The 47,863-nt window shown below is 58.1% G+C and carries 33 protein-coding genes and 15 pseudogenes; 19 read left to right on the forward strand and 29 right to left on the reverse strand.

The genetic code is table 11. The features are described from left to right. The 4 genes from NKH54_RS31160 to dddP all read left to right on the forward strand — a co-directional run. A partial coding sequence (locus NKH54_RS31160) for a trimethylamine methyltransferase family protein (RefSeq protein WP_353029658.1) occupies positions 1–116 on the forward strand: 116 nt, incomplete at its 5' end. A gap of 230 nt (positions 117–346) precedes the next feature. After that, entirely contained in the window at positions 347–1,039 is a 693-nt protein-coding gene (locus NKH54_RS31165) for a cobalamin B12-binding domain-containing protein (RefSeq protein ID WP_353029626.1), read from the forward strand. 83 nt (positions 1,040–1,122) lie between these two features. Further along, positions 1,123–2,154, forward strand: coding sequence for a GlxA family transcriptional regulator (locus NKH54_RS31170; protein ID WP_353029627.1), 1,032 nt, complete (start codon positions 1,123–1,125; stop codon positions 2,152–2,154). Between the two features lie 144 nt (positions 2,155–2,298). Then, a complete protein-coding gene (dddP, locus tag NKH54_RS31175) occupies positions 2,299–3,630 on the forward strand; it encodes a dimethylsulfonioproprionate lyase DddP (RefSeq protein ID WP_353029628.1) in 1,332 nt (443 codons plus the stop codon). A gap of 391 nt (positions 3,631–4,021) precedes the next feature. On the opposite strand, the gene NKH54_RS31180 is transcribed toward dddP, so the two are convergent. The 13 genes and pseudogenes from NKH54_RS31180 to NKH54_RS31240 all read right to left on the reverse strand — a co-directional run bounded on the left by NKH54_RS31180 (position 4,022) and on the right by NKH54_RS31240 (position 22,859). After that, a complete protein-coding gene (locus NKH54_RS31180; RefSeq protein ID WP_353029629.1) occupies positions 4,022–6,172 on the reverse strand; it encodes a CocE/NonD family hydrolase in 2,151 nt (716 codons plus the stop codon). 51 nt (positions 6,173–6,223) lie between these two features. Further along, positions 6,224–7,273 (reverse strand): ABC transporter ATP-binding protein, encoded by a 1,050-nt coding sequence (locus NKH54_RS31185; RefSeq protein ID WP_353029630.1) that lies wholly within the window; start codon positions 7,271–7,273, stop codon positions 6,224–6,226. Then, positions 7,270–8,283, reverse strand: a complete 1,014-nt coding sequence (locus tag NKH54_RS31190; RefSeq protein ID WP_353029631.1) for an ABC transporter ATP-binding protein — start codon at positions 8,281–8,283, stop codon at positions 7,270–7,272. Before NKH54_RS31190 ends, NKH54_RS31185 begins: the two co-directional genes overlap by 4 nt. Beyond that, complete coding sequence (locus tag NKH54_RS31195) at positions 8,280–9,173, reverse strand: ABC transporter permease (protein ID WP_353029632.1); 894 nt, start codon at positions 9,171–9,173, stop codon at positions 8,280–8,282. The genes NKH54_RS31190 and NKH54_RS31195 overlap by 4 nt, the downstream gene beginning before the upstream one ends. Position 9,174: 1 nt before the next feature. Next, positions 9,175–10,113 carry an ABC transporter permease gene (locus NKH54_RS31200; protein ID WP_353029633.1) on the reverse strand — a complete coding sequence of 313 codons (939 nt, stop codon included), beginning with the start codon at positions 10,111–10,113 and terminating at the stop codon, positions 9,175–9,177. A gap of 24 nt (positions 10,114–10,137) precedes the next feature. After that, positions 10,138–11,721: an ABC transporter substrate-binding protein gene (locus tag NKH54_RS31205; protein WP_353029634.1), complete on the reverse strand. Its 1,584-nt coding sequence runs from the start codon at positions 11,719–11,721 to the stop codon at positions 10,138–10,140. Positions 11,722–12,719: 998 nt separating this feature from the next. After that, complete coding sequence (locus NKH54_RS31210) at positions 12,720–14,747, reverse strand: CocE/NonD family hydrolase (RefSeq protein ID WP_353029635.1); 2,028 nt, start codon at positions 14,745–14,747, stop codon at positions 12,720–12,722. Positions 14,748–15,839: 1,092 nt separating this feature from the next. Then, a pseudogene (locus NKH54_RS31215) lies at positions 15,840–17,184 on the reverse strand (IS5 family transposase). A gap of 884 nt (positions 17,185–18,068) precedes the next feature. Beyond that, entirely contained in the window at positions 18,069–19,394 is a 1,326-nt protein-coding gene (locus NKH54_RS31220) for a CapA family protein (protein ID WP_353029636.1), read from the reverse strand. Positions 19,395–19,399: 5 nt separating this feature from the next. Next, positions 19,400–19,708: a zinc-binding metallopeptidase family protein gene (locus NKH54_RS31225; protein ID WP_353029637.1), complete on the reverse strand. Its 309-nt coding sequence runs from the start codon at positions 19,706–19,708 to the stop codon at positions 19,400–19,402. A gap of 42 nt (positions 19,709–19,750) precedes the next feature. Next, complete coding sequence (locus tag NKH54_RS31230) at positions 19,751–20,011, reverse strand: hypothetical protein (protein ID WP_353029638.1); 261 nt, start codon at positions 20,009–20,011, stop codon at positions 19,751–19,753. A 657-nt stretch (positions 20,012–20,668) separates the two neighbouring features. Further along, positions 20,669–21,910 (reverse strand): ArgE/DapE family deacylase, encoded by a 1,242-nt coding sequence (locus NKH54_RS31235; protein WP_353029639.1) that lies wholly within the window; start codon positions 21,908–21,910, stop codon positions 20,669–20,671. A 10-nt stretch (positions 21,911–21,920) separates the two neighbouring features. After that, positions 21,921–22,859 carry a thiamine pyrophosphate-dependent dehydrogenase E1 component subunit alpha gene (locus NKH54_RS31240; protein WP_353029640.1) on the reverse strand — a complete coding sequence of 313 codons (939 nt, stop codon included), beginning with the start codon at positions 22,857–22,859 and terminating at the stop codon, positions 21,921–21,923. Positions 22,860–23,179: 320 nt separating this feature from the next. Between NKH54_RS31240 and NKH54_RS31245 the strand changes: the two are divergent. Beyond that, positions 23,180–23,518, forward strand: a pseudogene (locus tag NKH54_RS31245) (IS21 family transposase); the annotation flags it as partial. A 15-nt stretch (positions 23,519–23,533) separates the two neighbouring features. Continuing rightward, a complete protein-coding gene (istB, locus tag NKH54_RS31250; protein WP_353029641.1) occupies positions 23,534–24,295 on the forward strand; it encodes an IS21-like element helper ATPase IstB in 762 nt (253 codons plus the stop codon). Positions 24,296–24,428: 133 nt separating this feature from the next. On the opposite strand, the pseudogene NKH54_RS32585 reads toward istB, so the two are convergent. The 4 genes and pseudogenes from NKH54_RS32585 to NKH54_RS31265 form a co-directional block, all read right to left on the reverse strand. Then, positions 24,429–24,616 (reverse strand): annotated as a pseudogene (locus NKH54_RS32585) (transposase zinc-binding domain-containing protein); the annotation flags it as partial. A 13-nt stretch (positions 24,617–24,629) separates the two neighbouring features. Then, a pseudogene (locus tag NKH54_RS31255) lies at positions 24,630–24,884 on the reverse strand (tyrosine-type recombinase/integrase); the annotation flags it as partial. 271 nt (positions 24,885–25,155) lie between these two features. After that, positions 25,156–26,118 (reverse strand): D-2-hydroxyacid dehydrogenase, encoded by a 963-nt coding sequence (locus NKH54_RS31260; RefSeq protein ID WP_353029642.1) that lies wholly within the window; start codon positions 26,116–26,118, stop codon positions 25,156–25,158. A gap of 333 nt (positions 26,119–26,451) precedes the next feature. Then, positions 26,452–26,653, reverse strand: a pseudogene (locus NKH54_RS31265) (aspartate aminotransferase family protein); the annotation flags it as partial. Positions 26,654–26,965: 312 nt separating this feature from the next. On the opposite strand from NKH54_RS31265, the gene NKH54_RS31270 reads away from it, so the two are divergent. Next, a complete protein-coding gene (locus NKH54_RS31270) occupies positions 26,966–27,838 on the forward strand; it encodes a LuxR family transcriptional regulator (RefSeq protein ID WP_353029643.1) in 873 nt (290 codons plus the stop codon). Between the two features lie 22 nt (positions 27,839–27,860). On the opposite strand, the pseudogene NKH54_RS31275 reads toward NKH54_RS31270, so the two are convergent. Continuing rightward, positions 27,861–28,077: pseudogene (locus NKH54_RS31275) on the reverse strand (hypothetical protein); the annotation flags it as partial. 345 nt (positions 28,078–28,422) lie between these two features. Further along, positions 28,423–29,460, reverse strand: a complete 1,038-nt coding sequence (locus NKH54_RS31280; RefSeq protein WP_353029644.1) for an IS110 family RNA-guided transposase — start codon at positions 29,458–29,460, stop codon at positions 28,423–28,425. A 1,323-nt stretch (positions 29,461–30,783) separates the two neighbouring features. Between NKH54_RS31280 and NKH54_RS32590 the strand changes: the two are divergent. The 3 genes and pseudogenes from NKH54_RS32590 (at position 30,784) to NKH54_RS32595 (ending at position 34,575) form a co-directional block, all read left to right on the forward strand. Beyond that, positions 30,784–31,987, forward strand: a pseudogene (locus NKH54_RS32590) (IS110 family RNA-guided transposase). Between the two features lie 319 nt (positions 31,988–32,306). Continuing rightward, positions 32,307–33,584 carry an ATP-grasp domain-containing protein gene (locus NKH54_RS31295; protein ID WP_353029647.1) on the forward strand — a complete coding sequence of 426 codons (1,278 nt, stop codon included), beginning with the start codon at positions 32,307–32,309 and terminating at the stop codon, positions 33,582–33,584. Positions 33,585–34,452: 868 nt separating this feature from the next. Then, the gene (locus NKH54_RS32595; RefSeq protein ID WP_502907584.1) at positions 34,453–34,575 is read left to right on the forward strand and encodes a hypothetical protein; all 123 of its coding nucleotides are present in this window, start codon (positions 34,453–34,455) and stop codon (positions 34,573–34,575) included. Positions 34,576–34,795: 220 nt separating this feature from the next. Here the strand turns inward: NKH54_RS32595 and NKH54_RS31300 are convergent, their stop codons facing one another. Further along, positions 34,796–35,188, reverse strand: coding sequence for an IS110 family RNA-guided transposase (locus NKH54_RS31300; protein ID WP_353029648.1), 393 nt, complete (start codon positions 35,186–35,188; stop codon positions 34,796–34,798). A 181-nt stretch (positions 35,189–35,369) separates the two neighbouring features. On the opposite strand from NKH54_RS31300, the pseudogene NKH54_RS31305 reads away from it, so the two are divergent. From NKH54_RS31305 to NKH54_RS31315, 3 pseudogenes are all read left to right on the forward strand, one after another. Beyond that, positions 35,370–35,820 (forward strand): annotated as a pseudogene (locus NKH54_RS31305) (transposase); the annotation flags it as partial. Between the two features lie 240 nt (positions 35,821–36,060). Continuing rightward, positions 36,061–36,207, forward strand: a pseudogene (locus NKH54_RS31310) (IS481 family transposase); the annotation flags it as partial. Beyond that, a pseudogene (locus tag NKH54_RS31315) lies at positions 36,206–36,450 on the forward strand (transposase); the annotation flags it as partial. The pseudogenes NKH54_RS31310 and NKH54_RS31315, both read left to right, overlap by 2 nt. On the opposite strand, the gene argG reads toward NKH54_RS31315, so the two are convergent. Then, complete coding sequence (argG, locus tag NKH54_RS31320) at positions 36,416–37,801, reverse strand: argininosuccinate synthase (RefSeq protein ID WP_353029649.1); 1,386 nt, start codon at positions 37,799–37,801, stop codon at positions 36,416–36,418. The pseudogene NKH54_RS31315 and the gene argG sit on opposite strands and share 35 nt — an antisense overlap. Before the next feature lie 552 nt (positions 37,802–38,353). Beyond that, positions 38,354–38,538 (reverse strand): annotated as a pseudogene (locus NKH54_RS32600) (IS256 family transposase); the annotation flags it as partial. Between the two features lie 880 nt (positions 38,539–39,418). Between NKH54_RS32600 and NKH54_RS32605 the strand changes: the two are divergent. Continuing rightward, positions 39,419–39,781, forward strand: a complete 363-nt coding sequence (locus NKH54_RS32605; RefSeq protein WP_502907583.1) for a hypothetical protein — start codon at positions 39,419–39,421, stop codon at positions 39,779–39,781. Between the two features lie 192 nt (positions 39,782–39,973). On the opposite strand, the gene NKH54_RS31340 is transcribed toward NKH54_RS32605, so the two are convergent. Beyond that, positions 39,974–41,797 (reverse strand): hypothetical protein, encoded by a 1,824-nt coding sequence (locus NKH54_RS31340; protein ID WP_353029650.1) that lies wholly within the window; start codon positions 41,795–41,797, stop codon positions 39,974–39,976. A gap of 188 nt (positions 41,798–41,985) precedes the next feature. Between NKH54_RS31340 and NKH54_RS31345 the strand changes: the two are divergent. From NKH54_RS31345 to NKH54_RS31365, 5 genes and pseudogenes are all read left to right on the forward strand, one after another. Beyond that, positions 41,986–42,163: pseudogene (locus NKH54_RS31345) on the forward strand (helix-turn-helix domain-containing protein); the annotation flags it as partial. Positions 42,164–42,502: 339 nt separating this feature from the next. Continuing rightward, positions 42,503–43,060 (forward strand): hypothetical protein, encoded by a 558-nt coding sequence (locus NKH54_RS31350; RefSeq protein ID WP_353029651.1) that lies wholly within the window; start codon positions 42,503–42,505, stop codon positions 43,058–43,060. A 2-nt stretch (positions 43,061–43,062) separates the two neighbouring features. After that, on the forward strand, positions 43,063–43,491 hold the full coding sequence (locus tag NKH54_RS31355) for a GtrA family protein (protein ID WP_353029652.1): 429 nt from the start codon (positions 43,063–43,065) through the stop codon (positions 43,489–43,491). Further along, on the forward strand, positions 43,478–44,515 hold the full coding sequence (locus NKH54_RS31360; protein WP_353029653.1) for a glycosyltransferase family 2 protein: 1,038 nt from the start codon (positions 43,478–43,480) through the stop codon (positions 44,513–44,515). The genes NKH54_RS31355 and NKH54_RS31360 overlap by 14 nt, the downstream gene beginning before the upstream one ends. Positions 44,516–44,530: 15 nt before the next feature. Continuing rightward, the gene (locus NKH54_RS31365) at positions 44,531–45,280 is read left to right on the forward strand and encodes a class I SAM-dependent methyltransferase (RefSeq protein WP_353029654.1); all 750 of its coding nucleotides are present in this window, start codon (positions 44,531–44,533) and stop codon (positions 45,278–45,280) included. Between the two features lie 179 nt (positions 45,281–45,459). Here the strand turns inward: NKH54_RS31365 and NKH54_RS31370 are convergent. The 6 genes and pseudogenes from NKH54_RS31370 to NKH54_RS31395 form a co-directional block, all read right to left on the reverse strand. After that, positions 45,460–45,657, reverse strand: a pseudogene (locus NKH54_RS31370) (transposase); the annotation flags it as partial. A gap of 323 nt (positions 45,658–45,980) precedes the next feature. Next, a complete protein-coding gene (locus NKH54_RS31375) occupies positions 45,981–46,361 on the reverse strand; it encodes an exopolysaccharide production repressor protein (protein WP_353029655.1) in 381 nt (126 codons plus the stop codon). A 29-nt stretch (positions 46,362–46,390) separates the two neighbouring features. Beyond that, a complete protein-coding gene (gene fdxB, locus NKH54_RS31380) occupies positions 46,391–46,708 on the reverse strand; it encodes a ferredoxin III, nif-specific (RefSeq protein WP_353029656.1) in 318 nt (105 codons plus the stop codon). Beyond that, positions 46,705–46,908: a CCE_0567 family metalloprotein gene (locus NKH54_RS31385; RefSeq protein WP_353029657.1), complete on the reverse strand. Its 204-nt coding sequence runs from the start codon at positions 46,906–46,908 to the stop codon at positions 46,705–46,707. The genes fdxB and NKH54_RS31385 overlap by 4 nt, the downstream gene beginning before the upstream one ends. Before the next feature lie 25 nt (positions 46,909–46,933). Further along, positions 46,934–47,209, reverse strand: a pseudogene (locus NKH54_RS31390) (DUF269 domain-containing protein); the annotation flags it as partial. 117 nt (positions 47,210–47,326) lie between these two features. After that, a pseudogene (locus NKH54_RS31395) lies at positions 47,327–47,863 on the reverse strand (hypothetical protein); the annotation flags it as partial.

The raw sequence follows: 47,863 nt of genomic DNA on the forward strand, positions 1-47,863 counted from the left end.
AATGGAAAGAGGCTGGCGCCGATGTCCAGGGTCAGCGTGTGCGCTTGGAGGGCGAGATGGTTATGCATCTCATCTCCAAGGCTCCCTCCCGCTTTGAGATGACGTTTAGATCATGACAGGTTTGGAGCGGATCCCTCAGGATTCGGTATGCAGCACTTTCGCAAAAGTTGTACAGCCATACGAAGGTGAAGAACTATAGTGTTCATCCCGCCTTCCAGATTGATCTGTGGAAATTCCGGCTTGCAGTCTGAATCAACTCCCAAGGCTCCAACCGGAAGCCTGGGTCGGTGCCCCATCGAGGATGGGGTGCCGACCTCCTTTGAAATTAAGCACGAGGTGACCCGCCATGACCGACGACGAGATCATCCTTTCCGAACTCTCCGACGACGAGTTGGTGCAGCAGATGCACGACGATCTCTACGACGGACTGAAGGAGGAGATCGAAACAGGCACCAACATCCTTCTCGATCGCGGCTGGCAGCCCTACGCCGTGCTCACGCAGGCGCTGGTTGAGGGCATGCGCATCGTCGGAGAGGATTTCCGCGACGGCATCCTGTTCGTGCCTGAAGTGCTTCTGTCCGCCAACGCAATGAAGGCCGGCATGTTCATCTTGCGTCCGCTGCTTATCGCCACCGGCGCGCCGAAGCAAGGCAAAATGGTCATCGGCACCGTCAAGGGCGACATCCACGACATCGGCAAGAACCTCGTCGGCATGATGATGGAAGGCGCCGGTTTCGACGTCATCGATCTAGGCATCAACAATGCCGTCGAGAAATATATGGCAGCGATTGAGGAGCATAAGCCGGACATCGTCGGGATGTCGGCGCTGCTCACCACCACCATGCCCTACATGAAGGTGGTCATCGACACCATGAAGGAAAAGGGCATTCGAGACGACTATGTCGTGCTGGTCGGCGGCGCGCCTCTCAATGAAGAATTCGGCAAGGCCGTCGGCGCTGACGCCTATTGCCGTGACGCGGCGGTGGCGGTCGAAACCGCCAAGGACTTCATGGAGCGCAAGCACAACGTGCGCGGTTGATGGAGGCGGCGCCCATCCTGTAAGACGGTGGTGCCAACGCGGCCGCTCGATGTTGATCATCATCAACGAGGATCTATGACCTTATGAATGCGCCATTTTCAGCGGGAGACCGTTCGCGGATCGTGGGATGGAATCCCAGCCGGCAGGTGATCGACACTCAAGACGTGTACCGACTGGTTATCCTTGCACTTCCCGGATTTTCGCTACTCAGCCTTTCATCCTTCGTGGATCCACTTCGCCTCGCGAATTCCATCTCCGGCCGATCCTTCTTCGAGTGGACGATTGCAAGCTTGGATGGCCAGCCGGTTGAATGCGCCAGCGGGTTCATCCTGTCGGTCGACAGCGATTTTGCCAGCACTGGAGGATGCGTTCAGGCCGGCAAAGGGCCAAGCATGGTCATTGTCTGCGCCGGGGAATGGGTCCAAAAGCAGACGTCGACGTCCCTCAGCAAGATTCTTCGGCTTTGCAAGCGACAGGGGGTTCCAATCGCGGCGTTGGGCACCGCGACATGGCTGCTGGCGGAAAGCGGGTTGCTCGACGATAGCGCATGCACAATCCATTGGGACCAAAGGGCCGCTCTCTCTGAAAAATTTGACCGCCTCCAGGTGACCGACCGACTGTTCGTTCGTGATACTCACCTCGTGACTTGCGCAGGAGAGTTCGCCTCCTTCGACCTCGTGATGGAGCTAATCAGCGAACGCCTTGGCAGAGACACCGCATTGGCTGTCTGCCGACATACGACTGCCGGACATTGGCGCCCTGCTTCGGATAGACAACAGACCATCAATGCTGGTGAAACCGGCATCTGCAAGACGATGGAAGAAGTCATTCGGATCATGGAGGAGCATATTGAGGACCCGCTGCCCCTCCGCGACATTGCAAAATGCGTCGGTCGTTCGCAGCGTCAGATCGAGCGGCTCTTCGCACGATCCGTGTCGTCATCGCCAATGCGCTACTACCTGCATTTGAGACTTAGCCGCGCTAAGCGTCTCATTGGGCAAACAGAGTTGCCGATTGTTGAGATCGCGATCGCCTGCGGTTTCGCATCGGCCTCGCATTTTTCGAAATGCTTCCGCGAAGCGTTCGGCGCCAATCCCAGTGCCTGTCGAGGCTGACCTTCGCTCGGCGACTATGAGCATCATAGCGCGAATCTCGGATGAATTGATCTTATGTCGGTCGATTTTTTTTCCGCCTTTAGCAGCTAGCGAATCCAGTCTTAGATCCCTTCCATAGGCCTAAACTACCTGGGAACGCTTCGCATGTCCTCGTTTTCGATCGTGAACAACAAAATTGATCCTACGCGAGGGGCGACAGCGCTGAAGCCGGATGGGAGCATCGATGACAACGATCGAGTGGAAATCGGACCGACCGATGTCGCCTTCGCAGAGTGGGCAGTGCAAGGCCTCACCACACCGAACCTTGAGCGGATGCGCAAGACCCGGCTTAACCGGATTGTTCAGCAACTCCGCCAAAGGGACTATGCTGGCGTGCTGTGCTTCGACCCGCTGAACATACGATACGCTTCAGATTCCTCGAACATGCATATCTGGATCATGCACAATCCGTCCCGAGCTGTGTTCGTTTCAGCCGATGGATATGTCGTTCTCTGGGACTTCCATCGTTGCAGCCACTTGTCGACATATCTGCCGCTCATCAACGAAATCCGGGATGGCGGCGCTGGCTTCTACTATTTCGTCGCCGGGGACGAAGAGAAAGCAATCGCCAAGGACTTTGCCGGACAAATCGACGAACTTCTGCGCCGCTTTGGCTGCAAAAACCGACGTCTCGCCGTCGACAAGATCGAGATCCCCGGCCTGCGTGCGCTGGATGCCCTCGGCATTGAAGTCTACAACGGTATGCAGCTTATGGAGCATGCTAGAGCGATCAAGGGGATTGACGAAATCAATGCGATGCGCTGCTCGCTCGCGACCTGTGAGATTGCCGTTGCCAAGATGCGAGAACGTTTGCAGCCCGGCATAGCCGAGACGGAATTATGGTCGGTGCTCCATGCCGAGAACATCGCACGCGGCGGCGAGTGGATCGAAACACGCATTTTGACTTCCGGCCCGCGCACGAATCCCTGGATGCAAGAAGCTGGACCGCGCCGGGTAATGTCAGGAGACCTCGTCGCCTTCGACACCGATATGGTTGGACCTTACGGCATGTGTGCGGATTTCTCCCGCACCTGGCACTGCGGTGACAGCCGGCCCACCGACGAACAGCGAAGGCTGCACGCCATCGCATACGAGCACGTGGCTGCAAACATGACTATGTTAAAGCCGGGCGTCTCGTTCACCGAACTCACGCAGCGCAGCCACAAGCTTCCGGCGGAGTTCGTCGAGCAGCGATATGGCGTCATGATGCATGGCATCGGGCTGTGCGACGAATATCCAGCAATCCTATATCCGGAGGACTTTATCCCTGGCGCATTCGACTACGTCCTCGAGCCGGGAATGACCCTGTGCGTGGAGGCCTACATTGGCGCAGTTGGTGGGCGCGAAGGCGTGAAGCTGGAAGAGCAGGTGCTGATCATCGAAAGCGGCTTTGAAAACCTCACAAAATGCCCGTTCGACGCGGCTTTGATGGTGTAACAACGGCGAATACACTGATTATCCGGTCTTTCCGCAGTCGTTGTCGCACAATCGAGCGAGCCCATCAGAAGTCGATCTCGCCGATGCGGTTTCAGCTTGACGATCCCAATGATCGATCTGTCGATGGCACGCTCGCAGGCGATTGGAACCATATGCCACGCGAAAAAGCTGCAGTGGCGACGAAGGAAACAAAGGATGTAAGGATGTAAGGATGTCGGCATGTCCGCACGCAGCCGCACTCAAGCTCTCGCCCGCATCGTAGCTCTCCGCCACGGTCATCTAGTCCTTCTCCTCCGCAGGCCAGTCCGCCGCTGACCAGTGCCGGTGAACATGTCGAACCGGCTGAACATCACTTGGCTAGAGTTTAAGCTGGGAAAATCGACGACATGGATTAGACCAGCATGCGTGGGATAGCGCGTTCCCAAATCTTGGTGAAAATTTCAATATCGTGTTCCAAAGCCTTGATCTGCCCCACACACACAAAGTCATCCTTGGTCAGGCTCACGCGCAAAGAACTTTCGACGCGGACGTTCCAATCCTCGCGTTTCATGGTTGTGATGTACTGCGTGTCGACTATTGCGCTGGTCGGATCGTGGTCAAGTATTTCTGTCGTCTCCGATGTTGTCCACCACATTTCTGTGCCGGTGGCATCAAGCCTGCATCGATCCCCGGACATCACGCTGCGCATCGTAAGCTTGTTTGTTCCAACGTCCCATTCATAGACCCTGGTTGGCGCCGGTGCGTTCTCTAATACGGTTTGGCCCACTGATTCCGGCACGAATGCTGGCCCGAACGGGTTCAAATGAACATCCTCGACGCGTGGCGGTCGCACCGGCAACTCGAGCTCCGACCCACCTGCGTAGACCGTCAGCGTCACCGGCTCCGGCGACGGGAAATATGCGGGCCAATAGGCAGTTGATACTGCAACACGAATGCGCCTGCCCGATTTGAAAACATGGGCACAATCCTGCAGCAGCATGCGGATGCGGTAACGTTTGCCAGGCTCCAGCGGTTGAGGAAATTCATGGCTGTCCCGGTGGGTCAGGTTCAGTATGTTGAACGTGATTCTCTTTGTCAGGCCGTCTGGCTCGACTTCATTAAGCCGAACGGCCAGGAATGCGACCGGTTTGTCGACCGCGAGGTCGAGAGTGACCACCGGCGCGCCCAGAATTTCGAAATCTCCTTCGAGCGGCTTGGAATCGAATGTCAGTGAGCGGCCGTCGTCCGTTCGCTGATCGGTTGGTGCGTCCATGTCGAGATCTCTCCAGTGCCAATCGGGCGCCGTTAGTCCGACGGTCTGCAAAGGGCTTAGAACACGCGCTGTTTCGGCGCCGGGATCCGTGTCCAATCCGTCTCGGTTGAGAAAATATTTGCACGGACTGATGCGAGGCGACGGCCAAGCATCCTCAGCGACCCACCGTCCCGGAATTTCGTGTGTGCCCCGCATCGGGGCCTCGTCCTGCATCCACATGCGGTAGATTGGTTCGTCCATGATACCCGTATCGATGTCCTTGAGCCAGTAATCCCACCAACGCAGCGCTTCCGTGAGCCAATCTACCGCAGGTCCAGGATCGCCTTCGTTGGGATATTGGTGTCCCCACGGGCCGACAAGCCCTTTGCGCGGGCATTTGAGGTTGGCGAGCATGCGTGGAACCGTGCAACAATAAGGATCACTCCAGCCTCCCACGGCATACACGGGACATTCGATGCTGGCATAGTCTTCACTAATCGACCCGTGCTTCCAAAATGCGTCTCGGTGCTGGTGTGCCAGCCAATTCATGGGATAGAAGTCCAAATTGGAGAGACGCTCGACCCACATGTCGCGCCAGCGGTCACCAACGATCGAGGGATCGGGCGGAAGCCCGCAATAAGCCGCCCAGCGGACACCCCATTCAAAAATCATAGCATCGTTAATTACGCCACCGGTGTAATGCGCGTCGTCGGTATAGCGGTCGTCGGTCGAGCAAACCGTTATGATCGCCTTGAGTTCAGGTGGACGTCGAGCAGCCACCTGTAGGGCGCTAAAACCGCCCCAGGAAAGTCCAAACATTCCGACCTTGCCGGTACACCAGGGCTGCCTGGCAAGCCACGCGATGATCTCGGCACCGTCATCCTGCTCCTGTTTAACATACTCGTCCTGCGGCAATCCCTCGGAATCCCCCGATCCCCGAATATCCGGCCGTACACAAGCATATCCATAGGAAGCTAAGTAGGGGTGCATGCTGTCATCAAATAGCCGGTAAGAATCACGCTTTCGGTAAGGGATATACTCTATCAGCGCTGGCACCGGACTCTCCTCGGCATCCTCCGGCAGCCACATGCGCGCCGCAATCTTCGTGCCATCGGACATTGGAATCCAGATGTTCTCGATTTCGCGCACCCTACGTGGAGCTGTTCGTCCCCCAGCCTGTAGGGTTTGGGGGCCAAACGTCGTACTGCTCAAAAATGCCCTTGCATTGTTGCTGCTAAGAAGCGGCGCGTTCACATCTTGAGGAGCCATGCCCATTACCGAGCCACCATCGTTCTTCTTTGTAACGCCCATTCAAACTACGTCCTTCCATTCAACAATACAGGCGATCGCGAAGTCGAATGGTTAATCGCGCTGCTTCAAGTTGACCTCGCAGCGGTCCATCGGGGTGTGCGGCTTCTCTACTGGGATGTGCTCCAGTGGGAAGTGGCATCTGAAGCTGTGCTCCAGGTCTTCCCGGCTTACCGAAGATTGGGGGAACACGCGGCTACAGATATCCTGCGCGTAGCGACAGCGCGTGTGGAACTCGCAGCCGGATGGTCGCCTCATCAGGCTCGGGACCTCGCCCTTAAGCTCGATTCTGTTCAGCACCGCATCCGGGTCAGGCTCGGGATTGGCCGCAAGCAGCGCCTGTGTATAGGGATGACGCGGGTGCTCAAAGATGCGCTCGGTCGAGCCAACCTCAATAAAACGGCCTAGATACATGATCGCCATGCGATCGGTCATATGCCGCACAACGTTGAGATTGTGCGTGATAATCAGGATCGCCATGCCGAGTTCGTCCTGAAGCCGCGCGAGAAGATTGAGCACCTCGCCCTGCACCGAGACGTCGAGGCCAGCCGTCGGCTCATCGGCGATGATCAAATCCGGATTAAGCGCAAGGGCACGCGCGACGCTGACGCGCCTGGCCTGACCGCCGGATAGCTGATGGGGATAGCGGCCAACAAAATCCGCCGGCAAGCCCACCGTGCGCAGCAGGCGCGTCGCTTCGGCTCCGGCATCGCGATCCTTTAGCCCGTGGATGCGGAAAGGCTCCGTCAGGAGCGATCGCACCGTCAGCCTGGGCGAGAGTGAACCGATCGGATCTTGGAACGTCATCGCCATGCGCCGCAGGCAGGGTTTGCGTTCGGCTGCACTGAGTTCCGTGAGTTCCTGTCCATCGAAGCTGATGCTGCCGCTCACGGCCCGCTGCAAGCCGATTATCGTGCGCGCGATGGTGGATTTGCCCGAGCCGCTTTCGCCGACAAAGGCCAGCGTCTCGCCTTTGTGAATTTCAAAGGAGACACCGCATACTGCGTCGATGAAAGGGGCTTTGGTCCCGGTTGCGAGCGCTTTCAGCGACCCCATGGTGCGGAAGCGGACGCATAGGTCCTGAACTCGGAGAAGTGCACTCATGCCGAAACCAACCGCTCTTCATCAAGCAAATGGCATCGCGCGGTCTGCTCCAAACCGATGGGATACTCGATTGGCGTCTCTTGGACACAGCGATCGAACGCCTGTGGGCATCGCTCGCTAAAAATGCATCCTTTCTTGAAGCCGAGGGGACTGGGCACCTCGCCGGAAATGGTCGGCAAAGTGCGCGTGGTTTTTCTGATCCGCCCAGGATCGCACTCGAGCAGTGCGCGCGTGTAGGGGTGAGCAGGATTGTGGAAGATGTCGCGTACGGCACCCTGCTCCACCTTTTCGCCCGCATACATGACGACGACCCGGTCGCACAGTTCAGCCACAGCACCGAGATGATGGGAGACGAAAAGTACGGAACAACCAATCTCTCTTTGCAGATCTTTGAGGAGATGGATAATCTGCACTTCCAGCGTTGCATCGAGTGCGGTGGTTGGCTCGTCGGCGATCAAGAGCGCCGGTCTTACAAGCAGCGCCATGGCGATGCAGATCCGCTGACGCATGCCGCCGGAAAAGTGATGCGGATAGGCTCCGATCCGGGTTTGTGGATCGGGAATTCCGACTCGGTGGAGCATGTCGATGGCACGAGCACGCTTTTCGCTTCGGCTTCTTCGCTCGTGGTGCTGGATATCGATCATCTGGTTCTCGATGGTCCGAACGGGATTGAGCGCAGTCATCGGATCCTGAAAGATCATGGAAAGTCGATCGCCGAGCAGGCTACGGCGCGACTGAGCGGGCATTTTGAGCAGGTCTCGTCCTTCGAATAGGATGTTGCCAGCCGTGACATCTGCATTTTCAGGAAGGAGGCCCATCACCGTATATGCAAGCGTCGACTTTCCGGATCCGCTTTCACCGACAATGCCAACCACCTGTCCGGCTGGAACGTTAAGCGAAACATTTCGCAGCGCATGAACGCGCCCCCCTGGCGTGCCGAAGTCGAGATTGAGGCCACGGATTTCCAGAAGCGGGGAAGTCGAATGCGATGACTGATCGTCTCGTATCATAGATCTTTCCGCAGCTTTGGATCGAATATGTCGCGCAGCGCCTCGCCTAGGAATGTGAAGCCTAGAGTTGCGAGGACGATCGGAATGCCACCGCCAACGACCAGCCAGGGCGTCTGTTGGATGTAATTATAGCCGTCGTTGAGGATAGCTCCCCAATCAGGCGTCGGCGGACGTACGCCCAACCCGAGAAAGCTGAGACCCGCCTCTACGGCGATGACAGCCGGCACGTCCATGCTCACGAGAATGAGGAGCGGCCCGATGACGTTGGGCAGTACGTGCACGGCGAGGATGCGCGTCGTGCCGGCGCCCATGCTGCGCTCCGCGGCAATATATTCACTGTTGCGAAGCGCCTCTGTCTGGGTCCGCACGACGCGCGCGTAAATAGGCATGGACGTAATTGCGATGACAAAAATAATGCTGGCCAGACTGGGTCCTAGCAGCCCGATAATGGCCAATGCAAAGATAATGCCGGGAAAGGAGCGGATCGTATCGAAAAAAAGAAGGAGCAAATTGTCCAACCACCTCGGTCCGAAGCCTGCGATCAGACCAAGCGCGAGGCCCACTGCCAGCGAACTGCCAAGGGAGGCGAAGGCGACCAGCAGCGGGACGCGGCCGCCCATCATGACGCGCGAGAATGTGTCGCGGCCCAGTTGATCGGTGCCCAGGAGAAAAAGCCGTGAAGGGTCTGCCAAACGCGGCCCGACCATGATGCGGGTCGGATCATGTGTAATGATGAGCGGAGCGAAGATCGCGCTCGCGAACACGAGAGCGACAAGCACGGCGCCAAGCACGCCCAGGTGGTTCTTGTGCAACTGCCGGGCAATCTTGCGAAAGGCGCCGGGGCCTAGCTCCCGGCTGGCTTCGGCGCGGATGGCTTCAAGGCTCGCCATGCTAAAGTTTCTCGCGGGTTCGAGGATCGATAGAGGCCGCGATCAGATCGGAGACCGTTGTCGCGACGACCGTGAGAACGGTGGTGACGAGCACCGCCCCTATTACGATCGCGTAGTTCCGCGTATTGACCGCCTTCACGATCAAGGCGCCGATGCCGGGTCTTGCGAAAACCACCTCGATAAAAACCGCGGAAGAAAGCAACCACGCTATGCCCACGCCAATGATGGTCACCGTCGGCAGGATCGCAAGGGGTAGCGCGTAACGCGAAACGATACGCCATTCGGAAATCCCGAAGGAGCGCGCCATGCGCACATGGTTCTCACCCAGGATCTCGAGCATAGATGCCCGTACCAGTCGGGAGATATAGCCAATCCAGCCGATACCAATGGCGAAGGCTGGCAGAATGAGATGGACCAGGCTGTCCGAAAAACCCTCGCCGGCCCCGATTGCTGGCAACCAATGGAGCGTGACAGCGAATATCAGAAGTGCGTAGACTGCCATGACGAAGGAAGGAATGGCGATCGTGGCGACCGCCATGACACCGACAATTTGGTCGATCACAGAGTTCCGCTTCATGGCCGAGTAACAGCCGAGTGGCACCGCAATCGCGACTGCCCACAAGATCGAGACGATGATCAAGTCGATCGTATAGGGCAGTTGCTCGAAAATGATGTCCGCAACCGGTCGCTGGCTGACTACGTCAAGACCGAGATTGCCTTTGAGCAGCCCCCCAAAGAAGGTGGCGAGCTGCACGGCGAGCGGCTTATCCAGCCCCATCTGTTGGTGAAGCTGGGCTATCATCTCTGGGGTCGCGCGTGGGCCGAGTAGAGCTGTGGCCGGATCCCCAGGCACGGCATGAATCATAAAGAACACAAGCGTCACCGCGATCACAATAATTGCGACCGCGAGGACAGTGCGTTTCAGGAGATAGAGCCACACGGTTCTGGGTCCGATCGCTCAAGCCTAAACCGGCTGGAAGTCGATATACAACGGTGTCCCGTCCGGGCGCATTGCCGCCTGCATTTGCGTAGTGCGATACATGACCGGATTGGTCTCATTGGTCAGGAACCTGAAAGCGCCAGACTCCTCCATGAGGTCCTGCATCTCCTGGTAGAGCTTCGCCCGCTCGATCGGATCGCTAATGGAGAGTCCCTTGGCGTTGAGCTCGTCAAAGCGCTCGCTGCGGAAGCGTTGCCAGTTCCATACGCCTACTTGATCTCGCACGAACCAGGTCACGTAATCATACGGATCCGGCAGACCGGAGAAGGTCATGATGAAGAGCTGTAAGTCCTTCCAGCGATCGCCCTCCGATTCCATGCCGAGCGACCAGAATGTGCCGGAATCTCGAGCATTGACTTCGACCGAAATGCCGACCTGAGAAAGTTGCGCTTGCACCATCTGAGCTATAGTTGAATTGAGGCTATTGCTTTCGCAATCGATGCTCAAAGTCAGATTGCTGACCCCGGCTTTCTGCAGAAACTCCTTGGCCTTTTCGAGATCGCCCTCCGGCGGGACGAGAGTCTTGGCGCGATGCCCGAGAACGCCTGGAGGAATAATGCCTGTCGCCGCAGTCGACTGGCCGGCATACGCAGCATCCAGAATCTGCGGCACATTGATACCCCATTGGATCGCCTTGCGGACATTGATATCCTTTAGTTTGGGATGATCTATATTACTGCCGATCCATGCGTACCGAGTCGATGCCTTTTCCGCGATCTCGGTGTTGGCCGGCGGATTGCTCTTGAACGTCGCTAGCGAATCCAGACCGATGACAGTGAAATCGACGTCGCCCGCCTGATAGGCGCGTTCCGCCGCCTTAACGTCGGCGATCGGCAAGATGCGGATTTCGTCAAAGCCGGGCTTCGGGCCTGACCAGTCCGGATTGCGCGTGAGAAGCGCATATTGATTAGGTTTCCAGTCGGCAAGCACGTAGGGACCAGAGAACGCTGGCGGCTTCACACCGAAATTACCGCCGTCCTTGGTTGTCTTCATTACCGCATCCTCGGAAATGATTTGGCCCACGGCATAAGGTAGCGGAACGAGCCAAACAGCCGCAAATGGCGCCTTGAATACAATCACGCCAGTATAGTCATCCTCCAACTCGACGTGATCGAACGAGCCCCATTGCGGCTTGATTGGTGAATTCAGCTTGATCACTCGCTCGAAGGAGAATTTGACGTCCTTGGCCGTCAACTCGCCGTGACCACCGCTGAACTTAATGCCTTTCTTCAGGCGAAAGCGAATATGCGTGGGGTCAATCTGCTCGATCTTTTCTGCGGCTTCCAACTCCCAACCCCATTCGGAGCCAGGCTTGTAGCGCGTGAGCTTCGAATAGATGCAGTTCATCAGGTCTACCTCCGCCGCTTGTCCGACGAAAGCGGGATCCAGTGTGATGAGGTCTCCATTGGAACGCACCTTGAGCACCTTGCCTTCGGCTGCCCAGATGACTTGCGACAACGGCAGGCTCCCAGCGACTATTCCCCCACCTAGCACGGCACCGGCCCTAAGAAAGGCGCGACGGCTTACACTTTGCATCATATCCTCCATGGTTGGTTCCCCTTTTGCCGAGCGACGAAAGGCGGCCTGCGACGTAGTTTCGGCCGCCTCCCTCGGGCCTTATTTCCCCTTCGAATACACGATATGGCGGCAGAGTCGCAGACGGAAAAGATAGCAAACTGGTATAAAGCTGATTCATATCTAAGCTTCCTGGTCTGGTCCCCTCGACGGACTCGGTCTTTCCTTCGGAAATTGCCGAGATCGTGCGGAGCTCCATTTGCTTGCTCTCGCGTGGGTCGCATCAATAACGGCACGGCCCAACGTTCCAAGCGGCGGCGCTAACGCGCAACTGGCGAGCCCACGCCGGTCGTGGGGCGAACAAACGCTATCTACTATGCCTTAGCGGATGTCGGCGTCGCTGCCGGAAACTGGGTGTGGGGCACGGCAGCAGGAATCATCCCTTGATTTGGCGAGGGAGGGTCCCGCTGGAGCTTTCGTATTGTCGCTGCGGCCGGAGTCCTGTTTCCTTTTATGCGATTCGCCGGTCCGAGCCCGACCTACCCTTTTAGACGAATTCGATGTCCCGGCAGTCGCGCTGGCCTGAGACCGAGAAGCGGTCCCAACGTGATAAGGTCGAATTTTATATACCCCAGCATAATGTTGAAGCGTTCCCGGGCTTGATGCACCAGCTCAGGCATGTGCCTAGGCGGGCCGGGGAACGCAAAAATTAGACTCTGCAAGGCATCTTGAAGACCCCTTGAAATGGACAGAGACGTTTCGCATGCCAACCTGGACGGATCTTCGTCTCAACCATCGCCTCACCGAAACAGACAGTAGCCGGCGATGGGTGGACTACTGCAATGGGCATCTCGAAGGTGGCTGATGAGATCCAAGTTGCCTTCCTTGTCCCTGCCGGATACCGTCGTCACGATATCCGGCAGCATCGAGCCTGCTGTCTGCTTTCTTAAGATCGGAGTGGCGCTTGATTTAGAAAGATGTGAGTAGTGGTCAGGGTGGTCGGCCCCGAGCGGGACCAACTCGGGTACCGGTCAGTTGAGATCGCGAGCGAACTCCTTGATGTCGTCCCGTTCAAGGACAAGTTCCTCACCGTCATGTGCGACGATGTGTGTCTCGATGCGCCATACGTCGCGCAACGCGCGCACTGTGGCCGAGAGCGCAATGTGAACGTTCCAGTCGCCGCGGATATAGGACTTTTCCCAACTGGAGGTGCCGCGCGCCGAGTTCGGATCGTCGGGATGCATGGTAAGTGTGTCGGTGTGCTTGGCTGAAACGATCATCCCGGTATGTGGGTGCAGCACGGTTCCAGTGTCGCTCGCGAGACGGAAAGTGGTTTCGCCAGTAGCTTGGTTTGTGGTTACCTCGCGACGGAAAGGTTGACCAGGCTTGATGACCTCTCGTGCCATCCGCCGCGCGCTTTCGGGCTCCAGAAAGGGCACTAGTTTGGAGTCTAAAGCATTCGCTTTGCGCACCGGCAAGATCAACCTGCTGGTGGCACAATGTATAGAGAGAGTTGCTTTCTCTGGACTTGGAAACACGATAGGCCAATGGCTAGTAGCGATCGCCAGCCTTATGCGTTGCCCTTTTTCGAAGCGCTGTCCGCAGGACCGCAGTTTCATGCGTATTGCTTCCGGCTTACCGGGTGTCATTGGTGTCAAGTCAAGGTCGTCGTGCCGATGAGTCAAGTTCAGAATACCATAGCTGACGCGGGCGGCTGCGCCGTCTTCCAACACCAGCGAAAGCGCGGCCGACAGGATAGCCACCGCCTTGTCGGAGGAGAGAGTCGCCTCAAACTCCGGGAAGCCGAGAAGGTCTACCGCCTCCGTAAGAGGGTCGGTTTCGAATACCAAGGCGTTTCCGGCTTCCGTGCGCTGGTCGACCGGCTGGTCCGGCACCACGCCATAGGCGCACCAAACACCGGATGAAAGGCCCGCGGTCGAGGGCGAACAAATCGTGAGAACAGCGTCACTGCCATCTCCTTCGACAAGACGCCCCGGTGAGAGTGCCAGCCGCTGTTCGACAACGCCTGGCGCCGGCCAGGAGGGCTCGGCGATCCAACGGCCTGGCCGCTCGTCGTAGATGGGGGCCGGCGGCAATGGATCTTGCACCCAGGCCCTCAAAATCGGCTCGTCGGCGATTCCGGTGTCGATGCCTTTAAGGTACTGGTCCCACCAACGAAGGCATTCCTGGAGGAAGCCGATGCGCGGCCCAGGCATGGCGATGTTCGGGTACTTATGAGCCCAAGGGCCGATCAGGCCCTTGCGAGGTCCCGGCAGGTTCTCGAGCATGCGGAAGATCGCGTTGGGATAGGCGTCCGCCCAGCCACCCACGGCATAGACAGGAACCTCAATGTCGGAATAGTCCTCGCAGATGGAGCCGTGCTTGTAGAAATCGTCCCGGCGCTGGTGCTCGATCCAATCTTGCAACCAGATGCCGTTGCCGTTCAGCCGCTGCTCCCACATCTGGCGCCAGCGCTCCCCCACAAGCGCGGGATCGGGCGGGGTCATGGCGATCGCCCAAGCTGTCGCGCCCCACATCAAATTCTCGCACATAAGCGCGCCGCCGAGATAGTGGCAGTCATCATTGTAGCGATCGTCTGTGGAACAGAGCGAGATTACCGCCTTGAGTGCGGAAGGCCGGCGGGCGGCGACCTGCAGGCCGTTGAAGCCGCCCCAGGAGATGCCAATCATACCGACGCTGCCCGAGCACCAGGATTGCTGCGCCAACCATTCGATCACCGCCAGACAGTCGTCCTGCTCTTGCTTGAGATACTCGCCTTTGCAGACGCCTTCGCTATCGCCTGAACCGCGCATGTCGACGCGCACCCCGGCATAGCCATGGCCGGCGAAGTAAGGATGGGTGAGCGAGTCGCGCTCCGCCGTTCCGTCCCGCTTGCGGTAGGGAAGATATTCAAGGATCGCAGGTACCGAATCCTCCTCGGCGTCCTCCGGTAACCAGATGCGAGCGGCGAGCTTCACGCCGTCCGGCATCGGGATCCAGACATGCTCGATCTCGCGCACTTTCCGGGGAAAGTCGGTGACAACGCGGATATCATCCATGGTGCGATCCTTCTGTGCGCTCGCGCCTGCGGCAGGAGCTGCGACGATTGAATAGGAAATGGCGAGTGAACCGGCTGGCGCCACTGCTCCGTCGCAGAGGTACTTCACTCGACGGGCAACAAGTGAGGAAATCGCAGCCGTAAGGCGTTGCCACGAGCGAAGGCACCGCAGCGGCAGCGAGATGCGGCGTATCCGACCTGTCAAGTGCAGCGCCAGCCTTGAGAAAGGTGCGACGGCTTATACTTTCCACTCCGTGGTTAGTTCCCACTTTTGCTGCCCGACTTGCCAAAGGCGACCGGCGACGCAGTTGTGCCAGCTCATGCTCGGCCTCATCTTCTCCTTCGAATAGACGATGGGGCGGCGGTATCGCAGACGGAAAAGATAGCGACTGGTATAGAGCTGATTCATATCGAAGCTTCGTGGTTGGGTACCCTCGACGGATTCGGTCGTTTCTTCGGGCATTTCCGAGATCGCGTGCAGCCCCATCGATCTCGCCTGGATGCAGGGCCAAAGACGCCAAGCGATGGGGCGCCGAATAGCTGTTCAGACGGATCGTGCCGCAAGGGCGACTACAGCGCTTTGCTGCATCGGCTGAGCAGCGTGCGCCATGTCTCTTGCTCTGACCTCTTCGATTGCGGTAGCGGCATTTGCGCTCGCCTTCGGCGAAGAAGGTTGGGAATGCCCTCGCAGATTACATTAACGGGTGATGGATCAGAGGCAGTAAGATGGAAGCTGTCGAACGTCTTCATTGTCTGCAGGTCCTATAACGTCAAGAATCGTTGAGCTAGTTTGAGTGCTATTAAGCCTTTTGCGCACAGACACTCATCTTCTGCGGCATCGCCGTCCACGGCTCCGTACACCGGGGCTTTGTTGGGATTAAATTAGGCAACAGACGCGTACGTCATCCGGCATAGAGTCGTGATGTCGTACACAGGAAGCTGTGTGCAATGACGGATCGCTGGAGCTATCCTCGGGAATCCGCTGCATTCCAATAGGATCATCGAGATGTCAGGATGCGCGGCGCGAAGACGAGCCAGGCAGGCGGTGACATCCTTTTCGAGCGCACTCGTCGGCCGTGAACAATGAGAGGGATCAGGCTTCGAGTTCCTTCGGCTGACTTTGGAGGGCGGCGATGAGAAGCCACAAAAGAGCCTTCAGCCACCTGAGCACGAGGGAGAAGTTGTAGCCTGCGGCGGCCAGGACGGCGTTGACGGCGTCGCCCTGCTTCCCGGCGAGGTAGTTGCGGCCCATCCGGTGCTCGGCCTTGATGTGGCCGATCACGGGCTCGATGGCGGAGCGACGGCGCATCTGGCGCTTGATGACCGGGGTGAGGCGGCGTTTCTGGCCGCTGGTGAAGACTCTGAACGTGTGGCTCTGCGGTGCGTTGTGGCCGCGATAGCCGGCGTCGGCGAGGATGCGACTGATCTCGTTGCCGATGGCCTTTTCCATGTCGGGGATGACGCTTGCGAGCGTGTGGCCGTCATAGGGATTGCCGGGCAGCGCTTTTGCATGCAGGGCGAACTGGCCGCCCTTTGAGCGCTTCAGCGTGGTGGCCACCGACACCTTCACCCCGAACTCGTAGGGCGCATGCGCCTTGCCCTTGCCGATGCATTCCACCTCGTGCGCGTGCAGGCTGTAGATCTTGCGGCCGCGCTGGCGCTGACGCTGCTGGAGAACGGTGGCGGCCTGGTAGAGCGGCCATTTGAAGAGCGCGTCCAGCTCCGCATCGCCGGCGATCTGGCGGGAGATGTCGCGAAGGGTCCGGCCGAGATAGGTCTTGAGCCTGCGCAGCGCCTTGTTGGCCCGGTTGAACTGCCTGGCGTGGGCATAGCGTTGGTGCTTGATCAGCGCCAGCTTGCCGACCCGCACATAGCTCTGGCGCAAATTGAGACCCGTCTTCTTGGCCAGCCGCACCAGCCGTTCACGCGCCCGGTGGATGAGCTTGGCGTCGGTCGGGAACATCACGTTCTTCGGTTGCACGGTGGTGTCGACGATGACCTGGCGCGTGTCGGCCGGCTTCATCGCCCCGGTCTTGACCGCAAGGCTGAGGCTTTCCTGCAAGAGCGCCACGATCCGCTCCTCGCCCATGCGACTGCGCCAGCGCGTCATCGACGAGCGGTCGAACGGCAGCGCATGGCAGAAGAACGCCTCGCCGGTGAGATACTGGAAGTAGGGGTTCTCCACCCAGCGCTCGCACACCACCTCGTCCGACAGGTTGAAGGTGTGCTTGAGGATCGCCAGCCCCGCCATCAGCCGGGTCGGCAGCGGCGGCATGCCAGGGCCGTCCGAATAGACCGCGCCGAAACGCTCCTCCAGCACCGGCCAGTCGATCGCCTGCGCCAGCCGCACCGCTCGTGCTTCATGTTGATGATCTGATCGAGCCTGGAGCGGAACAGGTCCTGCTCCCCGTCTCGCGCTTCTCGCGTGGCCTGGACACTCGCCGTCCCCTCGATTCGCCGCCGCCGAACCGAGTGAATCACGCTCCGCAGCACAAGGGAATCGCAAAATCGAATTGCAGGAAAACAGCCCCCAAACACCGCAAATCCTGCAATTCCAAAGCCGTCGTCCGCCTTAATCAGGATGCCAGATCAACGGCTTGCGGATAGTTCACGGCCGACGCACTCACATCGACTGGAGGCGGCGTACGTTTACGCGAGTCATGCCAGTACTTGCTCCCTTCGATGACTTCGATGCCACCAATGACGATTCGTGATCGCTCGGCCGGATCATCGATCCCGAGCAGATCTTCCGTGCAACGTGTCGAATCGAACGTTAGTAAGGCAATCTTGGCTGGTGACGATAGCTGGCGAAGCAAGGTAGGCTACAAGAGCAGACTCGACAACGCCACCGGTACATTCACCGACGCGACCACGGCGGCTTGGTGTCGGATAAAGAAGCCGCAGTCCGAAGATATCGCAACTGCACCACGCTCGACCAGACGCCGGGCGTCAGCGATGTAGGCTGACTTGAGCGCGGGATCGCCGCGGGAGACTTTCTCGGGCGCCCCCCCGCTTCCGTTTCCGAGATGACCGGGAAGTGAAAGCTGGATGGATGCAGCACCGCTCCGGGAGGCTCCGGCGTGAGCTGTGGGCCCGGTTCGAGGCCCAAGATTCCCAAAGAGCGCGTGGTTTGCATTGTCATGAATGCAAGTCCTGCCGCTATCAGATTTTGAAGGGCTGAAGGAGCTGAGCTGCGCCAAAATCGCACTGTATCGCCTAGCGCTTGAAGTTGCGTGAAGCTCAGGCGGGGGCAAACGGCGCCTAATGGCAGTCATAGAGCGCTAGCTACAATCCGTCATGGTGCGGCCACTATAGAATGCAACTATTCTGGCGAACTGCTGGTCACCCTTATGACCCCAACTCCATTCTCGATGGTAATATCGTTCCCAAATGCCTTGGAGAGCTTTTGTAGACGCTCCAGAATGGCTACTGCTTTCGGCCCAGACGCGAGACGCGGCACCCCCCGGTTTGCCAACCTTTCGGAGCAGCCCAGCTCGACCGGAATGAGCCTCAGTTCAGAAAGCTGGTTGCCCTCAAAACGACTGACGGTGACGATGCTCTCGTAGAACTCTGGAATTGCCCACCCTTTGTTTGCCTCGACCAACAAGTCGGCTACCGTGTCGATCCGAGGGTCTTTTCCATACTCGGCGAAATAGTCGGCCCCCTCGACCGTCTGAAGATTGTCGAAGACGAAATTCCCCAAGCTGTAGAAAATCGGGCGGCCCCTATAGATCTCGATGCCTCGCAACTGGTGCGGCCCGTGCCCGACATAGGCGTCAGCTCCGGTGTCGATCAACCTACGCGCGAAGGATTGCTCGTAATCGGGCGGCTCCTGACTGCCCTCCGGCTCATGACCGTGGTTACTAACAATCAAGAAATCAGAGAACTGCTTAACTTGGCGAACGTTTCGTAGGATCTCATGAATATCGCGCGGGTCCGCTTCGAAACTATAACCAACTTTGTCGCCGATCTTGAATGTCGCCCCGGCGAGAACGACCCGGTCTCCGCCCTGACGGCTTGAGGAGTCGGGCAACGCATTGCTTATCCACCTCAAACTTTCGAACATGTCCGGCGGCGCTACGATACTATTGGTCAAACGAAGGGCGGCTAGTCCTGGCCTGCCTGGCGCCTCGCCAGCGGGATCGCACGCACGCGACGTTGGCGTGAATGTTGCAGCGAACGACACCAACGCCACACGACCACGTGCCGTCTCCAGATAACGGGCCGCACCAGCTTGCGCCAAATTCTCCCCCACACCGGCGTAGGTAATACCAGTCTGGTCAAGTATTTGACTCGTCTCCCGCATACCTTCAAGGCCCCAATCGAACGTATGGTTGTTCGCAAAAGACAGTAGATTGAATCCCATTGCTTTTAAATCAGGACCTAGCTCTGGCGGGCCGACGTGATAGGAATCGCCGTTGACCTGTGGGCTTCCCTTGAACGTTCGGATGTCGAAGACATTTGTCTCCAAATTGCCGAATGTGGCGTCGGCACTTCGAAGAATTTCGGCAACATCCCCGAATCCGCTACGCTGATTTTTTGCTATCGGCCGCCTTATCATGAGGTCACTAACCGCAACCATCGTGAAGCCATCCGTAACATTTGTAGCTGTCGAACCGACGTTATCGAAATTTCCATCTTCCATCATCTAATCTATACCAGGAACTTGTTCTTGAGTGATACATAGTTTGGCGCAACGCTTGCCAGCACGTCGTAGTCCGTCAACGCGGCGTCGCGGAGTTCCTTGGCGAAAGCGAAATCGGCCTCGTCGAATGCTGGCGGGCCGAGACGGCGCATGTTCTCATAAATGATGTCCTGCAACACTTTATTGAGTACGACGTTCGAGCAGCCGCCAATGATCTGAACGGTCATGGAAGTCTCGGTCATCATGGCAGCGGCCTCTGCAATCTTCGTCACGCGGCCGAACAGGCGCTCAGCATCCGGCAGATCCGGCGAGCGCACGGAATAAACTGAATCAGCACAGGCCTATACTGTGTTGGGCGCTTAACCTCCGGTGTTGGTGATGGCGTAATGCACACGCGCGTATGAGGGCATGTGCTCGCGCATATAGTTCACACCCGCATTCATAAGTTCCACCGCGTCTAGCGCGCTACGGCCCAAGTGGGGAGACATCGCTGCATGAGTGGCGGTGCCCTTAAATCGAAAGCGAGCCCCTATCGCGGCGATCGACGATTTGGTCATCACCTCGTTACGAACCCCCGATGCAGCAGCATCGAGATCGTCGAAGATGCCGGCGCGAGCCATGAATGTCTTACCCCCGCCGGCCTCCTCAGCCGGCAGCCGTAATAGTGCACGGTGCCCTTGATGTTTTCGGCTATCAGCGCATCCTTCAACGCGACTGCAGCGAGTGCCGAGCCGGCACCAAGAAGGTTGTGGCCGCAACCGTGGCCTAGCGCACCCTTCGCCGTTGGCGTATGCTCGGTGACGCCTGAAACTTGAGCGAGCTCGGGCAACGCGTCGAACTCGCCTAGAATTCCGACTGCGCGGTTGGGCCACCAACTGCGCGTGATATTGATGCGATAGAATGTCCGTCCGGCAGCCACCTGCCTTGAAGTTGCGTCGACAGATTGTCATGCTTCAATTCCCCTTATCGAGCTGGTTGGGGCGGATTAATCCCGAGCCGCTTGCCAACCGAGAACGTTTCCGATTGTCAACATCTCACCCGTACCGCAGCGTTCCGCAACAGGCATTCATATTGCATTCGCTTGGCTCAAACTCGTCCAACGGCAATTGCAAGCCTATTGCGCTTTGCTGCAAATTAGTGCCTCACGACGCACAAAGGCGCATCTTTTAACTCGGTTCCGCAGCATTTCTGCAGGGATCGGGTTTCTGGCGGAATTGGTCCTCATCTGTGCAGCCACCTTTCTCAACCGGCGGCTGGATACTTTCCACCGCTCTTCTCTACTTGAGGTAGTCGTAGGCCGCTAAGGTATGTGTCTTTGCGACGTGCAAAAATTCATCAACCCGCACTAACTCATCGGCGGTCCCCATCCCAGTAGGCGATGGACCGTAAACGAATGCCGGTATCCCAGCGTAGCGCCAGAGGCGCGCGTCACATCCGCCCAGGGCGATGATCGGTTTTGGTTCAACGTCGGATACCTGCTTTGCATTTCGGATTAGAGCGTGGACCATCGGATGCTCCGGGGGGGAAGTGCTTGCGGCATCTTGATCCATGACCTCAAGTTCGACTCCGGGGAAGCCGGCTATGATTTCTCTTAGACGCTCCATCACGTCTTCAAGACACACGTCCGGCGGCGTGCGTATATCGACCTCAAACTCGCAGTCTGAGGGGACCATGTTAATTTTCACGCCGCCTTTGATCACTCCCAAATTCAGAGTCGTCGATGAAATAATACCCGACGCCCCTAGCCCGTAGGCCTTGTCGATGGTCAATGCATTCTTCTGAAGGGTAATCGTGAGAGCAGTATCCGCGGGGCTGCGGATTTCTTTGAGTGACTGAAGCCTCGCTATCAGATCGGCGGCTATCCCGATCGGATTTTGACTCATATGAACGTAGGCTCCGTGAGCGCCTGGGGTGCGGACGCGGATCTTGATCCACAGACGGCCTTTCTCGCCGAACCGCAATGCGTAAGGGCTGGTAGGTTCGCCGCTCAGCAGGCAATCCCCGAGAACTTCTTTCCTATGTTCAATCAGGTATCGAGCGCCCCAAGGGCCAAAAGTTTCCTCATCCGAAACAACCGTGAGGACAAGTGAACCTCGCAGATGCTGTCGTATTTCGTGCAGTGCGGCAAAGGCGAACAAAAGCGCCGTTGTGCCAGACTTCATGTCGCATGCACCCCGCCCATATATGCACCCATCCGCTTCCGTCGCAGCCCAGGGATCGTAAGACCACTTGCTCAAGTCTCCCGCCGGGAACACATCAAGATGTCCGTTCAGGACAAGCCTCGGGCCATCGCTTCCGCCGCTAAACTCGGCGATGAGGTTAGGCATGCCTTGGTGAGGCGCGACGATCTCGTATGGTATTCCACGCTGTGAAAGAAATTGCGCAACCAAGTCCATCGCAGCTTTCGTTTCGCCGGGCGGATTCGGCGTCGGGATCTGAATCAAACGGCGCAAGAAACTCAGCATTTCGCCCTCGCGCTCCGAAAGCCGGAGACGAAGCTGATCCTTAATAGTTCCCATGGTCCTGTTCTCATTCCGCAATTTTCATTTCGAAAGCTTGGGTCGGGGGCTGCAACTTGGCCCGCGGTTCCTGAACTAGCTGTTCCAGTTGGGCGTTGTGTTGACACCGACCACCTGTCCAGCCGGTACGTCGAGCGAGACATTGCGCAGGGCGTGCATACGCCCGCGTGGCGTGCCAAAGTCGAGGCTGAGTTACGCAGATCGAGAAGCAGATGGGGGATACAGCACAATCGGATCGCGGTCGCGTTTGTAGGCCTTCTTCAGCCGATCGGTAAGGTTTGCCCGGAACCGCCAAGCCGAAGTTGTGCTCATCGAAGCGGTAGGTATTCGCTACTATGAGAGTAGGGCCCGCGCGTGCTCGTGTGACGGCCTGTGCCGTAGCCTCATGAACGGCGTTCACGTCCTGGCCGTTGACCGCTACCCCTCGCATGCCGTAGCCGGCCGCCCGCAGCGCGATGCCCGGCTGCCCCTGACTTTGCGCCACCGAGGTGGTGATTGCGTACCCATTGTTTTCGCAAAAATATATGACCGGAAGCTTCCACAGGGAGGCCATGTTGAGGCTCTGATGGATGGTGCCTTGGCTCACTGCCCCATCACCAAAGAAACAAGAGTTACCTGATCGACGCCCCCGCACCTTGGCGCTGAACGCGCACCCCGTCGCCAAAGCAATGTCCGACAACGATGCCCGATTCGCTGACCATGCCAACCGACTTGTCCGCAAGGTGCATCGACCCCCGCGCACCTTGCAAATGCCGCCCTCCCTTCCAATTAGTTCAACCATAAAGACGTCCAGGCGCCCACCCTTGCCGATCGGATGGCCATGCGAACGATGCGTCCCGGTCATTGCGTTATCGTTTCGTTGAGCAATACACGCCCCGACGATGGCGGCTTCCTGACCCGCGCTCACATGGAAATTACTTGGGATTTTGCCGCCCTTGAACAGGCGCATCCCCTCTTCTTCGAAACGACGGATGCGGAGCATCCGACGATAGGCCTCGAGTTCTTATCCAAATGCATGATCCAAAACGTTGCTCCAAACAAAAGAGACGCAGCTCACCAGACGGGGTACGCCGCCGATCTTACCGGTGCGTCAGCATCATCCAGCCCTACCAATGGATAAGGATTTCAACAAAAGTCGTTTGGCATCAGGGCCCGCGGCTCAGTTAGTTGATAATAAGAACCGGATGGCGTCCTGAGAATAATCAAAAGTTTACGCTGTTGTTAAACTCAGTTTATATCTGGATGGGCAGATCGAGCTGATTTGGGGGGGCGCATCGCCGCTACGGCAAGTGGACGCCAGGAGGATTGATCGCGGCCGGCGAGAGGATCGGGCCTTCCACCGCCGCCTTCTTCCAAGCTGTCATCGCTGACCGGCCGCATCCCGAACAGGGCTTTCGCACCTGCCTCGGCATTCTTTCTCTGACCAAGAGCTACGGCAACGCGCGCGTCGACGCAGCCTGCCAACGTGGCATCCTCATCAAGGCACGCTCCGTCGCCTCGATCCGTTCGATCCTTAAGAACGGCCTTGATCGCGCTTTCCTCGACGAGACGCCCGACCATCAACCCCTGCGCCACCGCAACATCCGCGGTCAGGGCTATTTCCACTGAACCATGGAGATCTCAATGCTCACCCATCCCACCCATGAACGGCTGATTGCACTCGGCTTGGCCGGAATGGCCAAAGCCTTCGAGGAACAGCGACGATCGCCGGACCTCGAGGCCCTGTCGTTCGAGGAGCGCATCGGTCTTCTTGTCGACCGCGAAGCCGCCGAGCGCGACACCAAACGGCTCACGACGCGGCTCAAATTCGCCGCGCTGCGCCAGAGCGCATGCGTGGAGGATGTCGATTTGCGCACCCCGCGCGGCATCGACCGCGCCGTCTTCGCCAGGCTCGTCGTCGGCGACTGGATCGACCGCCATGAGAACTTGCTGGTCACAGGCGCAATCGGCCTGGGCAAGAGCTGGCTTGCCTGCGCGCTCGGCCACAAAGCCTGCCGCGACAATCGTTCGGTGCTCTACCATCGCGTCCCGCGGCTGTTCGAGGCACTCGCGCTGGCGCGCGGCGACGGGCGCTATGGCCTCCTGCTCAAGATGCTCGGGCGCGTTCAGCTCCTTATCCTCGACGACTGGGGCCTGTCGGTTCTCAGTGCCGCCGAGCGCCGCGATCTTCTGGAAATCCTCGATGATCGCCACGGCCGCGCTTCGACCATCGTCACCAGCCAAATCCCCGTGGAACACTGGCACGACGTCATCGGCGATCCCACCCTCGGCGACGCAATTCTGGATCGCCTCGTTCACAACGCTCCCCGCCTTCAACTCACCGGAGAAAGCATGCGAAAACAGAACGCTCGCGCCCACGCTCTTGACGCAGCCGCAAACACCTGAATCAATAAACAGGTCGGTCGAAGCGGCCGCTCATGATCGCGTGAAATAGCTGCTCACGATCAAATGAAATGAGCGCTCACCATCGCCTGAAATGCGTGCTCACAATCAGCGAAATGCGCAATCTGCCCATAAGGCAGGAATTATAGGCCACGCGGATCGTCCCGCAGGAGCGGCAACCCTCGACATGAGCTTGGCTGTCCGGCACAGTTCGATGGCGCTCATCACACGCCGTTCGACGCGCCCGAGACGGCCGTCATGGGCCTGTCGATACGCCTCGCCATGGCGGCGGAAGATATCCGCCACCTCCAGTCTCGCCGGCATGGGCGGGACCGGATCAGCCCGGCGGCACGACCTTGACGTTCAGCCGGTCGAGCGGGCTCGTCGTGCGCCGGATTAGGCCGTTCGAGACCTTGGTGTAGCGCGCCGTCGAGGACAGATTATTGTGGCCGAGCAGCACCTGGATAATGCGAATGTCGGTGCCATTCTCCAGCAAATGCGTGGCGAAGCTGTGCCTGAGCGTGTGGACCGTCACACGCTTGTCGATGCCGGCGGCCGCACGCGCCAAGCGGTAGGCCGAATACAGCACCTCCTTCAGCTGAGGCAGAACGTACGCGCGCGTTTGAGGTGCCGCTGCGAGAAGTTTGCCGCGGGCCTCGCCGTAGGTCGCTGAAAGGGAAGAGCTCACTGAAGCGAGGACATCCCCGCCCTTCATTCGATCAAAAGAATCGCGCCCCGTTGTGGCCGCCGATCCGTTGGACACAAAGAGTATTATCCGAAGCAAAGTCTGTTCGTCCGCTGCTACATTCATCTCAATTCACCATTCCGCAGATGCCCGCAGGAATAACGGCATTGGGCCGCAGTCAGTAGCCGCGCGAAAGGTCCACGACATTTGTTAGTGCCTGACCCTTCAGGAACCGATCGAGATTATCAGCGAAGATGGAGAACACTCGCTCCGTATAATTCGTCGGACTTCCCGCCACATGGGGGGTAGCGATCACATTTGGCATGTCCCACAGCGGACTTTCCTGCGGCAGTGGCTCTCGCTCGAATACGTCAAGCATCGCACCGGCGATCGCGCGGCTCTGCAGTGCCTTGATCAGTTCGGCTTCCACTATGACACTGCCCCGCGCGATGTTGATCAGAAATGCATGGGGCCTGATGCGCGCGATATCGGCCGCCCCGATGAACCCCACCGTATCCGGCTTCGCCGGCAGCGCCAGGACCACGAAATCGCAGAGCGGCAGCATTTCCTCAAGCGCACCAGAGGGGAACAGCCGGTCGACACCATCGATGGGGACGGAGACATCCCGTTTCGAGCCGACCACCGTCATGCCCGCGCTCTTGGCGCGTCTGGCGATGGTCCCTCCGATCGCGCCCAATCCGACGACGCCAAGGGTCTTGTCTGCCAATGGCGCTATAAAGCGCGGATTCCATTGCCGATCCTTCTGCTCCTGCAGAAATCTCCGGAAATCCCAGTGCAGCATTGTCACGCCGGCCATTACATAATCCGCTATGACATCGCCGTGGATACCACGTGCATTGGTAACCTTCAGATGGCCCACCCTCTCGCGAATTGGAAAGATGGAATCGATCCCTGCGCCGGTGCATTGGAACCAGCGCAGCTTCTTCGCTTTATCGAAGACCTCAACGGGAAAGCGAAAAGCAAGCAGTGCATCCGCCTCACCTATGTGCCACTCCAGCCTGTCAGAGTCGGGCGCCGCCAAGGCACGAACCTGTGGGAAACGCTCGCGAATGAGTTGGACGTAATGCTCCGCGGCTGGATGATTGATCACAATGGTCAACCCTTGGCTCTCAACGGCCATGGTTATGTCTCCCTAAACAAGCAAGCTTGAAGGACTTCACGCCTTGCCTCCCTTGCCAAAGCAACGCCGCTCAGCCCTTATCCGCAGTATGGACAACGATGGAGCGGACGTTCCAATATATTTGTCGCCTTTCGCCCATCTCGTTTCGAGATGGCGGCACTGCCAGTCATGACGCAGCTGAGGCCCAGCGTTCCCACTCTAATCATATCAAAGATCGCATACCCCGATCACGATCCAGCAACCGTCAACGCCACCAACGGCTAAGTCAGGATCGTACCCCGCCCCGTGCCTTCAGCAATCGGAAGGTCGTAACACTGATCGCGGAGTCGCGTTGACGCTGACGCGATAGAGCCCGCTGAGACGGTCAAGGCCCTTTCGGCCGTCCGTATCCCAGATGTACATGCCTTCTGCACCGGCGATAATCCGGTTTGGCGTCTCGCCGAGCCTGTGCTTGGCTAGGTGCGTAGACGGATGAAAGACGAAGCTTCGATCCTTCTCCCGGAAATTGCTCCGTTCCTAGATTGCTCAAGCGCATCGTCCCGATCCTCGCGCTCAGTCGGCGGAGTACACTCGGCCAGCCGCTTTTTAAAACTAGCATGATGCACGTCTTAGCCGACCAATCGCGGAATTGACCCTCAATCGTCGTATGACACACGAAGGCAACTGACGCAACACGGTAAACTTTAAACCTTTGTTTCCAATGTTGTACTTATTAAAATATTACGCAACGTACACTTCAAATAAAATAGCTCTATCCGTTGCGGTGATCTGATAAAGCTTTGGCGGTGCCGGTGTGCTGAGGACGGCGCGCAGAGTCGCAGCCTAGAGCCGGCAGCTTTGTGCACCAGTGACCAAATTTGGTGCAAATGGCTGCGGAGAAGAAACCTATGGAACGCCCCCGATGACTCAATTTCGTGGGCTGCCGACCAGAGTGTCTGGCCAGTTTTCTTTGGTCCCATCGATGCATTTCACGACGGCAGCCGGGAAGCTAGCGGTCGAGTTCGGCCGATTTCTCGACCAGACTGATGGCGTTGCTCAAACCGAGCAGTTGTTCGACGTGTTATCTGCTTTTGCCCTGAATTTCGAGTGCCCGTGGATCGCCTATGGCTCTCTGACGCCCAACCAAAAATTGTTGAAGCCGGACCGACGCGATCCGGCACTCATGCTGAGTTATCCTGATGAGTGGCAGGAGCGCTACTTCGAAATGGGTTATGACCGGATAGATCCTCTCATCAAGAAGTGTCGAAAGCGGGCAGGCGCCTTTCGATGGAGCGAGGTGTACAACGATGCAAGCACGACTGAAGATGAACGGCGCGTTTTCGACGAGGCTGCGACGTTCGGCTTAAGGTCAGGCATCAGCGTTCCATTGCACGGCCCCGGTGGCAGGTTTGCGATCATGAGCTTTGCTCAAGCCTCGGACCGCGAATTCGAAAATAGAACAATTACCTATTTGCAATTTGCGGCGTTACATTTCCATCTGAGGGTCGCGAAGTTCGCGAATTCGAGTGGCAGCGAGGAAGCTCCTGACCTTTCTCTAAGAGAAAAGGAGTGTATTCTGTGGACGGCGAGAGGGAAATCGTCGTGGGAAATAGGACAAATTTTAGCGATTTCCGTAAACACCGTCAATTTCCATATAAAAAACGTAATGCGAAAACTGGATGCTGCTAGCAGAACGGTCGCTGCTATAAAAGCCGTAAACTCCGGAATAATCGAATTGTGAGAAGCCTGAGTGCCACTGTAGTTCATCCGCGGCGATTAGAGTATCCGTGTTGGTCAAGGGAGGGTTGCGGACATTTTCGGTCATCCCTGATGAGTGCGTTTGCCAGCACGAGAGCTTTCGCATTATTGCTGTAATAGCGACCTTTGGGGCTTGCCGGTCTTTTTCAGGCTTTTGTATTTTGCCTTGAGCGGTGGATTGAAGCGCACTGCCACGAGAGCTGGCATATAAAGGGCCTGCCGCCCCCCTGCCGCTTGCAAAGCCGAAGAATCTTGCTGAGGGACGTCGACGTCTTCTGTGGATGGCTCCCGTATTGCAAGAGGTAATTCGCTGTTCTGGCGCATTGGTCGGGTGCAGTCTTCTGTCCGGCCTGTTCATGCAGCCGTTCGAAGCTGCTGGCCTTGATGGGGTCGGCGAACAAGGTCCCAATCTGCTTTGCAGGCTCTCACGCCTTCGACATCGCATGGGTTGTCCCTGTTCCCGGCCTGACCGGTCTCGCCATCACATCGCGTCGCTCTTACAACCTCATAGAGCCGATTGATCGGCTCGATCTGATTTCTGCTTCAGTGTCTCATCTTCTGTGCAACTTACGCTGCAAGGTTCGGAGCATGACGCGCTTGATAGGTTTCGCCGCGCGCCATGATAGCCCACACCACGCGGGCCATCTTGTTTGCCATGGCTACGCTCGCCACACGCGCTGGCTTCCTGGCCAGCAACGCGAGGAGCCGCGGATCCGCAGCCTCGGGCTTATGCCTTGCCCGCCGGATCAGAGAGGTCGCGCCGATCACAAGGAGCTTTCTTAGGTACCGGTCGCCCATCTTGGTGATGGGCCCGAGACGGTCCTTTCCGCCGCTCGAATTTTGCGAAGGTGTCAGCCCGAGCCAGGCGGCAAACTCTCGACCCGAGCGGAACTGACCCGGATCAGCAACCGAGGCCGCCAACGCAGTGGCACCGATCGGGCCAATGCCAGGTATGGTCGATAGACGCCGTGCCACTTCATTCGTTCTTTGCTGGGCAAGGAACGACCGGGCGATATTCTGGAGCCGGGCATGGGTGTCGAGCACCTGCTCGCACAGGAGACACAGAATCTGCAGTGCCATTGCCGGTGCGTCCAATGTGGATTTCTTCGCGGCTATCTGGCGCGCCAGCTTAAGCGCCCGCTCCAAACCTTGGGGAATGTCGATGCCGAACTCAGCCAACAAGCCGCGGATCATGTTCACGAGTTGCGTGCGCTGCTTGACCAGAAGATTGCGTGTGCGGTGAAGCGACAGGGCCGCCTGTTGCTCGGCCGACTTCATCGCCACGAAGCGCATGGTCGGGCGTGTCACCGCTTCGCAGATCGCTTCCGCGTCCACCGCATCATTCTTGCCGCGCTTCACATAAGGTTTCACGTAGCTCGGCGGCATCAAGCGGACCTCATGGCCGAGCTCCGTCAGTGCTCGAGCCCAGTGATGTGACGTCCCGCAGGCCTCGATCCCGATCAGGCAGCGCGGCAGCTTGGCGAAGAACGGCAGGACCTGCGACCGCCGCAGGGCCTTGCGTACGACAACGCCCCCAGACGCGTCGACGGCATGAACCTGAAAAATGCGCTTGGCCAGATCAAGGCCCACGGTAGTAATCTGCATGGCGGATGGCTTCCTTTGCTCGGGTTGCCTGACAGTAAACCCACTGTGGCACTGTGATGCCGGGAGCGGGAGCCATCCACCTCATCTGCTTTTGGATCCATTCCCCGGCGCAGACAAAGACCATGCTTGGCCCTTTGCCGGCCTGAACGCATCCTCCAGTGCTGGCAAAATCGCTGTCGACCGACAGGATGAACCCGCTGGCGCATTCAACCGGCTGGCCATCCAAGCTTGCAATCGTCCACTCGAAGAAGGATCGGCCGGAGATGGAATTCGCGAGGCGAAGCGGATCCACGAAGGATGAAAGGCTGAGTAGCGAAAATCCGGGAAGTGCAAGGTTGACCAGTCGGTTTACGCCAGCGCGTCACCTCGTATTTGAGTGCCACTTCCGCAACGCGCAAGCCCGCATGCTACGATCCGCGCCTTCTCCGCCTGTGAGCACTGCCACCGCCCTGTCGGACCTGCGAGCATTCAAGGCGGCCGGCAAAACCCACTGTTTGAGCCGTCGGAATGGACGTCCATTTCGCCGTCTGTCTCCACGCAAACACCCCGTCCAAAACGGGGACTTCTTCGCATGATCAGCCCAGGCTAAGCAGGTGGGGTCGTGGCCGGACGAAAGCACCGAAGTGCTTACCGCTGCGAGGACTTCGGTCTACGTTCGTTCCAGCCTGCCGTTGCTCTGGGCGGTTCGCAGATTGCGGCGCGTTGGAGCGCCCCGAAGTACGGAGATTTGGGACAGGGAGGGCGTTATGTTGATTCAACGGCGGCAAGGGCGCGCTTGCGGTCGGCCCACTCGCGACCTCAGATTGTTGATACGGTTGTAGTGCAACTCCAGCGCCTCACTCACGACGGCTGCGTACGGCTTGCTGAACGCGAGTGCTGGACACCTTCGACAACTGTTCACAAGAGAATAGCCCGAAACCATTCCGCGTAGCCTGCTTTGATCTGGCCAAGCAGCACTCTAACAACTTCTCGGCGTATGTCCCAAATGGACCGACACTGGCGAGGACCTGAAGCCAAGCATCCATCTAATCGGCGGTTCATAATCCCGATGGCCCTGTTCGATGGGATTGTTATCAGGCATGAATAGGCGCGACGCGCCAATCCGTATTTTCTTGCACGGATGGATCGACTAGCGTCCCCCTACCGGGATTGGGGTGTCGGGAGCACGCATGGCGGGCGGGCCGAAGTATCTGATGAACTGAGAGTTCGAGTTGTTATCTGGCCGCCCCCTTCGACTTGCCCGGTTGCGCTGCGAGCGCGGATCCGTAGTTGTCGTGTAGCCCGCCGGCTCCCAAGTTTGCTGAACCTGGAAAGGAGCCGGGAATGAGAACCATTGCCCTTGATGTCCACCGATCATTCGCCCAAATGGCGATCTTGGACAAAACAAAAATCCGGGATGCGGGGAGGATCGATCTCGAACGCAGCCGCCTGTTGCAGTTCGCAATGAAGCTCAAGCCGGACGAGATGGTCATTGAGGCGACATGCAATACAAGTGCGATCGTGCGATTATTGTCGCCTTTTGTGGGCCGGGTGGTCATAGCCAATCCGATCCTGGTCCGGGCCATCGCCTGGGCCAAGGTCAAGACCGACAAGATCGACGCGGCAGTGCTGGCGAAGCTTCATGCGAGTGGCTTTCTACCCGAAGTGTGGATGCCGGACAAGGAAACCGAGACGCGTCGTCGCGTGGTAGCGGAACGAACGCAGCTCGTCTCCCAGATGACTCAAAAACCGAATCCATTCCGTTCTGCACGCCAACCTGATCCCGCACCCTGTTCTCAAAGCGGGGCAGGGCTTGGCTGGAGGCTCAGCCGCTCGCCGAGCATCAGCGCCGAGTCGTCTTTCGCCATGCCGGTGAACTCGATCGCTTTGGTGGTGAGCTTGCACAAGTAGACAAGAGTCTCGCGCAGACGGCCCTCCAGGAGCATCGGGTCACGCGACTGATGACGATCACCGGCGTGAACGTCACCTCGCGCTGAGTATCGTGGCGGCCATTGGCGATGTCGAACGGTTCTCATCACCGGAAAAGCTTGTCAGCTATTTTGGGCTCAACCCGCGGGTCCGTCAGTCCGGCGACAAGCCGGCCTATCATGGCCGCATCACCAAACAAGGCCGAGCCCACGCGCGATCGATGCTGGTCGAGGCGACGTGGGTCATTTCCGGCGTGCCTGGCCCGCTGCGGGCCTTCTTCATGCGCATCCGCGACAAACGGGTAAGCACGTTGCCGCGGTCGCGACTGCGCGCAAGCTGGCGGTCATCGTCTGGCACATGCTGACCAAGGGCGAGGACTACATCTGGAGCCGCTCGGCGCTCCTTGATTGGAAGCTCCGAAAGCTGGAATTGACCGCCGGCTATCCGCGGCGGCAGGGCAAAGGGATCCGCCGCCGACTACAGCAACAAGTCGGTGCGCGACAGCGAGCGCGAGACGGTCGGCAACGCAGAGGAAGCCTACCGTCGCTTCGTCGCTACATGGGAACAGCAATCACCGAAAGGGCGCTCGGGCGCCGCACATGAGGTGCGACGATCATAGGCTGCGCGACAGGGTTGCAACCTCGACCCTGCTCTTCGCCACGCGGTCACCCGAGCCGCGAAAGAATAGCAAAATCAGCTTCGCCGAAGGCCGTCCACCGGTGATGATGACGAACGGCCAAACCGGCACCCACATTGCAACCCTCCGAAATCACAACGCTTGCAACACAGGCTTCAAATAACTTCACAGCATCTTCACGACCGCAAATCACTGACAGTGGTACTTTCACGGCAACTGTCTAAGGCCGGCGCGGCGAACAATGCTGTGCTGATTTACGCAGGAACCACCGCACAGCACTCTATGCAGGAGTCGACAGCCAATGAGAAGAAGAGCGCTCGTCCTACTTGAAGGCACAAGAAACACTGGGCCGCTGTTCGTCCAAGCTGCCCGACGTCTTGGTCTTCATCCAATTGTCCTATCGGCTGATCCAGCTCATCACAAGGATCTCGCGGCGGAAGGCAATGAGGCAATCCGTGTGGATACAACCAATCTCGATGCGCTGATCGGCGAATGTGCCCGACTGCATACGACCTACGACATTGCTGGCATTACCAGCTCCCAGGAATCGGTCTATGCGACGGTCGGCAAGCTCTGCCGGCATTTCGATTTACCGGGACCGAACCCTACGTCGATTGAACGATGCTGCGACAAATTCGCTCAACGTCAGCTCCTAGCGCATGCCGGCATTCCAATGCCTGCTTATCACTTGGCAACGGATGCGACGGATGTGGAAAACTCTGCTGCGGAGATCGGGCTGCCGGTGATTGTAAAGCCGGCCGTGGGCAGCGGCAGCGAGGGGGTCCGATTGTGCCGCAGTTTCGATGAATTGGCCGAACATACCACCTATCTGTTGGGCGGCAAGCACGTATGGCGGTCGTCGCCAAGGATACTGGTCGAAGAATTTGCAGAAGGCCCGCATTATTGGGCTGACATAATGGGAGATGAGATCGTTGGGATTGCCGCCCTTGCCTTCGGCAGCGCACCGCATTTCGTCTATCGTGAGTGCACCTATCCGGCCGTGCTGACTGATGACGAGCGTGATCGCATTGCAGATGTTTCGCTGAGGTGTTTAAAAGCTCTTGAGCTTGGCTGGGGGCCAACCAACGTTGAAATCCGGTGGACGAAGCGTGGCCCGGTCGTCATCGAAGTCAATCCACGTCTTGCGGGTTCGCCCGGTGTTGAACTGGTTCAGCTAGCTCTCGGCGTTGATCTCATAACCGAGCATATCAAGCTTGTGATCGGTGACGAATGGAATTTGCGCAGAAGCCGTTCGGAAACTGCGGCGGCGCGGTTCCTTGTTCCTGAGCGCGATGGCACCCTGGATTGGATAGATGGCGACAGTCAGGCGGCTGCTGTACCTGGCGTCGCCAAGGTCAAGTTGTCTCTTGAACCCAATACGGCGATCGTCAGGAAAGGCGATTGGGAAGACTTAATCGGACATGTCATCGCCAGTTCACCCCACCTTGCCGAGACTGAGGCGATACTTCAGCGAGCCGTCGACTTAATCAAGTGGTCGATTACACCATTTTCCATTCTTGGCGAGAAGGAATACCTGGGCCCCTCGCGCTTCCCCGCGAAGGAAGGTGGCGCCGGGTAAGAGGTGCTCATCGCCGAACTTGTGCAGTCTATCCTGTGCCACAAATCACCCCAGCTCTACCATCCTCTCCGGTGGAGCGCCCAGACGCACTCGTCGGCTCGGCGGTGGAACCGGACGGGACCGAGTTCTACTTGTGATAGACTCGCTCTTGTCGCACCGGGAACCAGCAAGTCCGTAGATCGTGTCGTTGGCCTCGCGTTGTACGGCCAAATCGTCGACGCGGTGATGGCCGATCCGTCATGCTTGCAGTGGGCCCGAAACACGAGCGGTCTCCGGCGGTCTCAACTGGCACCCCTTGGGCTTGACTATACCGCCATGCCTGATTGAGAGCGAGCGTTGGTCAGCGGCGGCTCCAGAGCTGCCTGACAAACCCCTAAACCTGATAGTACGCTTCACCTCTTTGCAGGCGCGGCAGTGTCGTATCGATCTGAATCCTCCCCACCTCCGGGGCGGCCACCAAGCAATCCACCAAAATTCATCGCTGAACCGGTGCATAGCGCGGCGCGGATCGCGCTAGGCGCTGTTCTCGGGCTTAAGCGTGTCATTGAAGAGACTCCTGATCAAGTTAAACTGTGACGAACTGGCGCTCAACAATCCATTTGGAGATCTCAGCAATCTCCCTGATCTCGGACCGGAGCAACACGTTGAGCGGGTGCTCTCGCGCCTTCTGGGTTGAGGGACTGGCCGCCCCGCACAGGCCGTAAGTCATGAGAGGTTTGCATGCCCATTGTCAATCGCGTGGCTGATCTGCATCACGATACCATAGAATGGCGGCAGGGCGCTCCACCAACATCCCGAGCTCCTTTGCGATGTCCATCGCGCTCAAGGAAAAGAACCAATGGTGCAACGGCTTGTGAAGGCATGGCGCATGGAAATGGCAGGGTTGATCATCCTCAATGGCGATTGGATGAAGAGCTGGCTCCCTGCGCCGCGACGGAGGGAGATAGGGGCCATGTCGGCCCCATCGCGCTCGGTAACATTCCTCGCTTAGACAATAGCGGGGTCAATTTCTCATTTCGCCCGACACTCCGGCCTGTTGCTGCGGCGCTATGGCCGCTGGCCCTGATGGTATCCGCTGATCCTTTGGCCTGATCAAGAGAGCGAGCTCGAAGCTCCGACTATGCTGCAGGCGTTGGGGATCTGTCCTCGTCTGTTCCCATCACGTCATTGTCACCCTCGATTCCGGCTCGCGGCCTCGGCCGATCCTGCTGTTACGTCGGTGTGCCGGCATAATGTGTTGCGTCGCGCATGAGTGCGAAGGCGATACGGGCGAGTTTGGTTGCGGTCGCCACGGCGACAAGGTTGAAGGGCTTGGTTTCCATCAGGCGATCCGCCCAGTTTCTCAACGCATCGCCGGAACGCTTGCGATGGAACAGAACGGCATGAGCGCCGATCACGAGCAGCTTGCGCAAATATCGGTTACCCATCTTGGAGATGCGCCCCAGCCGTTCCTTTCCGCCTGAAGAGTTTTGCCTTGGTGTGAGCCCAAAGAAGGCGGCGAATTCGCGCGGTCCTGAGAAGGCGGAGATATCCTGGATGCTTGCGGCAAGCGCGGAGGCAGTAATGGGGCCGATGCCGGGAACGGTCATCAGACGGCGTGCCATTTCATCAGTCTTGGCGGGCCACCAGAAGGTCGCGTACCTTGTGATGCATGAGCTGTAGAAGTTTGTACTTGATCGGACAATTGGCGTCTGAGAGTGGTCCGTTTTGCCTGTCCGATGGGATCAGGCAGCGATCATTTTTCTCCTTCGCCAGCGGGGCGGTGTCAAGGAAGGTCTGCATCGGCGTCTTCGCGCCGCCGAGCTCGGGCGACAACTGGTTACGGATGCTCGTCAAAGCCAAGCCTGCCGCACCCTCGTGTCGATCCCCGGCATCGGCGTGATCACCGCGACCTCTTTCGTCACCGCCATTGAGGATCCAAACAACCTCAAGAAGTCTCGCTCTGTCGCTGCTTGGATCGGCCTGACAACCCGCCGATACCAATCGGGAGAAGTCGATTATGACGGCCATATATCCCGGCGCGGGGATCGACATCTGCGAGGGCTTCTCTACGAAGCCGGTCATCCTGACACGCTGTTCGACCGAAACCGGCCTACGTACATGGGGTCTAAAGCTCCGGGAGAGGATCGGCTTCAAACGAGCCGCCGTGGCCGTGGCGCGCAAATTGGCGGTGATCATGCACACGATGCTCAAGACTGGCGAGCTCTTCAATCCGAGTGCAGGAGCCACGGCGTAAATCCAGATAGCGTTCAGAATCTGAGCGCCTGAGGCGCCCCCTGCCGGGACGTGAGCCGAGCCATTCCGCTGATGGGGTAGCACCGCGGTCTCAGCAAAGTGCGACGTCCACATTGAAGGCTCGTCCCGCGAAGCTCCATAATGCGGCGGCCGATGTCGACCGCGAAGACAACCATGCACCCGGCAGCGCCGTATCAACGCGATAGATGCTTGACGCCCAAGCTGCGATTAGACAACCCCATCAAGAGAGCCTGTGAGGGCGGTGGCCTTCAACCAGAAGACCCTCGCCAAATGGCGGGAGCGGGCCTCGATGGCCGATCTGCCGACCGGTCCGAGAGAGCCGAGGTCGACGGTGCTCTCGCCCGAGGAGGCCGTCATCGTCGCCTTCCCACAAGGTGGCCGGCGTGCGAGAGGCGATCGAGACGACCGGCGCGAGGCTCATATTCCTGCCGCCCTACAGCCCCGACTTCAATCCGATCGACGCATTCTCAAACTCAAGGCTCTCATGCGCGCCGAAGCCGAGAGGGCAATCAGCCCTGTGAAAAGCCGTCGGATCGCTCGTCGACCTCTTCACCCAGCCGAATGCCAGAACTACTTCAAGGCCGCAGGCTACGATCCGGACGTGTTCTAGAAGACCACCCACCTTCACCGGGCGCTGCTCCTTGCCGCCATGACACCGGCAGAGCGGACGTGACCTTCGATGCAATCTCGTGATTTCTGAGCGCTTGGCGCATTGGCTCATCCATTAGCTCGATCGCTGGAGCGACCAAATCCTGATTATAGCAGACATCCTGATTTTCGCCGTATATAGACCGAAAATCTAGCCCATAAACAGGCATTAACGATTCGATAAAGCACTGCCCTGCCGTAAGGTTAAATGTCACTTCGCCGGCAACTCTTCTGTTTGCCACATTCGCAAACTCGTCAATACAATGTACGACTGGATCTATTCTGCCAGACACCATAGACTGAACCCAGCGCGTCTCAAGGTAACGCTTCGTTGATAGCTCGATTGAGGTCAACGAAGCGTGTTCGAGAATCTTGTGTGCCTTGATTATCAATGTCGCAGCAGGAGATTCATGGATTTCCCGGACCTTGACGCCGGACGCTCGCTCTTCCAAGTGATCGTGCAGACCAATGCCATGGGCTCCTACGAATGTGTTTAGCATCGTGATGGCCTCCACAATGTTCGTGACTTCAGTTCTCCCGCTCTCGTTGCCAAATTCGACACGCGCTGGAAGACCCGCGTCGAATTCAATCGACACGCGTCCTCGCCCGCTTGCCAAAGGCGGCAGCTTAACCCATGCGAGAGCCTCCGAAGGAAGCGAAAAGCTTAAGTCATCGAGCGAACCAGCCTCGATCTCCCTTCCCCACATATTTTCGTCGACACTGTAAGGGCTGTTTCGGGTGGCGGATACCGGGATTTTATGTCTGCGTGCAAACTCAATCTCCCGATCTCTATCGAGTTGGTTATTGCGGATAGGCGCAAGGATCTTCACGCCTTCCAGGCGGGACAAAAGTGCATTGTCGAACCGAAATGAATCATTGCCTCGCCCTGTCGCGCCGTGGGCGATGATCCTCAAGTTTCTCTGCTTTGCGATATCGACCGCGCAATCGCTGACAATCTGTCGACTCAATGAAGACGCCAAAGGATGCCCATCGAAATAGCACGCGTTAAGTCGGATAGCCTTCGATATATATTTAGTGTAAAAATCTGACTTGACGTCTTTGAAAATATATTCTGCGCCAAGATCAACAGCCTTTCTACCAATTTCTTCAAAATTTTCCGTTTGGCCGACGTCGCACGTTAATGCAATCACTGATCCTTTGAATTCCTCCTGAATATATCGAATACAGCATGACGTATCGAGCCCGCCAGAATACAGCAGGAGGCATGCCGAACCGTCCGGAGCATCTCCCGGCTTTAGGACGTAATCTGCTACGTATGCTTGCGAGCCCACCCCAAAGAAATCGTCATTCATATTTGTTACTCCTAAATTAACATGTTTCTAGGCTATCTTAATTCCGATGAGGAGAAGGGCGGGAGCTCCAGAGGACGTTTGGTGGCAGTTGCGGCTTACATGTTCGCTGGTTCCTCCCGTTGAGATGGAGTTGGGCTCAGCGATAACGGCCCACAAACTAACAGGCGATGGAATTCTCGAAAACTACCAAGCAAGGTAGGTGGCAGTGTTGGGCGCGCTCGCAGTGCCTGACTTCGAAAGATCATGTCGCGTGGCGTAGAATGAGACGAGCGGCGAGGGTGTGGCATCTTTCGGCGCTGTTAGAACGAGCTCCTCAGAAGGAGGCGCCCTCGCGCCCTTCCTTCGGGGCGTGCGCGGGCGCCAGGGCACCACAAAGCGCTCGTAACTCTCCTCGGCCTTTTTCGGGCGATGTTCATGTCGTGACACTGCTTGCGTCAGAAGACAACGACATTGGGCGCGCCCTAGGCGGCAAGGGTCGGCGGCGATTGCAGCCGATTCACCGCGCCTCGCACGGTGCGCGCGCGAGAAGAATACCACCACGCGGAGCACAGTCTTGTCGATCTCATCCGTCGGGCGGAGCTTGGCGCGATACGCCTTCGGGAAGATCGCGTTAGGCGAGCTCATCAGGTTCGGACATCGTCCATGATCGTAGCCAGCTTCGGCACCTTCGGCCGGATTTGGTGGGCGACTGCGCGCCATTGGAGGCGCGCCGCATTGGCATTTGCGCTTGCAAGGGCCGGCATCGATCATGCTCCGTCCCAAGAGGCCCCTCCGGCATTCGGCAGCGACCAGGATGCTGCGGATCGGTGTCACACTGGGCATCATCGGAACCGAGCTTCTCTAACGGTTGTTCGCCACTTCCGCCGATTACGCAAAGGAAGACAGCGACATGTTGGCCCAGATTGCCCAGGCCGGGTAATGTGTCATGTTGTGCCAAGATTTGCGTCCCTTGAATATGGCAAAGCTCGGCGCAAGACTGCCCGTGTCGGGTCCAGCCGGGTCCAGGGCTACCGTAAACTGGGCCGGATCAATCGCTTCACGCGGCCCAGCAGCGACACGCATCGCCCTACAGGCCGGTACCATGAGCTGACCGCCGACCCAGCCATGGCCGCTCGACTTTCTGATGGAGCGCTAGGATGAAGCCGGGCCGATCAATGTCGGCAACGGCCGCTCGGCCTCCACCAGTTGGTCGCGGAACCGTCTGGATGGCAAGGAGAATTTGACTTCGATCATTCCAAGCGCGACGGCACGCCGGTGGAAGCTCATGGATTCGAGCCGCTTGACAGCACTTGGTTGGCGGCCACGGATCGAACTACGCGACGGTCTCCGTCAAATGGTAGACATCTACGGAAGCACCATTGCTGTTCAACCAGCCTCGTTATGCTCTGGTGAGTTGGTCGGTCGGCAATTTCCGTCAGCAAACTTTCCGCACATCTAATAGACCAGTCTCCTCATCGAAAACCGAACACCGGAGCGCGGACTTCATACTATCAAGTACGCCCTGGTCGCGAGGGGAACACGACGGCGACGGTGCGTCGTAGTCGGCTTCCAATTGTCTAGGCTTGTCGGTGGTGCTCCGCTTCGTCGATGTAGGCTTCAAGGTATTGGGCTTGGGCATTGACGAGAACCGTCGAGACGGACGTCGTCATCATCTGTGTGCCAACGCCGCTCAGCAAGAATCGCGAACCCGATCTCAGCTTCGTCGCCACTCCGACCGAGTCGATCGCGACATTCCGTCGCCGACCAACGAAGAGATTCAGCCTCGCATCGCCGTTGCTGACACCAGTTGGTGGCGGAGCTGTCCGGATGGTAGAACTTGAATTCGATCGCTCCAAGCCCGACGGCACGCTGCGGAAGCTCATGGATTCGAGCCGCCTGACAGCACATTGTTGGCGGCCGCGGATTGAAATACGCGACGGTCTCCGTCAGATGATGGACATCTACGGAAGCACCATTGCTGTTCAACATCCCTCGTTATGATCTGGTGAGCTGGTCGGGCGGAAGTTCTCGTCAGCTAACTTTCCGCACATCTAGTCTAAGTCTAGTGCGAGCAGATTTTAAGGATGTGCCACAGATCAGCTTGCCGCCGATCTCGAACATGGGCTTGCGCCGAAGGTGGGGTTCCTCGGAGAGTCGGGTTCCAAGGCAAGATTACAGCTTTCATTATTGGCTTCATTTCTGGCTCTCCGGACGTTGTCGCCTGGCTTCGCGGCAGGATTGCTCCGCCGGCGCGGCGAAGCGTATGGGCTTGAACAGAAACTCCCGAGCATGCGGATAATCCCCGTCAAAGACGGGGCGGTCGAACGTAGCGGCCGCGACGTAGTCGGCCTGCCCAGCTCCAAAGGAGGCCATGACACTGGCTTGGTCAAGATGATACTGGCTCTCTGGCTCGATCAGTATCCACGCTTTGGCCAGATCAGCGCAGTTCTCAAGTCCGAGGGTTTCCACCGCCACCGCGCTACCGCCGGGAAATTCTCCTATCAGCCATGGAAGACCGAGCGCTCGCGTCCCGAGCATATACAGCAGGCTCGGCGAGCCGCCAGTGAGATCGACCACCGGGGTACCAACTTCGAGGCCGGCCGCGCGAGCCTGGGCTCTGGCCGTAGCCAGATAGTGGTGGAGGGCTTCCGAGAGCACCAATTTTCCACCGCCCGGCATGGACACGACAGCTGTATAAGCGCGCAGATCTTTCGCCTGACGCAACGGGTTGAGGACGCTATCATTGATGACTGATGCAGTGAGCAACTGTGCCAACACCGTCAGGGGCAATAGGGTGGCGAGGCTGCGTCCCTGTTGCGCAAGAGGGCTGAGGAAAGCAACGACCGCGAGCATCCAGAACAAGGCGTCGAAGGCACCCAGGTACCAGTAATTCATGTTGGAGCCCAGTGCGAACACGTGCGGCAGGACCAGAAAGGTTAGCGCTAGAGCGATGCTGCTGGCAGGCTGGGTGCGCAGAACCAATCCCTTACGATAGAGCATCGCGCCCAGGCATGTGAAGGCCGGCACCAGGAATAGGGTTGAGGGCTGAATGCTGATTGGATCGATCCCCAGCAGCGCAATCGCTATTGTTATGATCAACACCGCAGCGAGAGCCAGCGATGGGAGCAACTTGTCCCTAGACCCCATGAGAATGCTGAGCAGAAGAGCTACCGCCAGTAACACAGCCATGGCGACTTGCGAGCGACTAGCGGCGAGCCAGTCGATCCGAAAGCTGCGAAACACCTCGTGCCCGGCACCCAGCAGGATTTCCATCTTTGCGCTGTTAACCATCCGGGTCACCAGCCCGGTAATGCCGCCGTCGATCAAGTAGGCGGTCATAACCAGCAGAGCGAGAGCGACCAGCGCCGCGCCGAGCATGGGCAGCAGCGACTTTCGGCGTAAAACGACGACATAGAGCAAAACGACGAGGGCAACGGCCGCAGCGGTGGTCGGCTTGGCCATGAAGCAGCACCAGCCGCCAACGCCGACCAGGATCCAACCCAAGACTGGGCGCATGCGCCCTGGTAGGTCGGCTAGCAGCAAGCCGATCGTCACGATCAAGAGCGATTGAAAGGCCAGTGCGTAGTAGCTGGGGATGAGCAGCCGGAGCCGAAAGACGAGTGATGCCATGCTGGCGATCCCTGCCGATAGCACCGCCGCCTGCGGCCAGCCGACTGTCCAGAGGCGCTGGATCACAAGGAAGCTCAGAATCCAGCCCAGCGCCATAGTAAACGTGACGTTCGCCATGCGAAGCACTGCAACATCGCCACCTGCCCACTGATACGGCAAGTAATAGACGAAGCCAAAAAGGGACGGCGGACAATTGATTGCGTAGCGAAATGGGTTCGCGATGGAGTTGAGGTAGAAACCCTCGTCCTCGAGATAGAAACCGTAACTGCTGTAGTATAGCAACCAGGCGAAAAGGATTGCTGTGGTTACGGCGGACAGAGCCAGCAAAATCCGCTCCAGCAAGACTGACAACGTCCTTCCCTTGGCAAAGTGGTTCTCTCTTGGCATAGGCCCTTCCTGCCAACCTCCTAGAGGAGGCCCATTTCAATGGATATTAGCGTCAAGGAGCTTCTAACCGACCTGAGCCCCCCAATCGCCTACAAGAATTGGTAGTCCGATTCCAATGTTTGGACCGCTCGTGGACGAAGGCTCAAATTCTCGGATGCCCAAAAGGGGCTTTATGGGCCATGACGGAGCCGGTTGCGGACATCTGCTGGAAGGCCGGGACCAGTCAGGCGACCTATTTCAATAGAAAGAAGAATTACGACGGATCCCTGCCGACGGAGATGCGGCGGGTAAAGCAGCTCGAGGAGCAGGGAGGAGAACGGCAAGCCGAAGAAACTGGTGAGTGACCTATCGCTCGACAGACGCGTAGCCAATCTCTCATAGAGAGTGACGAGGTGGGAAATCGCGCAAACCACGGCTGATCCTTGTCCGATTTCTGACAACGATACAACGGCTGTCCAGTTCAAAACACCGGTCACTGTTTGCGGCGTACAAACTTTTTGGAAGCGAATCAGAAGTTTAACGCGTGCGAACGGCCCTGGCACGACCGTTGCTATTGAGATGCAGCAACACTGAGTGAGGGCTGAGTGCACGCGCAAAACGAGTGATGCTCTCCTTTCCTTGATAACGGTGCGTCCCCGTTCTGAGGGAGAAGCGAGCTCGCGCACGAAGTCGTTCAGTCGTTTGGTCATAGCTTTGGAGAGCAACATGACGCTGCATGTGGAGTCCGTCGTTCCTCCGATCGAGCTGGCTGCGGCCAGCCCCTCACGAGCTCCAGTCCGGGAACGAGCGGACACTCTCGAACGTGCTGGGACGATCCTACCCGCCATCAGCGGCGGAATGCTCCTCTTGGCGGCTTGCTTCCTCGCCATCAAGAATGATCTGGAGCCGACGCCGGAAAATGCTGCGTCGGGCGCGCCCGCCTATGTGCGAGAGCATGGCGCGTCGGGCAATGTGTTGAATGCTGACAATCTGGGAGGAACGCTGATTCTTCATGGAATCAAGACGTATATCGACACGCGGGCCGATCAGCTCTTCCTCGATGGGTTTGCTAGCGAAGATTACAAATCCGGAAGCAGTGCAGGAAAGCCGGTTCTCGAAAAGCTGATCGCGGAGCACGACATTGCTTGGGCGTTGCTCGCGGCCGGGACGGGCGCATCCCCTCCTTCTATGAACTCGGAGGCTGGCGGCAAGCATACAAAGATGATAACGCCGTCATCTATCTACGGGAAGGCAGGGACAAGCGAATTCGAGCCGAGCCCATAGTGGTGGCGAGACCCAAGCCTTTCGAGATCATCGTGCCATGCGCCAAGCTTGGTCCGTCTCTTCGCTACGTTCTCGTTGGCTGCGTCAACACGTTTGTCGGCCTGTCGGTGATCTTTTTCTGCATAAGCTGGGTGGCAATGCCACCCATTGCCGCAAATGTTTCCGGATATGCAGTAGGCTTATTTGTGAGCTTTCTGCTGAACCGGCGATACACCTTCCGGAGCAAGATTCCGATCGCAGGAGTTTGGCGATTTTTGATGATAATGCTGCTTGCTTATTGCATAAATGTCTTGGTGGTACTTGCGGCCACTGCCTGGCTTGGCTTCGGTGATTATATTGTCCAAATTCTAGCCGTAGCAAGCTATCTCATCGTAGGTTTCTTAGGGAATAATCTCTTCGTCTTCAAGGAAGGCGAATATGAAGCGAAATAGTCGTGGATTGACGCCTCGTGCGGGTTTGGGGGTGGTGATGAGTTCGCAGAGAATATCTGGGCTGATTTCATTGGTAGTTCCGGTGCTGAACGAGCGGGACGCGATCGCACCGTTCCTCCGGCGCGTCATCCCGTGCCTCGAAGAGGCTGCCCGGCGGATTGGCAAGTGGGGGACTTACGAGATCGTGTTCGTCGACGATGGCAGCACGGACGCAACGCTGGCTGCGCTTTCCGCCGAACGGCGAAACAATTTCGCCGTGAAGGTTGTCGTGCTTTCCCGCAATTTCGGCAAGGACGCCGCGTTGGCGGCGGGGATGAATTATGCCTCGGGGGACGCCGTCATTCCGATCGACGTGGACCTTCAGGACCCGCCGGAGATAATCCCGCAGCTGGTTGATAACTGGCTGGAAGGCGCGAAGATCGTCAACGCGCTCCGCACCGACCGGACGGCGGACACGGGGCTGAAGCGGCTCACTGCGCGGGCCTTCTATTCGGCCTACAACCGGATGGCAGAACGACCGATACCCGCGGAGGCAGGCGATTTCCGCCTGATCGATCGCGAAGTGATTGACGTCCTGAAACTCTTGCCAGAGCGCGCGCGCTTCATGAAGGGATTGGTCTCCTGGGTCGGGTTCCCGACCGAGGACGTCCGCTATGTGAGGGAAAAGCGCGAAGCTGGCCAGACCAAATGGAACTACTGGAAACTGTGGAATTTCGCGCTCGACGGTGTTACCACCTCGACCACAGTCCCCGTGCGCCTCTGGACCTATCTCGGCGCGGCGGTCTCCACACTTGGTTTTGGCTATGCGGTCTTCATCCTCCTGCTGACGTTGATAGCCGGCCGCGATGCGCCGGGCTACGCATCTCTCATGGTCGCAATCCTGCTTCTCGGTGGCCTCAATCTTCTGTCGCTGGGCATTCTCGGTGAATATATCGGCCGCATTTTCAACGAAGTGAAAGGAAGGCCGCTGTTCATCGTCCGCTCCACTATGGGGATCGATGCTGGATTCCGACAAGGAAGCTGATTCCGGAGATGAGCGATGGACAGAATCATCTATGAGCGCTTGGCCGCCAACGAAGAAATTCATTGGTGGTTTACTGGCCGCCGCGCCATAATCGAACGTCTCCTTGTCCAGCTTGGTCTGCCGCCGAAGGGCGAGGCACGAATCCTTGAGGCGGGGTGCGGAACTGGCGGCAACCTAGATCTTCTGCAAAAATTCGGCGCAGTCGACGCCGTCGAATTCGACGCTGCCGCGCGCGAGATCGCACGCCGCAAGAGCGGCCTCAAGATCGGCTTCGCGGCGCTGCCGGACCAGCTTGAAGCCCAGGATGGCAGTTACGACCTGATCGCGCTGCTAGACGTGGTCGAGCACATCGAGCAGGATGTCGCCTCGCTTACGACTCTGAAGCCCAAGCTGCGGCACGCAGGCGCGATCTTAATCACGGTGCCCGCGCATCCGTGGATGTGGTCGGCACATGACGAAGTGCATCACCACAAGCGGCGGTATACCCGCGCCGCCCTCAGATCGGCGATCGAACGCGCCGGCCTGGTGACCGCGGATATTGGCTACTTCAGCACGTTTCTGTTCCCGCTGGGCTTGCTGCGGCGGCTAACAAGCAAACTGACCGGCGGACAAACCCATGACGACATCCCGCCGGCAGCCCTTCTAAACCAACTCTTTGCCGGGATGTTCGCCTTCGAGCGTCACCTAGTGGGGCGGGTTCCTTTGCCGATAGGGCTATCCTTGTTCGCAGTGGCCCGGCGGCCCGAGGACAATTTTCCGGTTTGATCACAACCCTGTTTGCCAGCCCCACATTTGTTCGCGCTTACAAATATCTGAGGCCTAGCTAGTGTCCGTCATAAACGGCAACATGTTGATATTGTTGTGGGAATCTCACTTGCGCAGGCAAGGCCCGGCGGTTTCAGGTACACTTTGGTCTCATGCCATCCATGCAGCAGGGCGTATGCCCGCCATTGGCAGCCGGTCCAGGCGATGTAGAGAAGCGCGTCCACGACCGCCCGAAGTTCTGTCGTCCGCGGTCGTCCCGTTGTCTTCGTTCCCGGCAGGAACGGCTCGATCAACGCCCACTCCCTGTCCGTCAACGCGTTTGCATCTCGCTGCCCCGCGCGGCAATATCGCCGGCGGGTGGTTTCCGTCCAACCCATGTCGTGATCCCGTTCAAGTCTAGACAACTCAAACGAATCACAACGGACGGGGCCACTCAACCGCTTCCACCCCCAAAACCGAGTTTCGGGTCAGGCTCTAAGAGGCGTGTTTGCTTGAGGTCTGCTGCGTTCTCCAAAATTCCAGAAGAGCCCCGTCGCTATTTCCAGCGCCTCATTCGTCATCGAGACAAAGCAACCGGCATGCGGGTTGCTGCGATAAGCTACCAATGCTTATCGAGCCGAACTGCATCTCCCGGGATTAGAACGACCGGAATGCGGTCGACTACGATCATGCCAAGCATAGTACGTCATGAACGATCCGCTCAATGTTCATGGTTGCTCCAAAGTGGCGCGAAGCTGAGCTCTGATCTTGTCACCTCGCCTCGACGGAGCAGCGATATGCCGCCCATCGGAACGAGCTGAGGCACGTCTGAAGATTCATTCCTGACCTCATCATCGTCTGACGGCTGGTATCCAACGTCCTTGCAACGACCGAAACGCTCAGCCATCCGGCCATTTCTGCTAGCCCAGCCAGACCGCCAGATCAGAAAGAGCACGCTTGCGAAATAGGCCAACTGAAGGAGCAACGAACAAGCCAGCGTCGTGACGACTACTGTGCGGATGGAATGAGAAGCGAAGTAGACAATCAGAGCGTTGCTGCAGAGGACCAGCCCCAGGACGCGACAAAAGATTTTTAAGGACAACGCCGTTCTCCTGGTTTTGTCTCCTCAGATCATGCTGCGACCTGGTCGGCCGCAACATGGGTCTGGCAGTTCTTCGGGCAGACGCGGGCGCAGGCTCCGCAGCCAATGCACCGGCCGGCACGATCGACGACCATGATCATGCGATTGAGCTCGCCATCGAAATCGTCCTCCTCGCCGTCGCAGGCGCCGAGGATTTCACCCACGTCATCGACGCCGTAAAGATGCATGACCTCGCGAGAGCAGACTTTGAAACAGCGGCCGCAGCCGATGCAGGTCGTGCCGTCTATAGCGGTGAGATATTCCGGCACCCATCCGGAGCCGTCGCGGGTGGTGAATGTGCTCGTCATCGCAACTTCTTCATTGCAGCGAGCTCTCTCTTGGCACCATCCAACTCGGCAAAAACGGCGGACGTTTCCTCGGCAACTTCCTCTATCTCCCTCCATTTTCCCGTGAGATTCTCTGCAAGGTCGCGCAATTTCATCTTGGCAACTGCCGCGCGCAGCTGAAGCTTTCGGACTTTCTTCCCTATCTCATCTAGGTTTGACATAAATCCTTCCTCAAAATCGGTTTCATCAGGCCGGCGCCACGTCGGAATAGGCTTCGATGGCTGCAGTCGCATCGTCGACCAGTTTCGTACCGGCCTCCGCGAGCTTCCTGAACGTCTCGAAGCCGAACCGGTGGATGTCTCGACAGAGCGACCAACCGCCCGCCAGTGAAGAGCAATCGTCCGAAGCCCCATGGGTCTCATCTCCATCGTTGGCGATGTCATCAGGCCAGAGCGCTCCTCGATCCTTAAGCCCGACGGCCGTGTAGAATATATCGACCCTCCACAGCGACGCGCGGCTCGGGGCGGCCCATTCCACGCAATTGATGTCCTCGTGGCCGACCTTGAACACCTCCTCGACTGCGAGATCTTCCACGCAAACTCGCGTCGAACATCACTTCCGCCGCAATGCGGCCACAGGTCATGAAGATTCGAGCCTCGATCCTGCTGCAAACAATCGACTAAGTGCTGCATGGACCCTCCTTGCTGCGGCCACGCCAGGGAAATGGACGAATTGGCCAGTAAGCCATTTCGACCAATTACCCTTTTTTATCTTTCCTCCTCGGCCGACCGCGCCTTGGCACCCTTCGGGAAATTGTATTGCGCAGCCGCAAAGAGAGCACCGCAACAAGCCTTGGCACCCCCTGTACTTGGCGAGAGCCTGCAGCAAATCCGGCAGATGCTGCTCTTTCGATTCGGCCGGGATAGGCTCCGGACCGTCCAGCGACGTCAGTGCCAGTTCGACCAACTCGATCGCGCGATCATTGTTGCCGTTCTCGTGATAGTATCGGGCGACCGCGGGATAGGACCGGAACTTAGGGCTGTCCCCTTGCGGGGGATTCAGCGCGAGGATTTGTTCGGACAGCTCCTTGCCCATCGCGAAGCGCTCAGCAGATGGAATGTGCGAATGGTCATGCGCTGGATGGAAGAGTTGGTCTAGCGCTGCAAGTATCCAATC

This window comes from Mesorhizobium sp. M1004 (assembly GCF_040318795.1).
In the GTDB taxonomy this organism is placed as follows: Bacteria; Pseudomonadota; Alphaproteobacteria; order Rhizobiales; family Rhizobiaceae; genus Mesorhizobium.

Coding starts and splice junctions, on each gene's coding strand:
- NKH54_RS31360 (WP_353029653.1), top strand. CDS start 43,478: ATGAAGCGAAATAGTCGTGGATTGACGCCTCGTGCGGGTTTGGGGGTG.
- NKH54_RS31220 (WP_353029636.1), bottom strand. CDS start 19,394: ATGATGGAAGATGGAAATTTCGATAACGTCGGTTCGACAGCTACAAAT.
- NKH54_RS31185 (WP_353029630.1), bottom strand. CDS start 7,273: ATGAGTGCACTTCTCCGAGTTCAGGACCTATGCGTCCGCTTCCGCACC.
- NKH54_RS31280 (WP_353029644.1), bottom strand. CDS start 29,460: ATGCAGATTACTACCGTGGGCCTTGATCTGGCCAAGCGCATTTTTCAG.
- NKH54_RS31180 (WP_353029629.1), bottom strand. CDS start 6,172: ATGGGCGTTACAAAGAAGAACGATGGTGGCTCGGTAATGGGCATGGCT.
- NKH54_RS31365 (WP_353029654.1), top strand. CDS start 44,531: ATGGACAGAATCATCTATGAGCGCTTGGCCGCCAACGAAGAAATTCAT.
- NKH54_RS31205 (WP_353029634.1), bottom strand. CDS start 11,721: ATGGAGGATATGATGCAAAGTGTAAGCCGTCGCGCCTTTCTTAGGGCC.
- argG (WP_353029649.1), bottom strand. CDS start 37,801: ATGAATGACGATTTCTTTGGGGTGGGCTCGCAAGCATACGTAGCAGAT.
- NKH54_RS31170 (WP_353029627.1), top strand. CDS start 1,123: ATGAATGCGCCATTTTCAGCGGGAGACCGTTCGCGGATCGTGGGATGG.
- NKH54_RS31240 (WP_353029640.1), bottom strand. CDS start 22,859: ATGCGCCTGTTCAAGGGCGGCAAAATCCCAAGTAATTTCCATGTGAGC.
- NKH54_RS31230 (WP_353029638.1), bottom strand. CDS start 20,011: ATGGCTCGCGCCGGCATCTTCGACGATCTCGATGCTGCTGCATCGGGG.
- dddP (WP_353029628.1), top strand. CDS start 2,299: ATGTCCTCGTTTTCGATCGTGAACAACAAAATTGATCCTACGCGAGGG.
- NKH54_RS31260 (WP_353029642.1), bottom strand. CDS start 26,118: ATGGCCGTTGAGAGCCAAGGGTTGACCATTGTGATCAATCATCCAGCC.
- NKH54_RS31385 (WP_353029657.1), bottom strand. CDS start 46,908: ATGTCAAACCTAGATGAGATAGGGAAGAAAGTCCGAAAGCTTCAGCTG.
- NKH54_RS31350 (WP_353029651.1), top strand. CDS start 42,503: ATGACGCTGCATGTGGAGTCCGTCGTTCCTCCGATCGAGCTGGCTGCG.
- NKH54_RS31340 (WP_353029650.1), bottom strand. CDS start 41,797: ATGCCAAGAGAGAACCACTTTGCCAAGGGAAGGACGTTGTCAGTCTTG.
- NKH54_RS31165 (WP_353029626.1), top strand. CDS start 347: ATGACCGACGACGAGATCATCCTTTCCGAACTCTCCGACGACGAGTTG.
- NKH54_RS31210 (WP_353029635.1), bottom strand. CDS start 14,747: ATGGATGATATCCGCGTTGTCACCGACTTTCCCCGGAAAGTGCGCGAG.
- NKH54_RS31295 (WP_353029647.1), top strand. CDS start 32,307: ATGAGAAGAAGAGCGCTCGTCCTACTTGAAGGCACAAGAAACACTGGG.
- NKH54_RS31190 (WP_353029631.1), bottom strand. CDS start 8,283: ATGATACGAGACGATCAGTCATCGCATTCGACTTCCCCGCTTCTGGAA.
- NKH54_RS32595 (WP_502907584.1), top strand. CDS start 34,453: ATGGAAATGGCAGGGTTGATCATCCTCAATGGCGATTGGATGAAGAGC.
- NKH54_RS31235 (WP_353029639.1), bottom strand. CDS start 21,910: ATGGGAACTATTAAGGATCAGCTTCGTCTCCGGCTTTCGGAGCGCGAG.
- NKH54_RS31195 (WP_353029632.1), bottom strand. CDS start 9,173: ATGGCGAGCCTTGAAGCCATCCGCGCCGAAGCCAGCCGGGAGCTAGGC.
- istB (WP_353029641.1), top strand. CDS start 23,534: ATGCTCACCCATCCCACCCATGAACGGCTGATTGCACTCGGCTTGGCC.
- NKH54_RS31300 (WP_353029648.1), bottom strand. CDS start 35,188: ATGGCACGCCGTCTGATGACCGTTCCCGGCATCGGCCCCATTACTGCC.
- fdxB (WP_353029656.1), bottom strand. CDS start 46,708: ATGACGAGCACATTCACCACCCGCGACGGCTCCGGATGGGTGCCGGAA.